Raw genomic sequence first — 57,671 nt, 5'->3', positions numbered from 1 at the left:
TCTGGTTTTCAGCAAAACGAAATGTAACATCATAATCCCCATCTGGATATACAATGTAATTGCCATCAGCATCTACTTCTGCATCTATATCAACATTAGTTAATAATTCATTAAGATTAGTAGTAGAAGCTCCCACTCCATCAGTATATACCGTTTGACCTGGTAGACTAAGTCCTATTACAGTTACTAACGATAAAAACAGTAAGGAGAGTATCTTCTTTACATCTTTAAGCATCTTTTTTCCTCCTCTTTAATTATAACGATTTCGAAATACTAATATTTAATTCCTTAAATCATAATTTCTAACTCAATCTTATCACACATACCAATGTTTAGCAACAGTTCTTGTATAAAACCTCTAAACTAATAATTAGTATTTAACAAGTAACCTGAACTAAAAATTTAAGATGAGATTGGTAATCTTTTTAACTCACTTAAATTTTTAATCTATTAAACAGGTTAATGGAGACAAATTAGAAAAATTATTCACTCTGTTAAATATTTATTTAATCTATTTTATTTACTTTTATCTAAAAAACTACCAAAAATATTTTTGGTAGTTTTTTTAATAATTAATTTTCAAAAATGTCACTATTAAACCATTTATTCCACAAAAAATCGTTAAATACTTCCCCAAACACTCTCAAGGATATTGGTTTGGTCACGATCAGGGCCAACAGAGAAGGTAGAAATACGAACACCTACTAACTCGCTAATGCGACGGATATAGTTTCTAGCATTTTCTGGTAAATCCTCTAAACGTCTAACACCTGTAATATCTTCTGACCAACCTGGTAGCTCTTCATAAATCGGTTGGCAACGTTTTAACTTATCAAGACTAGCTGGATAGTAGTCAATACGTTCTCCGTCTAAGTCATAAGCAACACAAATCTTAACAGTATCAAGGCCTGATAGGACATCAATCGAATTTAATGAAAGATTGGTAATCCCTGATACACGACGACTATGTCTCATAACCACTGAGTCGAACCAACCAACACGACGCGGACGACCCGTAGTTGTACCATATTCATGACCGATTTCGCGGATGCGATCTCCTGTGGCATCAAACAATTCTGTTGGAAACGGTCCATCACCAACACGGCTGGTGTAGGCCTTACAAACCCCTACAACCTTGTTGATTTTACTTGGACCAACACCAGAACCGATGGTAACACCTCCTGCAACTGGATTAGAAGAGGTTACAAACGGATAAGTTCCTTGGTCAATATCAAGCATGACACCTTGTGCCCCTTCAAATAAGACACGTTTTCCTTTATCAAGGGCATCATTTAAAATGACAGACGTATCGGTAACATATTGTTTAATTTGTTGCCCATATGCAAAATACTCTTCAAAAATGTCATCAAACGATGATAGCTCACACTCATACATTTTTTCAAAGAGGCGATTTTTTTCTTCAAGATTAACACGAAGACGCTCAGCAAAAATATCTTTATCAAGCAAGTCAGCAATACGAATACCCACGCGCGCGGCCTTATCCATATAAGCAGGGCCAATTCCTTTATTGGTTGTCCCAATCTTATTAGCACCTTTAGACGTTTCTTGTAGTTGGTCCAACTTGATATGATAAGGTAAAATCACATGTGCTCTGTCTGAAATCCGAAGATTATCTGTTGTCACCCCTTCTTCGTGAAGATATTTCAATTCTTTGACCAATGATTTGGGATTGACCACCATGCCATTACCAATCACAGAAATTTTTTCAGGGAAAAAAATGCCTGATGGAATCAGATGGAGTTTAAATTTCTTACCATCAATAACGATGGTATGACCAGCATTATCACCACCTTGATAACGCGCAATAACTTCTGCATCTGATGATAGGAAATCTGTAATTTTGCCCTTTCCTTCATCTCCCCACTGGGTACCTACTACTACTACTGATGTCATAATAATGAATCCTAGCACGAAATACTCGTGTGCTAAATCCTTTCTTGATAATCATGGTAGGAGTTTCACCTACAAGCGTATCACCTTACCTATTATATGAAATTATGATTTATTTTTCAACAAACAATAAAAGAATCTTCTTTTTTCATAATCTTTTATTTTCTAATAAAAAACATAAGTATTTTTCATGCTTTTCATTGTCATAACGGTAAGATTGCGTTACAATAATAGCAACTATTAAACGTTAGTAAAGGATAAATAATGAGACAGTCAAGTTTATTTGGAAAAATTATTTTTCTGATTATATTGGTTTATTTTATACAAATAGCCATACCTTTTGTTATCGCTGGAGCCATAGGTTTTGGTCTTTTTCAATGGTGGAAGAAAAGTCAAAAAACACCTATCCAGCATAAAAAAGTAGAACAAATTAGTGATAGTATTGACATTCAAGAATTAAAGGCTTATATCAAGTTAACTGATAAGAAACTTAAAAAACTAGAAAGCTATCGCGAAAAAGAAAAATGGGATGACTATATTGATTTGGTTAGACAAATCATGCCACAGTTAACCCACATCAATGATGAAGCAGAACGATTAAAAAAAGAAATTGAGCCACTCGTTCATAAAAGAATCATTAAAAAAGTGCATACCACTAGACTAGACATTCAAGAACAAATAGAAAAACTTGGGCTATCACCTGATATGCCGACATCAAATGATGGTAGACACATCCTCAAGCTTGCGCCTGAACTAAGTGAGGCCTATCACAATATTCAAAAAGATAACTTATCTATCTTGGAGAAGATTAAACAAGCAGATAATGAGGAGGAATTAATCGCCATCCACCAAAGCAATATGAAACGCTTTGAAGATATTTTATCTGGCTACCTCAAAATCAAGGCAAATCCCAAAGATTATTACAATGCAGAGGATCGTTTAGCACAGGCTAAAGAAGCCATTGAAAAATTTGATTTAGATTTAGACGAAACTCTTCGTAAACTCAATGAAAGTGAACTAAAAGATTTTGAGATTAGTTTACGAATGATGCAACATAACAAAACAAACTAAAGGAGACAGTAATGTCAGATACATTTAATTTTGATATTGATAAAATTGCAAATAATCAATTGGTAAAAACAGACAAAACAACTGATATTATTCTTGATGAAAAAGAAAAAACAGGGCAAATATCATTTTTAGAAAAATTAAGCACCAAACAACAAGAAGCGATCAAAGAAAGAACACCTCAATTGGTTGATGGTTTTATCTCTGATCAAAACGCTCTATTAGACTTTGGTCAATCAGCTGTTGAAGAGGTTAATGCTACTGTTAATCATATTTTATCTGAACAGAAGAAATTGGAAATTCCTCAGGTTGATGAACTTTTACAAAATACCAACCGTGAACTCAATGGCTTTATTGTTAAATATAAGGATGTGACACCTGCAGAGTTAGAGAAAAAACCAAACTTTATTCAAAAACTCTTCAAACAAAGCCGAAATACCCTCCAAGAATTTTACTTTGATGCTCAAAATGTTGAACAAAAAATGAACAGCATGGCCGCAACCATTGTTAAACAAGAAGAGGTGCTAGCAAGAAATATTGTTTCTGCAGAGATGCTCATTGAAGACAACACCAAATCCATTGAAAACCTTGTTGGTGTGATTGCTTTTATCGAGTCTAGTCAACAAGAAAGTGCCAATCGTGCTAAAACACTCCAAGAGGCTCTTGCTAAACTAGATAGTGCAACACCAGAATATCATCTTAAATCTGAAGAGTTGGCAAGAATGACCGAGGTTATTAACACCTTGGAACAACAACACACCGAATACATGAGTCGTCTCTATGTGGCATGGGCGACAACACCTCAAATGAGAAATCTTGTTAAAGTCTCTTCTGATATGCGCCAAAAACTGGGCATGCTTCGTCGCAATACCATCCCAACCATGAAATTATCCATCGCTCAGTTAGGTGTCTTACAACAATCTGTTAAATCAGGAGCAACGGCCGATGCGATCATCAATGCTAATAATGCTGCTCTTCAAATGCTTGCTGAAACTAGTAAAGAAGCCATTCCAGCACTTGAGCGAACAGCTCAAAGTCCAACACTTTCTATCACTTCTGTGACCAGTTTGGCAGAAAGTTTGGTGGCTCAAAACAATGGGATTATAGCTGCTATTGACAATGGTAGAAAACAACGTGCACAACTTGAAACAGCTATCATCAAATCAGCTGAAACCATTAATGACACATCAAAACTACGTGATGAAAAAATTGTTCAAGCCCTTTTAAATGAAGGAAAAGAAACGCAAGAACAAGTTGACAATCATCCTAAAAACGAAGAAAACCAATAACTATTAAAAAACAAGTCACAATAGTGGCTTGTTTTTTGTCACTTGAGCTAGTCAACGTCACTTCTACTTTTTCAAGAATCATAACCTGCTAAATCAAGAAATATTATGTTATAATATAGGTTATGGATAAATTAATTAAGACAATTTCAGCTTCTGGTTATTTTCGTGCCTATGTACTAGATAGTACCCAAACCGTTAAAGAAGCTCAAGAAAAGCATCAAACGCTAGCAAGTTCTACAGTAGCTTTAGGGCGAACTTTAATTGCCACTCAAATATTGGCTGCTAATCAAAAAGGAGACAGTAAAATTACTGTTAAAGTGATTGGTGATAGTTCTTTTGGCCATGTCATTTCTGTTGCTGATACTAAGGGTCATGTCAAAGGCTACATCCAAAACAAAGGGATTGACATCAAAAAAACCGCAACTGGTGAAGTCATTGTTGGCCCACTCATGGGAAATGGACACTTTGTCGTTATTACAGATTATGGCATTGGTAAACCTTATACGTCAACAACGCCTCTTATCACTGGAGAAATCGGTGAAGATTTTGCTTACTATCTCACAGAGAGTGAACAGACACCATCTGCTGTCGGCTTAAATGTTCTACTTGATGAGAATGATCAGGTAAAAGTAGCCGGTGGTTTCATGCTACAAGTCTTACCTGGAGCTCCAGAAGAAGCGATTGCGCGCTATGAAAAACGCATTCAAGAAATGCCAGCCATCTCTAGTCTCTTAGCGTCAAAAAATCATATTGAAGCCCTTTTAGAAGCTATTTATGGTGAGGAAGCATTTAAAAGACTCTCAGAAGACACCTTAGCTTTTCAGTGCGATTGTTCGAAAGAACGTTTTCAAAATGCCCTAGCAACACTTGATAAAAAAGAGTTGCAAGCAATGAAAGACGAAGACCATGGTGCTGAAATTATCTGCCAATTTTGTGGCACTGTCTATACCTTTAATGAAGAAGAATTGGAGACAATAATCAATGACAAATCTTAATAGCCCTTTTATGATTGGAGACATCCACGTCCCACATAGAACCGTTTTAGCACCAATGGCTGGGGTGACAAACTCCGCTTTTAGAACGATTGCTAAAGAATTTGGTTCTGGACTTGTTGTCATGGAGATGGTCTCAGATAAAGGGATTCAATATAACAATGAAAAAACACTACACATGCTTCATATTGATGGCGAAGAACATCCTGTTTCTATTCAGTTATTTGGTAGTGATGGTGATAGTTTAGCAAGAGCTGCTGAATTTATTCAAGAAAATACCAAAGCTGACCTTGTTGATATCAACATGGGCTGTCCGGTTAATAAAGTAGTCAAAAATGAAGCTGGTGCCAAGTGGTTAAAAGATCCTGAAAAAATTTACTCAGTGGTCAAAACCGTTAAATCTGTTCTTGATATTCCCTTAACGGTGAAGATGAGAACGGGCTGGGCTGATAGCTCACTAGCTGTTGAAAATGCCTTAGCAGCTGAATCAGCCGGTGTTTCTGCCTTAGCCATGCATGGTAGAACCAGAGAACAAATGTACACTGGTCATTGCGACCATGAGACCTTGAAAAGAGTCGCAAAAGCTGTCACAAAAGTCCCATTTATCGGTAATGGTGATATCAAAACGGTTGAAGATGCAGCTTATATGATTGATGAAATTGGAACAGATGCTGTTATGATTGGACGTGCAGCCATGAACAACCCTTATATCTTTACTCAAATTAATCATTACTTTGAAACAGGTGACATTTTACCTGATTTGCCATTTGAGAAAAAATTAGACATTGCTTTTGATCATTTGACACGCCTTGCCTCTCTTAAAGGAGAGCATATCGCTGTTCGTGAATTTAGAGGACTTGCTCCACACTACTTACGAGGAACAGCTGGTGCCGCTAAAATTCGTGGGGCTGTCTCAAGAGCAGAAACCATTGAAGAAATTGAAAACCTATTTGCTCAAGCTCGCATGAGTTTATAGGAAAATCGTTACCCTCTTGAAAAAATAAGCATTTTTTTATAAAATAAGAACGTCATATAAAGTTAGGAGAAGTATGTTGATTGTATTAGCAGGAACCATTGGAGCTGGGAAAAGCTCCCTCGCAGCAGCACTTGGTGAACATTTGGGAACAGAAGTCTTTTATGAGGCCGTTGATAATAATCCCGTTTTAGATCTCTATTATAAAGACCCAAAAAAATATGCCTTTTTATTACAAATCTTTTTCTTAAACAAACGTTTCAAATCCATCAAAGAAGCCTATAAGGAAGATAATAATATTTTGGATCGTTCGATTTTTGAAGATGAGTTGTTTCTAACGATTAATTATAAAAATGGTAATGTCACAGAGACTGAATTAAATATTTATAAAGAATTGTTAGAAAACATGCTAGAAGAATTAGAAGGCATGCCTAAAAAGAGACCAGATTTACTCATTTATATTGATGTCTCATTTGAAAAAATGCTAGAACGTATTAAAAAACGTGGTCGTGAGTTTGAACAGATTGCAGATAATCCTGAATTATACAATTATTACAAACAAGTTCACGGGGAATACCCTGAATGGTATGAAAATTATAATGCCTCACCAAAAATTAAAATCAGTGGGGATGAGTTTGATTTCATTGAAAATCCTGAAGATTTACAAACTATTTTTGATATGGTTGATAGCCAATTAAGAGAACTTGATTTGTTAGACTAAACTAAAAAAGCTTGAGAGCCTAATGCTCTCAAGCTTTTTTTAGTTATCTGGATGAACAATTGTAAAGTTCAACTGTTTTTTTCTTGTTCCAATTTTCAGAGTATCATGAGAAGCTAATTCTCCTGATAAAATTAATTCTGATAAATGGTCTTCAACTTTTTCTTGAAGAGTTCGACGTAGTGGTCTTGCTCCCATTTCACTATCATAACCTTCTTTAGCTAAATAATCTAAAGCAGATGGTTGGAATTTAAGAGTGATATCTTTTTCTGCCAGTGTTTTAATGAGAGGGGCTACCATAATCTTAACAATAGCACTCATGTGATCTGGTGTTAAACTATGGAAGACAATCTTTTCATCAATACGGTTGATAAATTCTGGTCGGTAAGCTCTTTTTAATTCTTCCATGATACGTTTTTGCATAGCTTCGTAATCATTAGAATAATCTTTCGCACCAAATCCAACTGTCTTATCATCACGAAGAGCTGTAGCACCCAGGTTACTTGTCATAATGATAATGGTGTTTGAAAAGTCAACCTTTCGGCCCCTACTATCAGTTAATACACCATCATCAAGAACTTGTAGTAAAACATTAAAGATATCTGGATGCGCTTTTTCTACCTCATCAAAAAGAAGAACTGAATAGGGTTTATTGCGAACTTTCTCGGTCAATTCTCCGCCCTCATCGTAGCCAACATAGCCTGGAGGCGCACCATTTAAACGACTGGCTGAGAATTTCTCCATGTACTCACTCATATCAAAACGAATAAGTGCTGATTCATCATCAAATAAAATTTCAGCAAGCGCTTTTGCCAATTCTGTCTTACCAACTCCAGTCGGCCCAAGAAACATGAAAGAACCAATCGGACGTTTGCCGGTTCTAATACCAGATTGATTACGTCTGATGGCACGACTAATGCTTGATACCGCTGCATCTTGACCGATGACACGTTTATGGAGTTCTTTTTCCAAGTTGAGATAACGCTGAGCATCTGTCTGAGTAAGTTTTGTGACCGGTATCCCTGAGAGCTGACTGAGGGTTTTCTTGATATGATCCTCATCAACAGGAACTGGAGCTAGATTTGTTTCGTCCTCTTCTTTAGCTAGCCATTTAGAAACTTGACTTAATTTCCCAGCCATTAAAGCCTTGTCAGCTTTCGTTAGGACTTCTGGGTCTGTCTTTTTCACTAAAGATTGGACTGTCGCACTTGCTTCATCTAGTAAATCAATAGCTGAATCAGGTAAATTTTTATTAGTGAGGTAGCGATGAGCTAATTGAACAGCTGTTTTAACAGCAAGATCACTAATAGTAACGTTATGATATAATTCATAACTTTTCTTTAGACCCAACAAAATCTGATAAGCATCCTCAACGCTTGGCTCTTCTATTAAAATTTTAGCAAAACGACGTGAAAGAGCGGCATCTTTTTCAATATGTTTTTGATATTCTTCTTGAGTGGTAGCACCAACTGCTCTCAGAGTTCCACGAGCAAGAGCCGGTTTTAAAATATTGGCAGCATCAAGTGTGCTATCAATCCCACTCCCTGAGCCCATAATGGTGTGAAGTTCATCAATGAAGAGAATAATGTGACCATCAGCTTCAATATCTTCAATAATTTGATTCATCCGTTCTTCAAAATCACCACGAAAACGGGTTCCTGCTACAACACTCATCATGTCAAGCTCTAACACTCTCATATCAGCAATTTCATACGGTACATCACTTGTTACAATACGCTGAGCAAGCCCATAAGCAAGAGCCGTTTTACCAACACCAGAATCACCAACCAAAACAGGATTATTTTTGGTTTTTCGACTTAAAATTTGAATCATTCGTGTGATTTCTTTATCACGTCCAATCACAGGATCAAGATCACCTAAACGTGCCATTTCTGTCAGGTCTCTTGTGAATTCAGATAATTCTCCAACTGATGATGGCGGCTTCATTAAATCAGAGAAATGACTATTTTTATTTTTTTGTGGTTTTAATAATTGTTGAATATTTTTTAAATCTTCTTTTGAAAAACCAGCATGTCGTTCAAGTGATTTGCGAAGATCAATAAGACGTAATTTGGCATCACTATCTTTCATCTTAAAACCAGCCAACTCTAAGATACGAGTTGACAGTAAATCAAGATGTAACAACATAGCAAATAAGACGTGTTCTGTCCCAACTTCTTCATCACCCGTCACTTGACTAATGGCCTCAGCAAACCTTAGTGTGTGGGCTAAAGCTTTTGATTGTTCAAAAAAAGTTAATCCTTTAACTCTTTCTTTTGGTGTTTTATTAACAGCTAATCTAGCAGCCTCTTCAAAGGCTCTTTCTGGAACAAGATTATCAAACTCTAAAAAAACGTGACCAGCAATCGAATCAGGGACATAAACCATGGCTAGTAAAACATGCCAACTTTCTAAATAAAGGCTATCGTATCTAGCCGCTTGATACTGTGCATGTTTAAAAACATCATGCATTTTAGGAGAATATTGAATCATAAATGAGGTCCTTTTCTATCTAATTGTTGTAAAATTTTTCGAAGCATACGAGCACGAATTTGAGGAGCAAAATTTCCCAGCACCTCATCCATCGAAGTGGCAAGTACCAGGTTACCTTCTCGCTCACTAATAATGCCCTCATCAAATAAGACTTGAATCAAATCTGTGAAGACTTGCTCACTAATGCGCTCACCAATTGTTTCTGATAACTCTCTTAGCATCTGATGATTATCAGAATAACGAACCTTGGCGATTCTGATATAACCACCTCCACCACGTTTACTTTCAACAATATAACCTTTACTTTCAGGGAAACGGGTTTTAATCACATAATTAATCTGACTAGGAACAACTTGAAAGGTATCAGCCAAGCTAGAACGTCTGATTTCAGCAATACCAGATTGTGCTAATATCTGTTTAATATACTCTTCTATAATATCAGATATATTTTTAGAACTCATTTCAAACTCCTCTCTATCATCTTTGACTATCTCTGACTATTATACCGAAAATACTGTCATTTGAAAACCAAAAAAGCTAAGCTAGCAAAGATACCATAGAAAATAAAAAAAGATGGGTTTGCCCATCTTTTTGTGCGATTACTTGTTAAGCGCAGCAGCCATTGTTGCTTGAACTTCACTTTCAAAGTCGTTAGCTGCTTTTTCAATACCTTCACCTACTTCAAAACGTGTAAACGCAATAACCTTTGCATTTTGTGTGTCAAGGAATTGTTCCACCGTTTTGCTGTCATCCATAATATAAACTTGAGCAAGTAAAGTGTATTGTTGGTCAACTTGAGTATTGTCAAGCATGAAGCGATCCATCTTACCTGGAATGATTTTATCCCAGATTTTTTCTGGTTTACCTTCTGCTTTAAGTTCTTCTTTGATAGCTGCTTCAGCTTCAGCAAGAACACTATCAGTTAATTGTGCTTTTGAACCATATTTAAGGAATGGTAGCGCTGGTTTATTAACCATAGCACGACTTTCGTTATCAAGTTCAATTTTGTGATTTAATTGTGCTAGTTCATCGTGAACAAACTCTTCACTAAGATCTTTATATGATAAAACAGTTGGTTTCATCGCAGCAACATGCATTGCTACTGATTTAGCAAGAGCGCCATCTTCACCTTCAAGAACCGTGATAACCCCAATACGGCCACCATTGTGTTGATAAGCACCAAAAACTTGACTATCTTCTTTTTCAACAAGTGCAAAACGACGGAATGAAATTTTTTCTCCGATAGTTGCTGTTGCTTTAATGTATGCTTCTTCTAACGTTTCACCAGAAGCAACGGTTAATTTAAGCGCTTCTTCATTGTTAGCTGGCTTATTGTCACCAATAATTTGAGCAGTTTCATTAACAAGTGAAACAAATTGCTCGTTTTTAGCAACAAAGTCTGTTTCAGAGTTTACTTCAACCAATGCTGCAACATTACCATTAACATAAACACCAGTTAAACCTTCAGCGGCAACACGGCTTGCTTTTTTAGCAGCTTTAGCCATCCCTTTTTCACGAAGAAACTCGATTGCTTTTTCCATGTCACCATCTGTTTCTACCAATGCTTTTTTAGCATCCATAACACCGGCACCAGTTTTTTCACGTAATTCTTTTACTTGAGCTGCAGTAATTGCCATTTTAAATTTCCTCCATGTTATATTAGTTTCTATTGAAAAACGAGACAGAGCGGTTTGCTATTTCTGCCCCGTTTATAGACGTCATCATCAAAGGTAATGATTATTCGTTTGTACCTTCAACAACTTCAACAAGTTTTTCGATTGATTCAGCTGATGCTTCTTCGTTTACTTCTTCAGTTGCCATTTCATCAGCAACAGCTTCCATTGAGTCTTCGCCTTGACGACCTTCAATAACAGCATCTGCTAATTTACCAGTGATTAGTTTAACAGCACGAATAGCGTCATCGTTTGCTGGAATGATGATATCGATATCATCTGGATCAGCATTTGTGTCAACCATAGCGACTACTGGAATACCTAATTTTTTAGCTTCTTTAACAGCGATTTGTTCTTTATGTGGGTCAACAACATAAATCACATCTGGAATGCGAGGCATGTCAGCGATACCACCCAAGAATTTTTCTAAGCGATCACGTTGTTTGTTAAGAAGTGATACTTCTTTTTTAGGAAGAACTTCAAATGTGCCATCTTCTTCCATTTTGTTAATTTCTTTAAGGCGTTTGATACGTTTTTGGATAGTTCCCCAGTTAGTCAATGTGCCACCTAACCAACGATGGTTAATGTAGTATTGACCTGCACGAAGTGCTTCTTCTTTAACAGCATCTGCTGCTTGTTTTTTAGTTCCTACAAACAAGATAACAGCGTCATTAGCTGCAGCATCACGAACGAATTCGTAAGCTTGGTCTGCCAATTTAACTGTTTGTTGAAGGTCAATAACGTGGATTCCGTTACGTTCAGTAAAGATGTATTTAGCCATCTTAGGGTTCCAGCGACGAGTTTGGTGACCAAAGTGAACACCAGCCTCAAGAAGTTGTTTCATTGAAATTACTGCCATGAGTATTTCTCCTTTTTTGTTTTTTTCCTCTCTTGGACTTCAACTTGCCATCTCACTCTATTGAGCAACAAGATCACAATTCATCCAAGATGAGTATTTGCCACAATAAATGACCCTACTATAATATCAAAAAAAAAACAAATAAACAAGCCTTTTGTCCTATCTTTTCATCAAATAAATCATCATTTTTCTTATCTCAAAGCTAATTATTTTTGATATCTCAGAAAAAGAGATGAGAAAAATATTCCTATATTTCTACTTGACGAAATCTTATTTTTGCGTTAGAATAATTACTTGTGGCGGTATAGCCAAGTGGTAAGGCACGGCTCTGCAAAAGCTTGATCGTCAGTTCGAATCTGATTACCGCCTTACAAAACATTTTCATTCATTTTCATAGACAATAAAAACCGCTCTATTGTGCGGTTTTTATTTTTTCTATTAATTCTCATTCATACTGATTTATGATTTTTCTAGGTCAAATTTAGGTCGATTTCAGGAAAATCTCGGTAAAAATTATTTATCTTTTTTATAATAGAAGGTTTGAAAATAACTCTTCTAAAAATTTTTCTGTTACTCAATTGTCAACTTAAAAGATATCAATAATTATTGACTTTATTAATAAAACTATATATAATAAATAATGGCGGTTTATGTTTAATAATCGTTAAATTTAAATAGGAGAATTTTTTTATGATGAAAAAATTAACTTTTTATTTTTTAGCATTAGTATTGTTGATTCCAATGTTACTTGGAATCAGTAGAGAAACTGTTAAAACTGATGAAGTCGGTGATGTTGTTACCAAAGTCTATGTCACAGATAATGAAGGTAATCCTCTCACTGGAAGTGTTAGACAGTGGCAACAATTTAGAATTAATGCTGATTTCACTTTACCAAACAATCAAGTAAAAGCTGGTGATACAACAGTTATTACTATTCCTGAAGAGCTAATGTTCTCACCAAGTTCACAGAATTTTAAAGTTATCACTAAAGATAATGAAATTGTTGCGAATGCTGAGATAAAAACTAATCGTCAAATAGTCTTAACTTATACTGACTATGTCGAAAAAAAATCAGACATCAGTGGTTCTCTCTTCATTTATGTCAGAGTTGACCACGATAAATTCAAGGAAAATAAAGATATTACCGCTTCTTTAGATGTCAATGGAAAATTAGTTCCTGGCGGTAAATTTAATTATGAGGGTGTCGGTAATCCTCATCCAAGAAAATTGAGTAAGTCTGGGTGGAGAAATGATAGTGACCCCCAAATCATTGAGTATCTTATTGCGGTCAATAGAGATAAACAGGCATTATCTGGTGTTCAAATTCTTGATCAACTAACAGAGTCATACCTATCATATATTCCAGACTCTCTAGTTATCTATACTGGGAATTGGGAGTATAACAATGAAAGAAGTGATTGGACGTTATCAAATATACAAGACGTTACTAGCCAGTACAACACTAGATTCACTGGTAATAGTTTCTCAATTGATTTCGGAGATATCCCAGCAGAGCAAGGATTTTTAATTCGCTACCAAGTTAAAATTGCTCATGCACCAATTGATGGCGAAAAATTCAATAATAAAGCTACTATTATTACTAATGATGGATTAAGCAAAGAAGAGTCTTTTCACTATATTTTCCAAACAGCTGGCGGTGAAGCTATCGGTTATACCTATGGAATATCAATAAAAAAAACAGACCAAGAAGGAACACCACTTAAAGATGTTACTTTTGACGTTATTAGAAAAAGAACAGGCTTATCTGTTGGACAGATAACAACTGATGATAATGGTATGGGTTCAATTGATAAATTACTAAAAGATACCTATATTCTTAAAGAAACTAATGTTCCTGACGGCTATCAACCCATTCGTGATATTATTATTAACGAATCTGATTTTGATGCCAACTCTAAATTAGCTAATAAAACAATTATCAATGAAAAAATAATGACGACTACAACTACAACGACTACGACTACAACGACGACAGAAGAACCAACTACTTCTACTACGACGACTACAACAGAAGAACCAACTACCTCTACTACGACGACTACAACAGAAGAACCAACTACCTCTACTACGACGACTACAACAGAAGAGCCAACTACTTCTACTACGACGACTACGACAGAAGAGCCAACTACTTCTACTACGACGACTACAACAGAAGAACCAACTACTTCTACTACGACGACTACAACAGAGGAGCCAACTACTTCTACTACGACGACTACAACAGAGGAACCTAAAACAACGACTACTGAAAAACCTAAACTTCCTAAAACAGGTGAAAATAATAATGGTCTGTTGATTGTCTTTGGAATTGCAATCGTTGGACTTGCTGGTTTTTATATTTATAAACGCCATCAAAATAAATAACAATGTACTTAACTATTAAAATGATTCAATATAAGAAGTGATATAATACAAAAAAACATCTCTTGATTCGGGACAATCCAAATCAAGAGATGTTTTTTTGTTTTTAAAAATGATAACTCTAGTAATTATTTAATCTAGTATAGATAATTTTCTAACTAAGTGGTGAAAAATTAAGGTATGATTCTACTAACTCAATTTTATAAATAGTGATAGTAGTAACAAGATAACTTATTAAAAATTTCTAGACGTTGTATTTTAGTATACCTAGTCAATTATAGAACTTGTTGTAATTTTTATGGTCTGTAAACTTTTAGGTGTGATGGTAAAACTTTGATAGCTACCGGTAGAGCATCGCCTTCATCACCATCGACATTAACGGTTAACTCCTCATTTGTTTCTTCTAATTTAATCACCAATTCTTTTGGTTTTTCATAACCAATACGTTGATTAGAATTATCAACACCAAATAAAAGACTTGGGACAGATTGTAGTGTTTCTAATAAATTAGAGTCTTTCAAATAAACAAAGTGCAACAAACCATCATTAACTTCAGCTTCAGGTAAGAGGTGCTCAAAACCACCAATGGAATTGGTTAATCCAATTAATAGGGTGCTACTTTTAATCTCTTTTTCACTACCATCTACTGTCACTTTAAAGTCATAAGATTGATGATCTAGTAAACTTTTGAATCCTGAAACAAAGTAAGCCATTTTACCTAGTTTGGTTTTATCTTCTGATTCCACATCATTGATAGCTTCAGGAATAGTCCCAATAGCAACAACGTTCATAAAATAGGAATCATTGATTTTACCAATATCTAATGGATGTAAATTGTCAAAGTCAATGGAATCGATAGCTTCTTTTGGATCAAGTGGAATATTAAGGGCGCGAGCCAAGTCATTAACGGTTCCTAATGGGAAGAAGCCAAAATAAGGACGGTGGTCTTCTTCTGCTAAACCACTAATACCTTCATTAACGGTTCCATCCCCACCCATAACAAAAACACTATGGAAATAATCTTTAGTAGCTTCTTTAGCAAAATCTCTAGCGTCACCACCTTTTTTGGTGTGTTTGACCACAACATCATCAAAATAGGTAGCTAACTTGTCTTTAGCCATATCTTCAAATTCTTTAGCTTTTTCGCCTCCTGAACTTGGATTGACCACTAATAATACACGTTTCATTTTTCTCTCCTTTATTACCAGATAATGAGACGATCTTCTTTTTTGCGCCACATTTTATCTGTTTCTTTCACATCAAAAGTTGTAAAGAAATCATCAAAATTAGCCACTTGAATATTGGTTCTAAGATGACCTGGGGCATGAACATCAATAGCTACTATCATTTGCATGTATTCTTCACGGGCTTTCATGCGCCAAATTTTAGCAAAATTGATAAAGTAGTCTTCGGCAGAAAAGTCTGCTTCTTTTTTCGCAGCTTCTAAAGCACAAGCTAGACCACCTAAGTCGGCCACGTTTTCAGAAACGGTTAATTTACCATTAACCTTGGCACCATGAGACTCTTGACCATCAAATTGGGCCACTACTTTGTCTGTTTTTTCTTTAAAGGCGTCGTAGTCTTCTTTTGTCCACCAATCTTTTAAGCTACCATTTTCATCAAAGGAAGCACCGTTGGTATCAAAGGCATGCGAGATTTCATGAGCAATTACTGCACCAATACCACCATAGTTAGCTGAAGAACTTTGTTCTAATGAATAAAATGGTGCTTGAAGAATGGCTGCTGGAAAGACAATTTGATTTTGTTGAGGGTCATAATAAGCGTTAACCATATGAGCTGGCATGTGCCATTCTTTACGATTCACCGGTTGATTCCACTTACTCCAAGAATAAGCAATCGAAATTTCAGCTAATTTTTGCGCATTTTCAATCAAACTAAGTTTGTCATCAATAATCTTTTTAACATAAGTTTCTGGCAATTCTTCTGGGTAGCCAATATGAGGTGTAATCACATTAAGTTTAGTGATGGCTTTTTGACGTGTTTCTTCTTGTAACCAGTCATTTTTTTCTAAACGATCCTTATAAACTTGAATCATGGTCGCCACTTTTTTCTCGACATCAGCCTTAGCTTCTGGTGAAAACTTCTCACCTGCATACCATAAACCAAGCGCTTGATTGTACGGGCCTTGTGCCAGATAAAAGGCTGCTTTTTTCTTATCCATGGCTTGAGGTGTCCCAGAAATGGCACGTTGGTATTCGCCAGATAAGACACGAATTTCATCTGTCAAATAAGAGGTCCAATTGAGTGCTGCTGCAGAAAGTAAGACAGCCTTTAAAGCAGGCCAATTTTTTTCTGAATAAAATTCTTTGGCGAATTCTGTCCAAAAACGCTCTTCAGGCACAATTACTTTATCTGGAAGCTGTCCTAAGATTTCTTTAAAGAAGTCATCAAGTGGCAACTCTGGCACTAATTTTGTAAATTCTGACCATTCATAAGGATGGTATAGCTTAGCGTATTCTGAAGATTCTTCACTTGATAAAACGTATTTTGCCAGTTTGGCATCAAGCGCAATCATCTTATCTAGTATATCTTTCACTTCTTCTTCAGAAAAACCAAATAGAGGAAGCATTTTTTCCTTGTTAGCACGCCAAATCGCTAGTAATTCTTTACCTCTTTCATTATCATCATCATAGAAAGTCGTATCTGGTAAAATAGTACCTGGTGCATAGGCCCAAAGAACATTCGTTCTTGCATCCATAAAATCTGGTGAGGCACCAAATGGCATTAAGTTGGGTTTACCTTGCATCTCAAGACTTGCTAGCTTTTGGGTGAAGTCTTTAAAGCTTTCCATTTCCTGATATTCTTTGATTAAAGGCATAGCAGGAGTAACCCCTAATTTTTCTCTTGTGTCAAAATCAGAGACGAGATGATGGAATTTGACGAAGTTTTGTAAAATAGCATCATTAGGCACATCTTTACCTTCTAGCCAACCATCTGTTGTCTTAAGCATAAGTTTTTCAATCTCATCGGCTAAATCATAAAACCCGCCAGTACTTGGCTTATCATCAGGAATAACGGCTGACGCAATCCAGTCACCATTAACTCCATTGTAAAAATCATCTTGTAATCGAACCATATATCGACCTCAATTTCTATTAATATTACTTTACATTTTAACAAAAAAAGGAATAAAACGCATATTAAACACCTTATTGATTTCAATAAAGTATACACTATGATATACTGATGAAAACAAGAGGAGAACTCCTTTGGCTAAAAACATTGAAATTAAAGCACGCATTAAAAATTATCAAAAAACAAAACAGCTATTTCATCAATTAACTCAGGTAGAACCTGTCACTTTAAAGCAACGAGATACTTTTTATCATTTTTGGTTTGGCCGACTAAAACTCCGTCAGATTAATGAAAAAGATAGTCAATTGATTTTTTATCAAAGACCTAATCTCTCCAAATCAAAACTTTCCAACTACAAGATATGGACGATTAACAAGCCTCAACGTTTGGATAGGATTTTAGGAATAGTTTTGGGGCGCGTTGGCGTTGTTGAAAAGACACGTCTGCTCTTTTTAAAATATAATGTACGTTTTCACTTAGATAGGGTCACAAACTTAGGTGATTTTATCGAATTAGAATACATGGTCGTAGATAATGAACCACTTAAACAAGCTCAAGAAAAGGTAGATGCTATTCTTGAAAAACTTAATGTTTCGGATACTGATTATATATCAGTGGCTTATATAGACTTATTAAAAAAGGAGGACTCTTATGACAGTCGACATTAAACCAGAAATTACCTTGGATGACCTTAAAAAAATCGATATTCGTTGTGGCACCATCTTAAGGGTTGAAGATATTGAAGCATCAAAAACTCTCGTTAAATTAACCGTTGATTTGGGAGAAACAGAACCAAGAACAATCCTTTGTGGTCTTAAAGAAGAGCGACAAAATCCTTATGAAATTGAAGGAAAACAAGCATTATTTGTTGTTAATTTAAAACCTCGAAAACTATTTGGTCACATCTCTCATGGCATGCTATTTGATATTGGCTATGAAGATGGCATCACACCAGTACTTGCTATACCGGAAAAACAAATTCCAAACGGGTCTAGAGCTGGTTAAAAAAAGCATCATTACTTGCAGAGACTGGGTTAAAAGACCCTGTCTCTTTTTTATCATGTCATCTGTATTGACTGTCTGGTAAAAGAGTGTTTTTCTTTATTATTTTTTGATAAAAATAAGCTGTCTGAGTGTTAATTCCATCACGTTTTGAAAGCGCTTTTAATGTTAAAATACAAGTGAATTCAGCTTAAATTTAACTTAACTTAAAGGAGGATAATTCATGGTGAAAAAACGACGTTTACCTAAAAGTATTGTAGGCCTATCGGCATCATTTTTATTAGCCTTAATGGCAGAAGGAATCATTACCCCGGTTCATGCCAATGATGAACAACTTTCTACCGTTACAACTACTCAGGTAGAAAATCAATCTGAACCAACTGAGAATCAAAATAATGTTGAACAAGCTGCTGAATTCAACACTCAAACAGAAATCACTCCTCAAGAAGTGATATTACCAACAGTTACTGAAGATAGTCATTTACCAAAAAAAACCGCTGTTGAGACAGATACTACAGCAAATGAAGCTGCTATTGCAGAAACACCAATAGCAACACAACAAGCAGTGGCACCAATCACGTTAGAAAAACAAACGGTTTACCTTTCAGAAACAAATGAAGTTGCTATCTCTGTTGAAACTCCTGAGACTGACATTAATTGGCAAGTCAATGGTTTACCAGATAAAACTTATATCATTGAAGATGGCACCTTTACAGGTGAACAACTCATTGCTATTTCTAATGTGCAAAATACTAATGGACAATACCAAGCGACTCTTACGATAAAACCTCTTCTAGGAGAAGACTTAGGTCTTCGCTGGCCAAACAATATTAGAAGAAGTTTTCGCGATTATATGGGTACCTACGTTTTAGAAGGACGTAATGGTGCTGGAGAACTCATTGTTCAAAAACCATTAACCTTTAGACCATATGAGAGCTATCAAACCTATGAAGAAATGGTGGCTTTTGTTGATGACACCATGACTAATCATGCTAACGACCGTTATGTCGGTTTAGAAATTATTGGTAAGAGTGCTCAAGGACGCGACTTGAGAATGGGGATTGTTGCTGATAAAGAATCAGATATCTCAGATTACCTTGATCATTTTACACCTCAAATGTTACAAGACCCAGCCAATCTTATCAAACAAATTGCTGATGGAAAACTTGATTATAAGGTTCCTATCATTATCAACAACACGCATGCTGATGAGCAACCAGGTATTGATATTATCGCCTTTCTCTTTAATGATTTTGCCACTAAAGACACCGTTAGTTACCAAACACTAGATGCTAATCAAAATCAAGTGAGTGTCCTACTAAACGTTAAAGATTTGCTGAAACATGCTATTTTAATCTTTAACTTTACTGAAAATCCTGATGGTGATTTGTTAAACACTCGCTCCTTAGCTAATGGCATTGACCCTAATAGAGATGCTGGTTACCAAGCCAATCCAGAAACTCGTGCCATTGCAGCTCAAATTTCTAAATGGAATCCTGCATCACTCTATGATGTTCATGGCTTTGTTAAAGAATTTTTAATTGAGCCTGCAACACCGCCACATGACCTTAACTTCGAGTATGACTTATTAGAAAAAACCATGCTTGAACAAGCAAAAGCCATGGGAACTGCGGGAATTACTAGCTCTAAATACACTAGCTTTATTATCCCAAGACTTGATTATGGTGCTGGTTGGGACGATGCCTTTTCAGGCTATACTGCGGTTTACTCAATGCATCATGGTGTGTTGGGTCATACCGTTGAAATTCCTGAAATGAACCAACAATCTTTCTATGCAGGTTATGCTGCTGTTTTAGCTGGTATCAACTATAATATCCAAAATAAAGACGAGATTACAATCAATCGTCTCAACTATTACTTCAGAGGCCTTAATAAGATTGAAGATAAAAAGGCTGAAGATCAATTTATCGACCCTAATGGTAACGTTGTTGGTCGACCTAAAGGCGACAATCCTAAGTTCTTCCCAGATTATTATGTGATCCCAATGGGACTGTCTACTGAAAGTGATAGTCAACAAGCATTTGAGATGATTGCTTACCTCAAACGTAACGGTGTTGTTGTCAATGAATTAACCAAAGATGTCGGCAACTATAAAAAAGGTGACCTCGTCATTGACATGGCACAAGCAAAACGTGGTTATGCCAACCATGTTCTCTATAAAGGAAATGATGAGTCTGCTTGGCCAGAAATGTATGCCGAAGTAGTGATGAATTTCCCAGCAATGAGGGGCTTTAAAGCAGAAGCTATCTTTAATGAAAATCTCTTTAAAGATGCATTAGGACAACCAACTCATCAAATGGCACCTAGAACTGTTGTTGATGAAAAAGCAAGCTACTATATGATACATAACAATTCTCTTAGTAGCATCCAAGCCGTTAATGCTCTCTTAAAACAAGGAGGAAAAGTCTACCTAACAACTGATGGCTATGTGGTGAAAACACCTGATTTCAGTCATCTCTTAATGGATTTTGCTTTATTAGGAACACCACTCTACAATAAAGAACCGATTGGTATACCACTAAAACCAATGAAAGTCTATGCTCCTGGTAATCCAAATAGAAATCTCGGCTATCCTTCTGTTTCTGAGGCTACCTTGTCTCTTACTCAAATGGGATTTGAAATTGTAAACAGTCTTGATGAGGCAGATGTGCTTGTTTTAGACAGCAATCAATTTGATGCAGATCTTCTTGGTAAAAAACCAACTCTTATCATTGGTGGCTCTGCTATGAGAAAACTAGAAAGACTTGGTGTCTTAGATGGCTTTGATGCTGAAACACTAGATGACGGCAACTCTTATGAGGGTCTCCTAAGAGCTCTCGTTAATAAAACTAATCCACTCTCTAGTGGTTATCGAGCTAATGACCTCGTTTATTCCAACTCAGGTAGCTGGATTAAATCATTACCATCAACGTTCAAACAATTACTATCAGTTTCTCCAGATAATGATTTTTACATTTCCGGTTGGTGGCCAGGTCATGATGCCGTTAAAGGTCAAATAATGGCTATTGATGGTACTTATATGGATCACCCACTATTTATCTATGCTGGTAATCCAATGAATAAGCTCCACACCCTATACTTCTATCGCTGGGTAAGTAATGCCGTTTTACGTGGTGAACTGACTGACTTTAAAGTATTATCAGAAACTCCTGATAAAGATGTTATTGTTATCGATCACAATCACACCCAAATGGCAATCACAACTCAACCGATGGCAAGTCAACCAACAGCGACTACTTTACCAAATACTGGTGATGAAACAACTGTTGTTTGGGTATTAATTGGTATGGCAGCAACAGCTAGCTCTGGACTGTTAGCTTTCAAGTGGAATAAAGAATAATCAACTGACTCTACTAAAAAGACCCCTGTTTTTAACAGGGGTTTTTAAATGATAAATTAAATAAACTTAATAAGATTAAGCACGTTCTGTATTTAAGTCAATAATCAGATGGTCACACGTCTCACAAGCAAAAGTAACCGTTTTAGGTCTTCCGAGTAATTTTGCATTGGTTTTTAATTTTATACCATCTGTTACCCAAATACCACCCAAAGCTTTTTTATCAGCTGGACTCCATTTTAAGGCATAACGATCACCATAAATGAAACCTTGAGTCATTTCTTTGTGACATTTTGGACATTCCATATATAACTCCTCCTTTTTATATTTTAAGAATATCATAAAAAGACAGCGCTAACAATTTTTTTGTTTTGCCATTTAAAGTACTTTATTACTTTTATCCGTTTAATTTTTTTGTAATAAAAAACTTCTTCTCATCCTCTTAAATGAAAAGGCTAAAATAGTTGATAAATCTACAGATGTAGTCTATAATTAATGAACAGAATGTCATAGCTACAAATACCACAACCCTATTGAAGGAGGAGAGTAATGACTAAACATGACGATCACCACCACAAAAATCACGATGATATACCGATGATACATCATAAATATGAGCAAATGAAACATGAGCATATGGAGCACGGACATATGGAACATAAGCATATGGGGCATGAACATATGGAACATGAGCACACGAAACATGGGTATATGGAACATGGGCATATGGGGCACAATCACTCTCACCACATCTTACAGTTTAAACAAAAATTTTGGGTGACTCTGGTGTTAGCCATTCCCGTTATCTTCTTATCCCCTTTTATGGGATACCAGTTGCCTTTTCAGTTTCAATTTGTAGGCTCTGACTGGATCGTCGCACTACTTTCTACCATTATCTATTTTTATGGTGGAGAGCCTTTTTTAACAGGTGGTAGAGATGAAATAAAAGCAAAGACACCAGGAATGATGCTACTTATTGCTATGGGGATTAGTGTTGCCTATCTTTATTCTATCTATGCTTTTTTCATGAACACTTTTGGTCAACAAGGGCATATCATGGACTTCTTCTGGGAATTGGCCAGTCTTGTTGTCATCATGCTTTTGGGGCATTGGATTGAAATGTCTGCCATCTCAAATGCCAGCTCATCACTCCAAAAACTTGCCGCCTTACTGCCTGATGATGTGATTCGACTTACCAATGGCCAAGAAGAAACCATTGCCATAACGGATATTCAACTTGATGATGTACTTATTGTTAAAGCCGGTGCTAAAATACCTGCCGATGGTATTGTTATCGCTGGAGAAAGTCTCATTGAAGAATCGGCTATCACCGGTGAATCAAAAGGAGTTGTTAAAAAAGAAAATGATCCGGTCATTGGTGGAGCAATAAATGGTGATCGTGTTCTCACCATTAGAGTTACCGCTGCTGGAGATGACAGTTTCTTAGCACAAGTCATGACCCTTGTTCGTCAAGCACAAAATGATAAATCACGCTTAGAAATCCTTTCTGACCGTGTGGCGAAATGGCTCTTTTATATTGCAACAAGTGTTGGCTTAATCACCTTTCTCATCTGGTCTCTTCTAACTGACCTACCAACTGCACTGCAATACACAGTGACTGTTTTGATTATTGCCTGTCCACACGCGCTTGGTCTTGCCATTCCCTTAGTCGTTTCTCGATCAACAACACTTGCCGCTCAAAACGGTCTTTTACTCAAAAAAAGAATGGCTTTAGAAACAGCTAGCCATTTAGATGCTATCTTCCTTGATAAAACAGGGACTCTAACCAAAGGTGCCTTTGAAGTTGTTGCAATTGAAGCACTTGAAGAAATGAGTGTGACAGACATTCTCGCTTATACTGGTGCCCTAGAAAAAAATTCAAACCATCCGATTGCCAAAAGTATTATGGCCTACCTCAAGGAACAAAATATCACTAGCTTTTCTACAGATCACACCGATAATTTGTCTGGCAAAGGTATTTCTGGCACAGTTGAAGGAAAATCCGTTAAAATTGTTAACCAAAAAGAACTGGAAAACTTGCAATATCTAGTTCCAAATGATAGCTTAAACACTTATCAAGAACAGGGTTATACCCTTAGTTTTGTGATTATTGATGACAAATTGGTTGGTCTCATTGCCCTTGGAGATACCATCAAACCCGAAGCTCTACCTTTCATTCAATCCTTAAAACAAAGACAAATAACACCAATCATGCTAACAGGAGATAACCAAGAATCTGCCGCTAAAGTCGCTCAGTATCTTGGTATTACCAACTACTTTTCAGAATTACTACCAACAGACAAGGAAAAACAGATTGCAACCTATGTCGCTAAAGGCAAAAAAGCTGCCATGGTTGGCGATGGGATTAACGACGCACCAAGCTTAGCAAGAGCAAGTGTTGGCATCGCTATTGGAGCAGGAACTGATATTGCCATAGATTCTGCAGATGTTGTTTTAACCAACAGCAACCCCGAAGATATCCTTCATTTTGTTGATTTAGCCAAACAAACACACCGCAAAATGATTCAAAATCTATGGTGGGGAGCTGGATACAATCTAATTACCATACCATTAGCAGCTGGCATTTTAGCCCCAATTGGCTTTACCTTAAATCCTGCTATTGGCGCCATTTTAATGTCCTTTTCAACAGTTATTGTGGCCATCAATGCTATGACACTAAAAATCAAAGAGAATTAAAGAAAAGCAGACGTTTAGAAAAAACGTCAGCTTTTTTTATTTTTTAAAGTAAGCCTTGTAATCTGAGACAATGATGGGTGATAATAATAAAATAGCAATCAAGTTTGGCATTGCCATTAAGGCATTCGCAATGTCTGCGATAATCCAGATGATTTCCAGTTCCAAAAAGCCACCAAGTAAAATCATTGCAACAAAAATAATGCGATATGGGAAGATAAATTTAGCACCAAACAAGAAATTGATACAACGTTCACCATAATAACTCCAACCAAGAATGGTGGTAAAGGCAAATAATATCAAACAAATGGTTAATATTGTTGTTCCAATGGGACCAAAATTATCAGAAAAAATCGATTGCGTTAACACAGCGCCATTCAAATCACCCTGCCAAGAACTCGTTACAAGAATAGCAAACCCAGTCAGATGACAAATAATCAAGGTATCAATAAAGGTTCCTGTCATTGAAATAAGCCCCTGCTCAACAGGCTGATTGGATTTAGCGGCCGCAGCAGCAATTGGTGCTGACCCCAAACCCGATTCATTTGAAAAAATCCCTCGAGCAATACCAGACTGCATGGCGATGACCATACTAGCACCCAAAAAACCACCTGTTGCTGCATGTCCTGTGAAAGCAGACTGCCAAATCAACTGAATAGTTGGCAAAATGCGATCAGCATGCATTGCTATAATAATGATGGTTGTCAAGATATAAAAACCTGCCATCAAAGGGACAACTTTTGAAGAAACACTTGAAATAGACCTAATCCCTCCAAAAATGATGAGTCCCGTTAAAATGGCTAATAAGAAAGACGTCCAATAAGAAGGTAATTCAAAGTTATTTTGAACAGCTTCTGTAATCGCATTAACCTGAGTAAAGCTACCAATCCCAAAAAGAGCTGCCAAGACACCACTAAAAGCAAAAAATTGTGCCAGTGGTTTCCACTTGGGACCAATCCCCTTAACAATATAATACATGGGACCACCAGAATAGTCGCCATTACTTTCTTTTTGACGGTATTTGATGGCAAGAAATCCTTCTGCATACTTGGTTGCCATTCCTAAAAACCCTGCCAGTAACATCCAAAATAAAGCACCTGGTCCACCCATTTTAATAGCTGTTGCGACACCCACGATATTGCCCGTTCCAACTGTTGCTGCTAAGGCTGTGCTTAAAGCCGCAAAACTAGAGATTTCTCCACTAGCATCATCATCTTGCGGTTTACCTATGAGGGCTAAAGCCGTTTTTAAGCGAAACAATTGTAGCCATCTTAAACGATAACTAAGGTAGATACCTGTTCCTAACAATAATAGCAACAGAGGTGGTCCCCAAATCAAACTATCTAGGTGTTTCAAAAATGCTAACATCTTTTCTCCTTTTAAATTAAAAGTAATAAACAACACAAAAAGGCAACTAACCAATAGATGCCTTGTTCTTTTTTTCTGAAGTGACTAACGAAAGATACTGCAAAAACATCAGAAAAACCCTGTTTTTCTCCTGATATTCCTTAGTTATACTTAGGTTTTTTCTGTCCTTTTGCCTGAGAGATTGAGCGTTAGCCTTGCCCCTTCGGCGCCTGTTCTAAGATGACAATCATCTCAACAAGTCTCTCCAGAAGTCCATCAGTTTTCAGTCCCACTTACTATAAGCACCTGAGAGTTTAGCTCCTTCGGCGAAAATCATGAATGATTCTCTTCTCCTGAACAACGTCTATTGGATATAATTTTTTTAATCATAACGAAAAAAACAACAAATGTCAAGGGATGCTAAAATGAAACCTGTTACTCGATTGATTATCTTTACTGCCAGAACAAGCAAATGGGCCAAGCTACAAAACTCTCGTCATTTCTTGTCTTACCAACAAAACTATACTATAATAACCCTAAGACTTCCAAGGAGAGTATTTATGATTAAAACCATTGAAATTATCAGTTTATCTAGTGGCATGTTGGGAGAAAACTTTGTTAAGCACGAGCTTGATTTGGGTGTTAAACGCTTGAAACAACTAGGCCTTACCGTTACTTTTTCTAAACACGCTTTAAAAGGGATTGACTTCTTGGACAAGCATCCTGAAAAAAGAGCAGAGGACCTTTTGGCTGCCTTTAAAAATGAAACGGTTGATATGATCTTGTGTGCTATTGGTGGTGACGATACCTATCGTTTGCTACCTCATCTCTTTGAAAAGGATGAATTAAAACAAGTCATTAAGCAGAAACCTTTTCTTGGCTTTTCTGATACCACCATTAACCACTTGATGCTACATCAACTTGGTATCAAAACCTTTTATGGTCAGGCTTTCCTACCGGATGTGGCTGAACTCGACAAGGAAATGCTGCCCTATTCGCAAAAATACTTTAAAGAATTACTTGAAACAAAGACTATTTCTGAGATTAAACCAAGTGAGGTTTGGTACGAAGAGCGCACAGATTTTAGCCCTAAAGCCTTGGGTACTATGCGTCAAAGTCATCCAAATCAAGGCTGGGAGTTACTGCAAGGTGAGAGTGTTTTCTCAGGGAAAATCCTTGGCGGTTGCCTAGAATCCCTCTATGGTTTATTTGATGGGACACGACACAACGATTCACCAATCTTGGCTAAAAAGTATCAGCTCTTCCCAAATCTCTCTGATTGGCAAGAGAGAATTCTCCTGCTTGAAACCAGCGAAGAAAAACCAAGTCCAAAACTCTTTCAAAAAATGCTTGAAACTCTCAAAGAAATAGGCATCTTTTCTGTTGTAAATGGCATTCTAGTTGGTAAACCAATGGATGAAACTTACTATGAAGAGTATAAACAAATATTAGTTGACGTGATTGACAATCCTTCTCTGCCAATTCTTTATAACCTTAATGTTGGGCATGCCACACCACGTGCCATTGTTCCTTTTGGAATAGTTGCAAATGTCGATGCTAAAGAGCAGGTGATTCGATTTAAAAACGAAAATCAATAACTAAACCCTATTTTTAAAATAACACTAGGACAATATGTTGATAATACAAACACAAATATATGGAGGCGTCAAAAATGACAGACAATATCAAAAACTACTGGAAAACATTCTGTACAGAAAAAAATATTCCGATAGACACTCCCTATGAGGCATGGGCTTTTGGCAACACGAAAGAAATGGCTGATGACTTGGCTAATTTAGTGGATAAAAAAATAAAAACAGCGACAACCTCTGCCTATGAACTCTATGAAAACGATGATCCTCTGCCAAAGGCGGGAGAGTATAATATCATTTTAAACGGCTCAAACGAGCCAGTCTGTGTCACTCAAACAAAACTGGTTTATGTTATGCCTTATTATTTAATATCTCCAGAACATGCATGGCATGAAGGAGAAGGTGACAGAAGCTATGACTATTGGCGAAAAGTTCATGACCGCTTTTTTGAAAAAGAATATCAAAGATTGGGGAAAACCTTTTATGAACAAGCACCAATGCTCTGTGAAGTCTTTGAAAAAGTGTCTTAGAAACTCAGTTAATCAAACAATCACACAGATTATAAAATAAAAATGAATCCATTATTTGAAAACAGCAATTTTAAAAATTGTTGTTTTTATTATTTTCACCACTTTTCAGAAAATACTTGAAGCCATGGAAGATAGTAAAAATATAAGATGATGTAACTTAAATCCGTTATTTATATTTTTATATATATTCTTTATTTTAGTATATATAATAAATTAATAGGGTTATATGCTATATTTTTGACTATTTATTATTATTTTGATAAACTAATCTTACCATTAAGAAAGGAAGGAAACTAAATGAAGAAAAAACTGATTTATGGTTTAACGACAGGTGCAGTCTTAGTAGCAGCCTTGGCATTCCTCGGTTTAAATTATGCGACTAATGCTGATGATAGTGTCACAAATGACACTACTGAAGTTGCAGTAACTACAACCAATGATAATGTTGAGACATCTGTATTTGTTACAGATGGTAAAGTTGGAACAACAGCAGCCAAAAATGAATTTTCTGGAAACCTAGGATCATTTGAAGCTGAGATCACTGGAAGCAAAGAAAGACAATTTACTATCAGAAGTATTATTGAAGATTATATCCGTTTTCCTGAATTCAATGATGTAGATAGCTTAGATGACAGCTATTTAACAACTGAAGATGAATTAATACAAGCTTTACCACCTTTTGAAATAGACGACGGTGAAGAATTTAATTATCACGGCGGATATTCTATTTATCCACCAGAAAATCAAGCCATTAACCCCTCACCAGAATTTCCTGAAGATGCTTTAACAATTAAAGAAGCCAAACAACTTTTAAATGATTACAAAGCATCAATTGGTGTTGAATAATTGAATAACCGATCAATCCCAACTCAATTGCGTTGGGATTTTTATTGTTTTAAAAAATCGTGAGCAATCACTATGTCATCTCAAAAAAATTTTTCAACTAGGAAAATCTCTTAAAAGACCGTCAAATCTGGGTTTTCCTCTATTAATAGACATTGTTTTTTTAATAAAATAACGAAAAATAATATTTTTTTATCAAAAAACGATAAAAAAGTGTTGCATTTCAAAAAAATTGTGCTATACTATATTTATCGAAAAACAATAAATATATTTCGATAAAGAGATAAGAAGAGCTCACCTTATGTCTAATTTAAAAAAATTATTGAAATAGAGGAATAAAAAATGAAAACTACTAAACTCACTGCCCTTGTTAAAGGATTCATCACATTAGCTGCTACTATTGCCATCGTCATTCTCAGCATTATCAGTATTGCCTCCCTTGTCCTACTGTTTGGACAAGTTGATCTCACACAACTGTTACCTGCAGGCGTTGAAACCACTTTCTCAGCTCAAAATGCTTGGGGTGGTCCTAATGCTTATGTTCTTACCCTTGTGGCTGGTAATACTCTCATGACTTATGGACTTATCAAACTCAAACAATTCATCACTTCTTTCAACCCAAGTGAGTTAATCTCAGAAAAAACAGCATTATTCTTGCAAAAAGGCGCTCTTTTGATGGCTGTTGTTGGCCTTATTCAAGGCATTACTGAATTTACTGCTAATCCTAATCACATCATCGTCAATCTTGGTATTGCTGTTTGGTTATTGATAGCTAGCAAAGTGATTACTTACATCAAAAACCATACCAAACAACAAGCCTAATTTATACCACAAAACACTAGAAAAGAGGACACCATAGTGACTAAAGAAAACACCTACTTAAGATATATCCTTGGTTTTATCAATATCTTACTCATCATACTAGCCATCTCACTTGTTTTTGCCACAATCTTTTTTGCCCTTGGCATTACAAATATTGATCTTTTTAACAATGCTGATATGAGTTTTACGATGTCTTTAAAAGACGCTAGTCCTTTAGCCACTCTCTTAAATCTAGCCAATAGCTATATTATTCTCTTTGTCCTTTATTGTGTTCGACAATTTTTCAAAAATATTATAGCCGATGAGATTTTTGTTAAACAAAATGTTCTCTTGTCAAAACGTGTTGCACTCCTTTTAGCTATCGCATCGTTCTTTGGAAATGGTATTTTCCAATTCCAAGATTACTCCTTTTTCAATCCTACTTATATTATCACCGCTCTTGTTGTTTGGACACTTTCAAAAATATTAGAAAAAGCCAATGACATCGCAGCCGAAAATGAATTTACTATCTAGAAAGGAGTAAACGATGATTGTTGTTAATCTAGACGTTGAACTTGCCAAAAAGAAAATGCGCTCAGGAGATCTGGCAGAACGCATTGGTATTACTCCTGCCAACCTGTCCATTTTAAAAACGGGTAAGGCAAAAGCCATCCGTTTTTCAACCTTAGAAGCCATCTGTAAGGAATTAGACTGCCAACCTGGTGATATTCTTGAATACGTGCCAGACGAATGATAAGAACCAATCGCTAAAATACTGGAACAACAACGCTACATTTTGATGGTTATTATGAACGTCTAACCCAGAGATTAAGTAAACTATGATAGGCTGATTCATCAGCCTTTTTGTAGCTCTGCTTTTTTGTATAGACACTGAAATCATAATATCGTGTCTCTATATCATGTCCATTTTTTGTCCCAAACCTTTTTTGCTAGACCGTATCAATTGTAATAACTGTCTATTCACGTTATAATGGATTTATCAAAGAAAGTGGAGGGCCCTTATGTTAAAACAACTATTAAAAGCCACACAAGTTACTAAAAGCTCTGGATTATTTTTAGGCGGTGTTCTTTTTGGAACAGTCGGTTTAAAATTATTATCTAGTAAAAACGCGAAATCTAAGTATGCTAAAGTGATTGCGAAATCATACCAAGTTAAAGACGAACTAGATTCAAGTCTTTCAGTGGTCAAACAACACACAGATGATGTTTTAGCCGATGCTAGAGAAATCTATGAATCTGAAAAACAAAAAGAATTGGCATTGAGTGCCAAAGAATTAGAACTCGACCAACCAAGCGCGACAGAAAACTGATAGTAGCAAATGACATTTAAAATATTGCATCAAAACAATAGTCGAATAAGGGTGAAATGCCCTTTTCTTTGTAGTTATGCTGTTAGAGACTATCTCAAAGAATTGGCTCATCAAAATGAAGCCATTAAGATGGTTCATTTTTATCAAGACGAAAAAACCATAGCCATCACTGTGAACGAAGGCTATGCTCTTTCGTCTGCTCTTTTTTATCTAAAAAGCATTGATCAAAAACAGCTCAAAATAGCTTTAGAAAAACCCTATCAAAAAGAAGAGACACCTTATCAAATCGTCTCAAAAGAACTTCTGCAATTTGCAGCAAGACGCTTATTTTTACCAATGCCGCTTCAATATGGTTATACGATTTACCAAGCCACTCGCTACATTAAAGAAGCCTTAAATCATTTAACCAAAAAAGAATTGACGATGGAAGTGCTTGATGGTGCTGCTATTTCGACCTCTATTCTCATGGGGCAATTTAAAACAGCCGGATCTATCATGTTTATCATGGGCTTGGGTGATCAATTAAATGATTGGTCCAATAAAAAGTCCATTGAAGATTTAGAAAATAGTTTAAATAATCGTGAACAGATGGTCTGGGTTTTAGAGGACAACCAACAAAAAGTCGAAAAACACAGCAAAGACATCAAGGAAAATGACATTGTCATTATTTCTGCTGGTAACGAATTATTGTTTGATGGTATCGTCACAGCTGGAAGTGGTATGGTCAATGAGAGTTCTCTCAATGGCGAATTTTTCCCCGTTTTTAAAACAAATGAAGATACTGTTTATTCAAACACTATTTTGGAATCTGGTGAACTTTATATCAAAGTCACTAATGCCACACTCAATTATCGTCTGCATGAACTAATGCGACTGATGAGGCAATCAGAAACAAAAAAAGGGAGTGAACAGCGAAAATTTATCAAATTGGCTGACCGTCTGGTCAAATACAATTTTTTAGGCGTCTTTCTCACCTATTTCTTGACAGGTTCCTTCCAAAAAGCCTTGTCTTTCCTACTGGTTGACTTCTCCTGTGCGTTAAAACTGTCAATTCCTGTTTCTTACCTGTCAGCCATTAAAGAGGCTGTTGATCATGACATTATCATTAAAAGTATGGACGTGGTGGAAAACTATAATGACATTGATTTGTTTGTTTTTGATAAAACAGGCACATTGACCGTCTCTGACCCTAAGGTCTTTAAAGTCATTCCTTTCCATCATTATTCTACCGAAAATGTTATCAGAATTGGCGCGTGTTTAGAAGAGCATATTCACCATCCACTTGCTACTGCCGTAGTCCAAAAAGCTGAAGAGCAGCATATTATCCATGAAGAAATGCACGGACAACTAAAACACATTGCTTCACGCGGTATCTTATCAACCATTGACGACAAGCAAGTAGCAATTGGTAGTTATCAACTAATGACTGAACAAGCGATCAAAATCACATCAGAACAAGAAGAGTTGATTGCTTCCTACCAAAAACAATACAACCTTCTCTATCTTGGATATGATGGGCAGTTAATTGGTATTTTCTTAATTGACACCCCATTAAGAGAGGGTGCAAAAGAGGTGATTGCTTACCTGCAACGTCAAGGCAAGGAAGTAGCACTCCTTACAGGAGATACTGTAGAGAGAACCCAAAATCTTATCGGGGATATCACTTTCCAATACATTAAAACCAATGTTACTCCCGAAGATAAATACGATTTTGTCAAAAAACAAATGACGATGGGTAAAAAAGTGATGATGATTGGCGATGGGTTAAATGACTCTGCTGCCATCTCACTAGCAACCATTGGTGCTGTCATGCATGATGCAGCTGATATTAGCAAACAAACCAGTGATTTAGTCCTAGCAAGCAATAAATTAGACAGCCTCTTAGACCTTGAAAATATTACTAGAGAGCTTGAAATAAGAGTTTCAAAAAATGTTAAAGAAACCATCACCATTAACAGTAGCTTAATTTTGCTAGGTGTCTTTAACCTTATCTCACCAAGTCTTCTATCCATTCTTCACAATTTAACCACTACAACGATTATCCTAAAAAGTATGAGTGGTTTCAAAAATAATGGCTAAAAACTAGCTTGTCTCTGAAAAATCTTTACAGATCTGTAAAGGTTTTATTTGTTGTCAAAAGTAAGACTCTTGACACGATTGATTATTTTTCACTAGAGTGTTATAGTATAGATGATTATTAGACGACGATTAAGAGAGCAAAAACTTTTAATGACTCTCATTTAACAAAGGGGGAAAGATTATTGTCAAGTAAAGAAGTTGGACATCAATTTTTAGCACGTTTGGGGAAAAAACGATTGCGTCCTGGAGGGATTACAGCAACCAACTGGTTAATTGAAAAAGGTCACTTTTCAAGTAAAAGTAAGGTTCTTGAAGTGGCTTGCAATCGAGGAACAACAGCCATCGACTTGGCACAACAATTTCATTGCCACATCACTGGTGTTGACATGGATAAAAAAGCTTTAAAAGAAGCAAAAGAAAATGTTCAAAAAGCACAGTTAGAAGATTATATTACACTCATGCAAGCTAATGCGATGAAATTGCCTTTTGAAGATAATAGTTTTGACGTTGTGATCAATGAAGCCATGTTAACCATGTTAAACAATCAGGCTAAAAGTAAGGCACTTAAAGAATACCATCGTGTCTTAAAACCAGGTGGTGTCTTACTAACTCATGATGTTTCCTATGAAGACCCTAAAACTCAAGCTATCCTCAATCAACTCAGTCAAACCATCAACGTCCACGTCACACCATTGCAATTAGATGACTGGCGACGCCTTATTCTAGATGCAGGTTTCTCAAAATCTGACTATACTCACGGGAAAATGACTCTCATGTCACCGTTTGGAATGATTAAAGACGAAGGACTTGTGGATAGTGTTAAAATTGTCTCTCGTGGTTTGAAAAAAGAAAACAGAGAGCAATTTCTCAACATGAGACGATTTTTCAGTAAAACCGGGAAAAACCTCTGCTATATTGCTGTTGCAAGTATCAAGTAACAAAGGAGAATAACATGTCATACATTGAAAAAATTGAAATGAGTAAAGTGCTAGACTTAAAAAATGAAGTCCCTATCGAAGAAGAGCAAATGCTCAGCAAAACCCTCGTCCAGCGAAAAGATTTAGGAATGACTCTTTTTTCTCTTGACAAGGGACAAGAAATTGGTCGCCACAGCTCTCCTGGAGATGCTATGGTCAATATACTAACTGGTGAAGCACTTATTACCATTGGTGAAGAAAACTTTAGCGTGTCTGCTGGTGAAACCATTATCATGCCAGCCAATATACCACACAGTTTATTTGCCAAAGAAGCCTTTCAAATGTTGCTGATTGTTGTCAAACCGGAGGCTTAAAATGATTCCAAATCTTTTAGAAGCCATTAACTATCATGACCATCAAATTGCTAGTCGTCTTCTCAGTCAAAAACTAGACATCAAAGAAAAGCTTGTTTTGTATGCAATGGCAAAAGGAGAAACCATTAGTAGTGAATCAAGTCCCAAGACCAAACTCATCATCGTTCTTGAAGGAAAATTAGTGTTAACCAATAAAAAAGAAAGTCAAACACTAGAAGCAAATGGTCTTGTTTCTATCCCTACTAACCAAAACCACCACTTTAAAGCAGATGAAAATACTAAATTTTTACAATTAGAATTAGCAAGTGACAACTAACACTAACAAAAAAGCATCTTTCTTAAGAAAGATGCTTTTTATTTTATGTTAAGCTCTTGTGTAAGCTCTATTTTTTTTCTTAATCGCACTAATCAGTAAGACCATCAAAATAATTCCTAAGAGGGAAGTAATGATACCACCTTCAAAACCAAAGCTTCCTCCTGAGATGAAATCCATCCCTTTAACTGGTGTAGCCGTGAAAATACTTTCTTTAATCGGATTTCCTGACACTAGTGAGCCATAGATGATGCCTTGTGAAAAATTCCAAACAGCATGTGCTGCTCCTACCAACCAAAAACTTTCTGTCAAGTAGTAGATTAATGAAAAAACAAGACTAGCTAGGAAAAGATTGACGATAGGCATAAAACCAATACCAGGATTTAGAGCATGAATGAGAGTAAAGAAGACAGAACTTAGTAAAATTCCTTTGACCATCCCTAACTGTTTGCCAAAATGAGGCATCAAGTAAGATCTATAAACCAATTCTTCTAATGGCCCTTGAAAACCAAACATTACTATCGCAAGAATAATGGTTGGAATAGACCCAAAGCGAAAATTAAAGCTCATATTAACAGCACCTAGTACAACAAGAACTAAGGCAACCACTGAAATGGCTCCAAAGCCATATAACAAACCTTTTGAGATATCTTTTGAAGCATTTTTAGTAAAACCTAAATCCTTCGTTTTTATTTTAGCTACTGCTAATAGGACAAATAGTGTTGCAAAAAATGTTAGTGCCATTTGAACAACTGATGCCAATGTAATCAACTGACCTTCTTGTGAAGACAATACTAGCCCTACAATCATTTGAATCACACCTGGTATAGCAACAGAGACCACTAATACCATTAAAATGGGTATCCAAATTAGTTTTTTTGCACCATCAGCCTTAATCGCATTTATTTTACTGTGAAACATATGTTTCCTCCTTTTTATCATTATGTCATTTAATAAAATGACAAGCATTAGTTGCAAATCTTAAATATCTTTTTTTCTAATTCTATATAAAATAACCGCAATCCAAATAGAGATGAGAGATGGTAGGACCATAATCATCATTTGAGTCGGATTCGTCACATCAATTTTAGCCACTTGATCAGCTGCCTCCCCTTTAAATAAAGAATCAAAGGTGATTTGATAAACAGTAATATAAATCAATGCCCACTGAATAATATATTCTGATAGAACGATAACACTCATCGGTATTTTCAATTTAGGAATTAACCAAACACCAATCCAATATAAAATAATGCCCGAGATAATCGCGATACTTAAAATCAAAATGAATAAGGAAGCCACATCACTCAAAACAACACTTAACAAGGGCGTTAAAGATGCCAATAAATGGAGTACTACAAAATTAATTATCCCGATGGTTAGTGCCACAACAATGAGAAGAAAGGCTTTTGGGATATCCATTCGTCTTTCTTTGGGTAGTCTCGTTAAAAATCCAATGCCTACAATTAGTGCTAAAAATATGACATATATAATCATTTCATCACCCTTTCTTTGCTATTAGTTTAATAAGCCAAGTTCATGAAGAATGATTTCGACATCGCTTCTTTTACTTCTGTCTTTAAGGGCTTGTTTAACAGGTTTGACATGGTCAGTAATAATCCCATCAACGTCTGAATTGACAAACTCATCAATCGACTCTGGTGTGTTAACCGTCCAGACAATGACTTTTTTACCATTTTCTTTTATGGCAGCCACATGGTCATCAGTGGCTTCTCTTTCTTCCATAATCAGATAGTCTCCTTTTAAATCTTTCAGGTTTCCGATATTAAAGAAGTAGAGATAACCCGTTTCAATTTCTGGGTACTTGCTTTCAGTGTATTCGATAATGTCATAATCAAGAGATAAGATAACCGCCTTATCACCAAGATTGTTTTCTTTGATTTGTTTCACCACATCATCAACCATTTGATGATCGGCACTAGCTCCTTTTAATTCAATAAATAATCCAATATTATCTTTTGAAGCAGCAATCAATTCTTCCAATGTTGGCACCTTGGCAGTTGGAGCATTTTCTTCAAATTCATTGGTTAAATCTAGCGATTTAATCTCAGCTAGCGTCATTTCCATCGGTGTTTTATCAACACCTGCAATACGAGCATAATTTTTATCATGATTAAGGACATAGTAACCATCTTTGGTTCTTTGAACATCGATTTCAGTCCATTCTGTCCCTTCAGCAATCGCACTTTCTATTCCCTCAATCGAATTTTCAACGCCCAAGTCACCACCACCTCTATGAGCAATGACATCAATATGAGGATTGATTTTAAAAATCTCGTTGAAAAATAAGGTAAACATAACAGAAGCTAGTAAGATAACAAGGGCTGTTCCTGACATAAAGACTTTAAAGGCATAACGTTGTAAGAAACCTAGTTTGACAGGTTTACCTGAGGTTTCTAGTAACTTAGCCATCATCGGCGTCAAGATTACTTTATGACCATCTTCTTCGTTAAATTGATAGAACAAATCTGTCAACGTATGAATGAAAAATGGGAGAACAACAGCAGTCACCATAAAGACGATAAAGGCTACTGATAAAAGGAGTAACCAGTTAAAGAAACGATAGAGTTCTGTGCTAACATTTTGTAACGCTAAGAGAACTAATAATCCTGCTCCGACAATCAAAGCGCCAATGAGTGAAATGGCTAAGAGAAAGCCAAAAAACTTTACCATTCTCTTAAGAAATGCTTTCCAGTGGCCTAAGAATAACTGTCTAGCTTTTTTTAAGGCACCAAAAATATTATCTCCTGTGAGAGTAATATAATGAAAGGCGAAGATATGTAAAATCGTAATGAGTGTAATAACGATAACAACAGCAGTATAAAGAGCGAGATAAAGCGGTTTGCTGTAAATCACTGAAGTGACAAAATTAGGAATTTTAATATTCCCGATAGAAGAAACTCCCATTCCTGCGCCTGCTATAGGAACTAAAATCGTCAAGTAGAAAGCCACAAATAATCCGGCAGGATTCAGTAAATTTCTTATCGATTGTAAGCCAATCTTTAGTAGTTGAGTGCTCTTGATGTAGCCTTCTTTTTCTCTTTGTATAGTACTGAGAGCAATAAATGAGCTGACGTCAATCCCTATAATACTCACAAAGAGAATTAAACTAAGAATTAACATCCCTACACCTTGTAGACTAAAGACAAAACTCAAATAATCCCCACTTGAGAGATTATCTCTACCGCTAGATGCGATTAAAAGATTGAGTAAAAAAGTGTAAAGTGGCAGAATAATAACAGATAAAGCGAGCTTCGTCACAATCTGATACTTGAGATAAACCCAAAAATTGTCGCGATTTTTTGTCATGAATGATATCATAGTATTTTCCTTCTCTTTTTAATTAAGTTTTGTAAGATTAGTTATCGTAGGACTTCTATTACAATGCTGGCTGGTTCACAACCGATTAACATCGCCTCCTTGTGATTAAAGATAGTTCAACTGCTATATTAAAAGGGTGTGTTCGTTGAACACACCCTTTGTTACTACTTAAAAATCTTTAAATAAAACGCCAAATGTCATTCAACAATGAACTTTAAAGTTCTCACTTTTCCTTTAATTTTAAATGACATATCATCTAGCAAAATGAAAGATTACAATATTCAAATGATTAAACATTCGTTATTAATAACAATGGTTAACCCTTTAAAACTAAAATTATATTAACTCTTTCATTCATTGTAATGTAAAATGGTAATAATTGCAAATCATATCAATTCATTTTTGAATAATTAAAAATCTATCGCTCAATATAATGAAAAAGGAATCACACTCATGATAACTGAGAAAGGAGATTGATACTTCCATTCTCATAGCAGGTCTTATCTTTTACGTTTTACCAAGCGTAATTGGGTTCTTCACAGACCACCATTGCTGATAATAATTCCTCTGGCGTAATGATTTTAAGCCCACCATAATAACTATCTTGAGAAACAGGGGAAGGATCAATATAATATAACAAGGCAATATCCTTGCCGTCTGGTGTCTCCAGATAACCCGTTCCAATCACATTATGCTCTCCTTTTTTCCCAGGATATACTTTGGATAATTCAATAGTATAGTACATCGGGTAGCCATCTGCGATGTTTTGGATGAGACGTTCTTTAAATAGCTTCATATCTTGTGAGTTTAGTGATGATTGCGTAACGGTTGCTAAACGATAGCCTGCTTGATTGCCTGAAGGAAATTCATAACCAAACAGATGTTTGTTTAGGATGCGAATGGCATCTCGATTATGAGTGCCAAAAGGCTCATAAGTGCCCATTTCTTTTGCTAGCTGGAATTGATCTACTGCTACCCCTTTAGAAGACAGCATCATACTAACAGTCGTTGGCGCGCAATAATTCCAGACTTGCTGCACTTGACCCTCAACAGATAATTGATGCTTTGCACCAACAGGGATGCCTGCAATCACTTGTGGGTTTTGTGTTACCTCTTTTTGAGAATTCTCTGGTTTATTATTCTCTGAGGATTTCTTCTGACTTTCTTCAATGGTGACAGAGTCTGACTGACTAGGATTTTCAGTCGTCTCTTTTGTCTTCTCAAGTGTAGTTTCAACAGTAGTAGACTTTACTGACTGACTTTTTTGATTGTTATCTTTACGACAGCCAAATAGACCCATCAAAGAAAAAACAGTCACTATGAGAACTAAGATCTTATGTCTTTTTTTCATGCTAAACTCCCTCTTTTTTAAAGCAATCATCCTATCCTTCTTACTATCATTTTATCATGAAAAGACTAAATAGCGCTAATCTAATGGTAAAATACCGTTGCTGAAAATAGGTTTTGAAATGATAACTATATAACAAGCTAGTAGCATGACAATTTCATTTCTCTTATCATTTATGATATAATGAAGCAACATCAAAATCATAGTTGAAGCTTTAAAACATATGATTAGATAATCATTCTAACAAGAAATAGTGGAAAAAAAGAGGGAACATGACTAAAATACCCGATATCTTAGCTTATGAACGGCGTCATTTAACGAATGACAAGAGAAAAGACCAGACTTATCTCGATGTCCTTCATCCTGACTACAAAGAATTTGGTGCCTCAGGCAGAATTTTCTATAAGAATGATTTTGAAAAAATAGACCTGCTAGAAAGTGATTACCAAATCATCGACTACAATGTTTTAGCCTTGTCTGAAACGTCATGTCTTGCTACTTACCAGTTGATTGATAACATGACCGGACAAAAAACCAATCGCAGTTCCATCTGGGTTATTTATCAGAATGATTGGAAATTGTTGTTCCATCAAGGAACCGTAGTGAACGAAGGCTAAACAAAAACTAGAAAAGAGTATCCTATGGCACCACTAGAATACAATGATTTGATACCAGAATTAATCGTTAGCGATATTGACAAATCGAAAGATTTTTATGTGCGTTTACTCGGGTTCAGCGTTACCTATGAAAGACCCGAAGATAACTTTATTTTTTTATCCTTGGGCAAGATTCAACTCATGCTAGAAGAAGGGGAGAAAGAGGACTTAGAGTTGCTCCATTATCCTTTTGGCAGAGGAGTCAATTTTACCTTTGGTGTTGATAATATCACTGACATTTATCAACGCTTGATTGAAAACAACTACCCGATAAAAAAAGAGTTGACAACACTCCAGTTTAGAGTTGATGATAAAATGGTGACACCTAGAGAATTTTCCGTTTTAGACCCAGATGGTTACTTCATTAGAATTAGCGACTAGAGAGAATCAAGAAAATCTATCAATCAGTTGAAAAATATAAAACAAACTATATGATTTAGTATGTAACTTTTTTAAAAAAGATATAATAATGATAATATTAGAAAAAATTTTAACGTAAAAATTTGTTATTGCAAAAGTTATGGTGATATTCAAGTTAAGTAAAGAGTGACAACAATAATTCTGTTTTTCACTTCCAAATTTGGCTAATTATGCTATAATAAATGCGCAAAATGGTCGTATTTTATTAATCCAAAATATTTTTATACGGGCGGTACTAAAATGATTAATCAAAAAAAAGAAAACTGGTGTAAAAAAATAAGAGAAAAAAAGTGGTTTATTATAGGTGCGTTTACTTTTCCTATTTTTTTGGGAATCTGTGAAATTTTTAAATGGTTATTCTAAAATTTAACTAATAAGCAGTAATTTTTTATCTTTAACTACTAAAACCAATTTTATTTTAAACAACATTGTTACCTAATATCATCAAGTTTCATGGGACAAATCTCTTTCAACTAAACAAAAAAGCCTAGACATCAAGGCTTTTTCTTGTGTGGTAGATGTCCTGTATAGCCTTTTTGTTTAATTTTCGCGAATAAAATCATTAGTAACTCCAAATTTAAAGATTTTTGATTTTTCTAATTCTTAATAATTTGGTACTAGAAAATAATGTTAATCAAAAAGGCAACAAATCAAATAATATTATTATAACTTTTTTAAAAAAGAGATATAATAAGAAGTGAGAATATAAATTCTTTTTAACTTAAAAAACATCATTTCTTAAATAATCAGAGGAAAACAAATGAAAAAATCTTTATTAATACTTACAATATCAGCTTTTTCTTTAATGCTCTCTTCTCCAATTTTGGCCGATGAATCTACCAACAACCAACCAGAAACGTCAACAGAAAAAATTATTGACAATTCAAATGCTGTTACCACATTCACTGGCTTTGAATATGAAGGTCTACCAAATGAACTTATTGTTGGTCAAACAGGACAAATGAAACGACCAAGTAATCATTATTTAGCTAATACGAATTATTCATTTACTATAGAAAGTTCCGATACTAGTGTATTAAATTTCAGTGATAAGGGTGAATGGCAAGCACTAAAACCAGGGACTGTGACAGTCAAATTTCATTTAACTGACCCACAAACTAATCCAAAATTTAAAGAAGAATTAGAAGTTCTTAGTTTAAGTACCAATTGGCTTATTAATGAAATTGCAATGGAACCTTTAACAATCACTGTTCATGCTAATACTAATGCAATGAATCGTCTTTATAACCCAAATTCTGGAGAACATTTCTACACTGCTTCCACTGGTGAAAAAAATTATCTTGTGACTCTTGGATGGCGATTTGAAGGAATTGGCTGGAGTGCTCCTATTTCTGGAAATCCTGTTTACCGTCTTTACAATCCAAACAATGGAGACCACCACTACACAACATCAAAAGGTGAAAATGATTACCTTGTGAAGGTTGGTTGGCGTTCAGAAAATATTGGCTGGCAATCTGGTGGAGACATTCCCGTTTATCGACTCTATAATCCCAATGCAAAAGGCGCTGGTAGCCACCACTACACAACATCAAAAGGCGAAGCTAATTTTCTAGAACGTATTGGCTGGAACTATGAAGGAATTGGTTGGTATGCAGAAAGTTAGCTAGTAAATAATCACAATAACCTTTTCTAGTTTCATAAGACAAATCCTCTTTAGACAAACAAAAAAGCCTTGAAATCAAGGCTTTTTCTTGTGTGGTAGATGCCCCCTACAGGGATCGAACCTGTGACCCACGGATTAAGAGTCCGCTGCTCTGCCAGCTGAGCTAAGAAGGCAAAAAAAGCTGTATTGGTACCGTTTATTCACGGCTTGTATTGAACCCGCACGCTATACGCAGGTGGGCAACGTGTTCCCAACTTAGTTGTTTCCGCGTGAAACGGCCTACATACTGTCGGGAGATCTTTGTTTCCCTATAATACAAAAAATTAGTCGGTCAACACAGTAATGTGAATTCGTATACCACAGCATTTCTTTATCCTTATCATATCATATTTTTGGAAATTTTCAAGTTTTAAAGGTGCTACAGACTACTCAAAACTAGTGATATCACTATGAATAGCCTTGTTTGAGACACTAATTTCCGAACAAAATCAAAAGAGTCATTTCTTTTTAATCTACAAATTAAAAACAAAGAAAAGCTATTTGGAATTTTCTCATTTTAAAAAACGATTATTGTGAAGAAGATTGTTTTTTTAATTCTTCAATGATTTCTTGGCGACCTTTTAAAGCTCTTTCATACTTTCCAGTCTCATTACCTTCAAAATAGCTAGCTTGTTTAAGCTTATTAGGTAAATATTGCTGATTCACCCATTTTTCTGGATAGTGGTGAGGGTACTTGTAATTTTGCGCATTACCCAACTCTTTACTACCACTATAATGCCCATCACGTAAATGCCTTGGGATAGGAAGATTCCCGTTTGAACGTAAGTCAGCTAGAGCTACATCAATTGCTAGGTAAGCTGAATTGGACTTAGGTGACAGTGCCAAATCAATGACAACATTAGCAATCAAAATCCTAGCTTCTGGAAAACCAATTTTTTGAGCCGCAGAAAGAGCGGTGACAGTATGCACTTGAGCGTCTGGATTGGCCAAACCAATATCCTCATAAGCAATCACTATCAAACGACGTGAAAGACTTTGAAGATCACCACTTTCAATCAATCTTGCCGCATAATGAAGACTAGCATTGACATCACTCCCACGAATCGATTTTTGAAGAGCTGATAAGACATCATAGTGCCCATCCCCATTTTTATCCATGGTAATATAACTTCTTTGCAGACTATTTTCAATGATGTCAAGCGTAATGTGACGACTCCCGTCTTCATTTGGAGAGGTTGACATCACCGCTAAATCCAGCGAATTGTAGGCAGACCGCAAGTCCCCATTAGTAGCAGTTGCGATAAAGTCAAGAGCATCTTCATCTAACTTAACATCAAACTCAAAACCTCTTTCCTTGTCAGCGAGTGCGCGTTTAATGGCTTCTTTAATATCATCATTTGACAACGATTCTAGTTCAAAAATTTGAACACGACTTCTAATAGCCGGAGTGACTGAAAAGAAAGGATTTTCTGTCGTGGCACCAATCATGATAATTTTACCATTTTCAAGGAGTGGCAAAAGAAAATCCTGTTTGGTCTTATCAAGACGGTGAATTTCATCTAGTAGTAAGACAAGCCCACCAGAAAACTTAGCTTCTTCTGCTAATTCTTGCAGACGTTTTTTAGTGTCCACCGTCGCATTAAATGTACGAAAAGCATATTTTGTTGTACCAGCAATGGCACTAGCAATGGATGTCTTTCCGATACCTGGTGGCCCATATAAAATCATGGAAGAAAGCATATTAGCTGCAACCATCCGTTGAATAATTTTTCCTTCTCCCACCAAATGCTTTTGACCAATCACTTCTGAAATATCTCTTGGTCTCATCCGCAAAGCTAAATTGTTTGGCATAATTTTTTCCTTTCTCTTGCTATCACTTCTTTATACTGATTATACCACAAGACTGAAAATAGCTATTGACCTAGACACAGGTTAAAACCATCATTTCTAATCAACTATGCTATAATGGACTCTACTAAACCATTAGTAAGTGATTAAATGATTTTTGCCACAAATAGCCTTAATCATTTCTAAAACAATAAAATAAATCAACCATCAAAATAGAATTGGATAAACAAAGGAGTCTGATTAATGTCGTCTATTTTTCTTGCATTGTTATTAATAATCATTGGCGTTTCAGTGAGCTTAATATTTCTTTTTGTTGCCCTTATTACTGGAAATGAAAAAATGCGGTTTAACTCTCTTATCTTTTTATCACTACCCTCTTTATTTATTATTTTTAATATTCGTGAAAGATTATCTTATATATTTGAAAGCAAAGCACTCTATCCCAGTACAATCACTGAGATCTTTTTAATTTCAAGTGTTATTATTGGACTAATTCTTCTCTTTTTATCTATTAAAAATAAAAATGAACGTCAAATGTATTATGCATTAACTGTTTTGTCCATTCCTTCAATTATTTTTTTACTCGTCTTCCTCTATCCTCTTATGTGGTACTAGTAATATTAGAAATTCACGAAGAAACTAGCCATTTTACTACTATAGCAAACACTTAAAATAATACCTTTAATTAACTAAACGAATGATTTGTCAGACAACGATATGTTACACTCTTTAGTCATGCTCACTAAAACTGATAAATGTTTACTATTATCTTTGTCAAAAGAAGCTTTCAAGCAGCCTCACAAACTACATAGAAGACTATTTTCTATGATATAATAATGATAAGAAATGATAAATTGTAACTATTATAAAGGAGATTTCAAATGACAAGTTCACGATTAGAAGCCTTTAGTGATGGCATTTTGGCAATTGTGATTACTGTTATGGTTCTTGGATTAAAGGCACCTGATACAGAATCACTAAACTCCTTATTAGAAACCGTTCCTGGTTTACTCGCTTATGTGTTAAGTTTCATTTATGTTGCTATTTATTGGAATAACCATCATAATTTAATGATTAGTATTACAAGGGTTAACGGTATCATCTTATGGATTAATAATCTCTGGCTTTTTTGTGTATCATTAATCCCTTGGTCAACCGATTGGGTTAGTCGTTTTTATGATAAGACACTTCCCGTTATGGTTTATGGAGTTGTTCTCTTTGTAACAGCTATTTCTTACTTCATGCTTCAAAATCAAATCATCAAATACAGTGATCACTCTAAGATTATCAAAAAAATTATTGGCAAAGACCTGAAAGGAAAAGTGTCAACAGCTATTTACATCTTCTCCATTCTCATTGCACCGTTTTCCGTCTTTCTCGCAGAGCTAGGCTATATTACAGTTGCCGCCATCTGGTTTATCCCAGACAATCGCTTTGAAAAAGCCTTAGGAGACAAGTAAGTTGATTAAAATACAAAAAACACCTAAAAAGGTGTTTTTTTAGTGTTTTTAATACATTATTTCAAAATAAATGGTATAATATCAGTTAATAGGACTTAATATATTAAATTTATCAGAAAAGGGAAGTTATTAAGGATTCTCATCGTAACAACTAACCTTAACTGAGGAAGTTGTTATTAGGAAATTTTTTTATTTAAGGAGAATCAAATGATTTTGAAAAAGAAACTTTTTAAAAAATTAATTTTTAGTGCTGTTATTTTATTAACGTCATATAGTTCCATAGCACTACCCGTAAATAATCAACATTACGTCTTAGACAGTAACATTGTTAAAGCTGACCAGTATCACGAAACCGTTAAAGGAACTCTTGAATTCAAAAAGGAATTCCAACTTTCTTTAGGAAAGTTAGATGATAAAGGTCGTGCGACATCGGCACATATTCAGTTAAGAGATCAAGACGAACCAACTAAAAAACGCAAAAAGAAATTAGAGTATAATCCTGCCGGCTGGCATAACTATAAATTTTATTTTGGCAATGGTGAAAAGAAAGCTTGGTTGATGAACCGTGGCCATTTAATTGGTTATCAATTTAGTGGTTTAAATGATGAAGCTAAAAACTTAGTCCCGATGACTGCTTGGGTTAATTCAGGCAACTACAAAGGTACCGATAAAAATAATCAAGATAGTATGCTTTTCTATGAAAAACGATTGGATTCATGGTTAGCAACACATCCTAATTATTGGCTCGACTATAAGGTAACCCCTATCTATCAAGGAGATGAGTTAATACCTAGACAAATTGAATTACAGTATGTTGGTATTGATAAAGATGGTAAGCTTTTAGAGATTAATATTGGTGGCAAATCAACTAAAGACAACTATGGCATCAGTAAAGTGGTTCTTGAAAATACTTCTCCAAACGCAACGATAGACTATGTTACTGGCACCGCTCAAAATACTGTTCTTTCAGCAAAAGAGCAAAAAGTAGCAGCACAAAAAGCGGAAGAAGAAAGACGACTCGCTGAGGAAGCTCAAAGACTTGAGCAAGAAAGAATCGCTGCCGAAGAGGCGCAAAGACTTGAACAAGAAAGAATTGCTGCCGAACAAGCACAAAGAGCTGAACAAGAAAGAATCGCTGCTGAAGAAGCTCAAAGAGCTGAACAAGAAAGAATTGCTGCCGAAGAGGCACAAAGAGCAGCTCAAAGTGGCTATCATAAAGATGACAGAGGAAGATGGCACAGACCTAACGGGCAATACGCTTCAAAAGCTGAAATTGCCGCTGCTGGACTTCCTTGGTAAATAACCAAACTTCTTAATCACACTTCAAATCTAATATATGTCTCCAAAAAGCACCTCTAGGGTGCTTTTTTTGGAAACATAACAAATTATTGATAACAACTCACTTAAAATAATGTTAATAAGCTACTCATTAAAATAGGTTTAAAAAACAAATATTAATTCTAAATAGCTTATAAGTCATTGACAAATTATCGATGATATGATAAACATTATGTACATAAAATTTAATAGTTCTTCTTAAAATAGTATTCAGTACTTGACTACTACTTTTGAACTAAGAGGAGAAGAAAAATGCGAAAAAAAATTATTGTTTTTTGTGCTATGATTGTTATCCCAATAGTGATGATGGCAATTAACATCATTCCAGTTCAAGCAACAACAGCAAACATTCCTGATGAGACTTTTAAAGCTTATCTCAATCAAAAACTCAATCAAAGTGACGATGCTGATATTACTATAGAACAGTTAGCAACTATAAAACAAATAGAACTCCCAGCTGGAGTCTCCGATCTTGAAGGGATACAATATTGTACTAATCTCACCTTTTTTAGAGATAATGGCAAAGGACTTCCTTTAAATTATCAAAAAATTGGAGAGTGTACATCACTGACATTTTTAGCCTTCATGAATTGTGGGATTGAGGATATCAGTTTTATAGCTAATTTAACTAATTTAACTTATTTGAATCTTTGGAACAACGATATTTCAGATATTAGTCCCCTTAAAAATCTCACATCGTTAACAACATTAGATCTTAGTCACAATCATATCATGGACATGTCTCCTATTGCTGATTATGTTGACAACATGACAAGCTACAGCCACCTACATAGCCAAAGTATCAACTTAACAGTAACCTGTGATAAAGAGGAAGACGGTTTTTGTATCATAGAAAATCCAATTATTGGAATACATGGAGAACCTTTAGCACCTAATGGGATTGAAAAAAATACTGCTACTTACGATGCTCAAACAAACACTTTTAAAATTGCCAAAGATAAACTGAAATTCCTTTATCGTTTTAGTCAAAACACCAAAGATGAAAATCCTTTAAAAGATTTTGAAAACCGATATCATGGCATTGTGTCTGTTACTATCAATCACCCGCTTCCAAATATCTACGAGAATGTCACATTGTCTACAACAGATGCCGTTTATACCTATGATGGAATGGAACATTCTGCTATGAAAGCAATTTCTGTCGATAGCAATGGACACGATGTCAAAATTGACTACAGCCTTGATGGGATTAATTGGACCAGTGACATTAATGATATAACAGCAAAAAATATTTCTGATAGTAAAACAATCACTGTAAGAGCTCAAGTAGAGGGTGTCTACGAGGGTAGCATCATTCAAACACAAAAATTAGACATTGTAAAAAGAAAAATTATTTTAACATCAGAGAGCGACCAAAAAAACGATGATGGCAAACCTCTTACCAATCCAAAAATAACTATTACGGGAGAAGGATTTGCTGAAAACGAAGGGGCTAAATTTACTGTAACTGGAAGCCAAAGTGGTGTTGGTATTTCTGATAATGAATTTACATATACTCTAAACGACAACACTCTAGCAGAAAATTATGATATTCAAGTCATTTATGGAACACTTGAGGTGAAACCTGCTATTCATACGGTGACTTTCATCAATGAAGATAACACCTATGCAACGGTTGAAGTCCAAGATGGAAAAACGATTGCTAGTGATGATTTAACAGAACAAAAGATGCCAAATCAACCAACTAAAAATGGCTATATCTTCAAAGAATGGAATACTAGCGCAGATGGGAAAAAGATGAGTTTTACTGAAACAACCGTGGTTAACCAAGACTTAAGCGTTTATGCTATTTATAGTTTAAAAGCATCTCCTATCGCTGAAGCACCTGTATTAGAAGTAAAAGATGCAAGTATTAAACAAGGAGAACAGCTAGACTTAATGACCCTTATAGTATCCGCTGAAGATAAAATAGATGGCGATTTGACAAAATCTGTAGTCTTAGTTGATGACGGTGACTTTAAAGCTGATAAAATAGGACAGTACAAAATAACCTTTAAAGTCACTAATCGTTTAGGAGCAAGTACCACCAAGACTGCAACAGTAACAGTTATTAAAGCTGACCGTTCTTCATCAGAAGAGCCAACTACGACTACTTCTACAATATCAGAGGAACCGACTACGACTACTTCTACAACGTCAGAAGAGCCAACTACGACTACTTCTACAATATCAGAGGAACCAACTACGACTATCGAAAAGTCTAAACTTCCAAAAACAGGTGACAATAGTGGCCTATCGTCATTGTTATCAATCTCTGGATTAACAATATTAACTTTACATATTATAAGAAACAGAAAGTTAATAAAATAGTGATTAAACTTAATAAATTATCACTATACAGAAGAAATTAAACTATCGCTTAGATATATTGCAAGCTTATCTTTTTAAGACTTATAACAAAATAAAAAGCACCGTTACGGTGCTTTTTATTTTTGGGATTTAGATTCCTATAAATTGAAGTATATGAGTAAAATAGTTACCACCAATAAGGAAGCATATGGTGGAGGAGTTTATCATTATAGGAATCTAGAGAAATTTTACTCCTTTTAATTTTATTTGTCAAATGATTTTATCTCATCAATAACCGTCAAAATATCATCTCATATTAGCGATAGACATGGCAAGCATTTTTAAAAAGCTTCCTTTTCCTCTTATTTTTGTCAATTCTTTTTGACCTAGCAACATAAAGTCTACGACACTCTGAGGTGCCTTGTATTTATTAGTCATTAAATGGAGCGATACCTCATGAGCAATCCTAGCAATGATGGCATCATCTTGATTTTTTTGATACTCAGTAAAAGCTTTTAAAAAAATGGTATAAAGAGGCTTATCTTTTTTAACGTCAACATCATTTAAGACAGCCGTAAAATATTTTTCATACGTCATGCTATTGTTAAACTCCTATTATTTCGAATAAAATTGATCACCATTATTATACCACTAAAATTTTTTGACCCATAGTATGATATAATATTAGCAGTTAAGTCAACCTAACTGATTCAAACTATTCAATATAAGTTCTAACTTATCCGTGTACTAAAAAATAACAACCCATTTCAAAGGCTCAATAAAGCCTATTAAATCAACCATTACAAGACAAAGGAGACACATTATGGCAAAATACGGCTTTCTTTCCGTTTTAGAAGAAGAGCTTGACAAAGCCTTTCACTATGACTATGCTATCAACTGGGATAAGAAAAATCACGCTGTTGAGGTGAGTTTTATTCTTGAGGCACAAAATAGTTCTGGGGTTGAAACGATTGATGATGATGGTCAAGTCGTTAGTGAGGATATCACTTTGGAAGATTTTGTCTTATTTTACCAGCCTGATAAATCCCGTTTTGAAGAGACTGATTATCTTGTTACCATCCCTTATCATCCTAAAAAAGGGTTTTCTCGTGAATTTCTTGCCGTTTTTGCTAATCATCTCAATGAGGTAGCAACTGATGGTTTAAGTGATTTAATGGATTTTCTATCTGATGACAGTCAGGAAGAATTTGTGATGAACTGGAAAAAAGAGCGTTTTGAGAAAGAACTTGCTCAAATCACTGAAACCACTTTTTTCCCCTATCCTAGATATTAAGAGGTAATTATGGACAAGTGGCAAGAATTAAAAGTCATTAGCAATCGTGACGCTCAAGAGATTATTTCTAATCTCCTCATTGAAGCCGGTAGTCAAGGGGTTGCTATTGAAGATAGTGCCGACTATTTAGGTCAGGTGGGGCGCTATGGTGAAATTTTTCCGGATATTAGTCAATCTGATGAAGTGAGCATTACTGCCTACTACCCGGAAAATATAGCTATTGCTGAAGTGAAAAACGAGCTAAAAAATCGTTTGGAAACTCTAAAAAAAGAGACCATTATCACTGGTGACTTCCGATTTGAAACAAAAGAATTAGCAGAAGAAGACTGGGCAGATCAGTGGAAAAAATATTATGAACCGACAAGAATTACCCACGATTTAACCATCGTTCCTAGTTGGACAGATTATCAAGCAAGTGCCGGTGAAAAAATCATCAGGCTTGATCCTGGCATGGCTTTTGGAACAGGTACCCATCCGACAACCAAGATGAGCTTGTTCGCTTTGAGCCAAGTCATTCGTGGTGGAGAAACAGTCATTGATGTCGGAACAGGCTCTGGTGTTCTTTCAATTGCCAGTTCCCTACTAGGTGCAAAGGATATCCACGCCTACGACCTAGATGATGTTGCTGTCCGAGTGGCAAAAGAAAACATCGCCCTCAATGCTAATACTGCCAACATTACCGTTACTACTGGTGATCTCCTAAAAGGGGTTGAGATTAAAGCCGATGTCATTGTCGCCAACATCCTTGCCGATATTCTAATCCATCTCACCGATGATGCCTATCAACTCGTTAAAGAAAATGGCTACCTCATCATGTCTGGCATCATTTCAGACAAATGGGAGATGGTTAGAACAGCTGCTGAAAAAGCCGGTTTCTTTTTAGAAACCCACATGATACAAGGAGAATGGCATGCTTGTGTCTTTAAAAAGACCAAAGATAAAACAGGTGTGATTGGAGGCTAAATGCAACAGTATTTTATTAAGGGACTTCCTTTAACCACGCGCCTAGTCATTCAAGACAAAGAAACGATTAAACACATGTTTTCAGTGATGAGACTGGCAAATGATGAACAGGTCGTTCTGGTATTTGATGATGGTGTTAAACGTTTGGCTCAAGTCACCAATCGTGAGACTTACGAGCTTGAAATTCTCGAAGAATTAGCAGAAAATGTTGAATTACCGGTTGACGTGACCATTGCTTCTGGCTTTCCTAAAGGGGACAAGCTAGAGTGGATTGCTCAAAAAACCACCGAATTAGGAGCAAGTAGCATCTGGGGCTTTCCAGCTGATTGGTCTGTCGTCAAATGGGATACCAAAAAACTGGCTAAGAAAAAAGAAAAATTAGAAAAAATTGTTATCGGAGCTAGCGAGCAAAGTAAACGCAATCGACTGCCCCAAGTGCAATTATTTGCTAGTAAATCTGACTTTTTAGCGCAATTCTCCCAATTTGACAAGATTTTAATTGCTTACGAGGAATCAGCCAAGGCTGGAGAAAAATCTCAACTGGCTAAAACCCTCTCTACTCTTAAAAAAGGTGAGAAAATCCTCTTTATCTTTGGTCCAGAAGGGGGTCTGTCACCAGAAGAAATCAAAACCTTTCAACAATATGGTACCATTACTCTTGGACTAGGACCAAGAATCTTACGAACAGAAACAGCACCACTTTATGCTTTGAGCGCTATCAGTTATGCGTTAGAACTTGATGATAAGTGAGGCAATGATTAATAACAAAAAACAAGAGGCCAGAACATAAGTTCCTAGCCTCTTTCTTATTTATTCTTGTTAATTAGTTTGAAATAAAGTGTCTAAGAGATTACTCACCAATCATTTTGCTTTTGACGTAAGCATCTACCAAACGCTCCGTTGCTTCAACAGAGTCAATATGACTACGCTCATAAGAATGACTGGATTCTACCCCTGCACCGATAAGAGCGTGTCTTACTTCTGCTCCTGCTCGCATCGCTGCTGAAGCATCACTACCATAAAAAGGATAGATATCTAGCTTGTAAGGAATTTTCTTATCTTCAGCCAGTGCCACCATTTGCTGACGTAAGCCATAATGGTATGGCCCTGAAGCATCTTTGACACAGATAGAGACAGTATATTCATCCGTTTGCTGATCATCACCCATTGCTCCCATATCAACCGCTAAATACTCCACTGTCTTTTCAGGAATACTTGAGTTGGCACCATGTCCTAATTCTTCAAAAGAACTAAAGTAAAAATGCGTGGTGTAAGGCAAAGTCACTTGCTCTTTTTGATAAGTTTTTAAGAGATTCAATAAAATAGCTGCTGAAATTTTATCATCTAAATGACGTGATTTGATAAAACCAGATTCAGTGACAATCGTTCTTGGATCAAAGGAGATAAAATCCCCAACTTCAATCCCTAAAGCACGTGTTTCTGCTTCATTGGTCACTTTTTCATCAAGACGAACTTCCATATTGGCTTGGTTACGTTCAGCACTGCCTGCATCTTTATAAACATGAACACTGGTTTGATGCATTAAAATGGTACCAGAAATGTCTTTACCATTTTTACTCACATGGATGGTACAATTTTCACCTTCAATCGCATTGTAAACAAAACCACCAATCAAATCCATCTTCAAACGCCCATCAGGTTTAATCGCACGAACCATTGCCCCCAATGTATCAAGATGAGCCGTCAACAAGCGATGTTTCTCATCATTTTCACCTGTTATGGTCACCATCAAGCCATCTTTTGGTGTTCTTTTGGCGGTATACCCCATTTTTTCCACTTCGGCTTGGACATAATCCATAATCTCGGTTGTATAGCCTGTTGGTGATGGAATGGCGGTTAATCTCTTAATATAGTCAACGGTTGGTGTCATTTTTTCTCCTTAAACTGTTTTGCCCTTATAGGTAAAGACCACATTTGGAAATTCATTTTCGGTATCTTTATCTGCCATAAAGGCACTAGCATCTTTTTTAATCTGAACAAGATCAATTCCCTGAGCCTTAGCGCCATAGACACAACCACAGTAGCACTGACGGTAGATATCATATTCAACGCACATCTCAACAGAACGTCTGTAGCCATTGTTTTTCTTTAAATCACTTGGTAAATACTGGGTTGTGTACAATTTTTGCACATCGATTCCCACCGCATTAATCACTTGTGAATTTTTGTGAGGACTGATAGTTAGGGCACTGCCAAAATAATCAAAACCAAGCTCAACAGCCTTTTGAGCAGTTGTATCTAGCCGATAATCAAAACAAACCTTACATCTATCGCCACCTTCTGGCTCATTTTCTAAACCGCGAACAACTTGTTTAAACTCATTGGGTTGATAAGGCGCTGATAAAAATTGAACCGATTCACCTGTTTTTGCATTAAAATCATGGACAAATTTTTTAGTCACATAAGCTCTTCTTTCATATTCAACCTTGGGATGAATATTAGAATTGGCAAAATAAATAGTCACATCACAATACTGCGTCAGATATTCCAGCGTATATGTCCCACATGGTGCACAACAAACATGCATTAAAACATTAGGTCGTTGGCCTTTTTTTTGCCAATCTGCCACCATTTTTTGCATGACGTGATCATAATTAATTTTTTGATTTGGATTAAGATTATCCAAAATTTCTTGTAAATCAATCATAAGCTATCCTTTAATGTACTATTTTTTTGAATGACTAGCTTTATCTATTATATCATATTGACATCACTTCGCCTATAGGCAATAATAGGTCAAAACAGTGTGGTATCAGTCTTTTTTAAAAATTTTATTTCTCAAAACTTTTTATTTTTGGCTTAAAAATGATAAAATAGTACAATATAGAAAATATGTGAACATTATTGTTCAATTAGTAAGGAAAATCATATGCCTAAAGAAAGAAATTATTCCGGTCAAGATGTGGTCATCTTGGCTGCGACATATATTAATCAAAAAGATGTCGCTCTTGTGCAAAAAGCGCTTGATTTTGCCACACAGGCACATGAAGGACAATTCCGAAAATCAGGTGAGCCTTATATCATTCATCCCATCCAAGTTGCGGCTATCTTAGCGCAACTCCATTTAGATGCCACAACCGTAGCCTGTGGGTTTTTACATGATGTGGTAGAAGATACTGACTACACACTCGATGATTTAGAAGAAGCTTTTGGTAAAGATATCCGTATTATTGTTGATGGCGTGACCAAACTAGGTAAGGTCAAATACCGTTCACATGAGGAACAATTGGCTGAAAATCACCAAAAAATGCTAATGGCTATGTCACAAGATATTCGTGTCATTCTTGTCAAGCTAGCTGACCGTTTACATAATATGCGAACACTAAAACACCTTAGAAAAGATAAACAAGAACGCATTTCGCATGAAACCATGGAAATCTACGCACCGCTTGCTCATCGTTTGGGGATTAGTCGAATCAAATGGGAACTAGAAGACCTCGCATTTCGTTATATCAATGAACAAGAATTCTACAAAATCTCTCGCATGATGAGAGAAAAACGTAGAGAACGTGAAGCCCTTGTTGAAGATATCGTCAATAAAATCAACAAATACACCAAAGAACAAGGACTTGTAGGAGATGTTTACGGAAGACCAAAACACATTTATTCCATTTACCGAAAAATGCGTGATAAGAAAAAACGCTTTGATCAAATTTTTGATTTAATCGCCATTCGTTGTATTATGGAAACACCAAGTGATGTTTATGCTATGGTCGGCTATATCCACGAACTCTGGCGTCCAATGCCTGGTCGTTTCAAAGATTATATAGCGGCTCCTAAAGCCAACGGCTACCAATCCATTCACACAACCGTTTATGGACCAAAAGGACCGATTGAAATTCAGATTCGTACCAAAGAAATGCACCAAGTCGCTGAATACGGTATTGCTGCTCACTGGGCCTACAAAAAAGGAGTGAAAGAAAAAGTCAACTCTAAAGAAGCGACTTTTGGTATGCGACTCATTCAAGAAATCGTAGAACTACAAGATGATGCTGCAAATGCCAAAGACTTTGTCACTTCCGTCAAAGAAGATATTCTGGCAGAACGCATCTATGTCTTTACTCCAAATGGTGCTGTTAAAGAATTACCAAAAGACTCTGGTCCGATTGATTTTGCCTATGCCATCCACACACAAGTTGGTGAAAAAGCAACAGGTGCTAAGGTTAATGGTCGTATGATTCCACTGACTGCCAAATTAAAAACAGGTGACGTTGTTGAAATTGTGACAAACAGTAACTCCTTTGGCCCTAGTCGTGATTGGATTAAGATTGTCAAAACCAACAAAGCCAGAAATAAAATTAGACAATTCTTTAAAAATCAAGATAAAGAATTGTCTATCAATAAAGGACGTGAACTTCTTATTGAATGTTTCCAAGAACATGGTTATGTGGCCAATAAATTTCTTGATAAGAAACATATTGAAAAAATTCTACCCAAAGTTAGCTATAGTAGTGAAGAAGCACTCTATGCTGGGGTTGGATTTGGAGAAGTTAGTGCCTTAAGCATCTTCAATAAACTAACTGAAAAAGAACGTCGTGAAGAGGAAAAAGCCAAAGCTGCTGCTGAAGCTAATGAACTTCTTAAAGGCGGTGAGATTAAGCATGAACAAAAACCATCACAAGCCCTTAAGGTAAAAAGTGAAGATGGGGTAATTGTTCAAGGAGAATCTGGTTTGTTGATGAGAATCGCAAAATGTTGTAATCCAATTCCTGGAGATGATATTGCAGGTTACATCACTAAAGGCAGAGGAATTGCCATTCACCGTTCAGACTGCCAAAATCTCAAGAGCCAAGAAAATTATGAACAACGTCTCATCGAAGTCGAGTGGGATATGGCAAATGCCAATAAAGAATATCTTGCTGAAATTGATATCTATGGTCTAAATCGTGGTGGTGTCTTAAACGATATCTTACAAACACTGTCAAATAATACCAAAAATATTACCTCAGTGAATGCCCAGCCAACCAAAGATATGAAATTTGCTAATATTCATATTGCTTTTGCTGTCAGCAATCTTACGGCACTAACTACAGTTGTTGACAAGGTTAAAAGTATACCAGATGTCTACTCTGTCAAACGAACTAATGGGTAAAAAAGATGAAAATTATTATTCAACGTGTTAAACAAGCATCCGTTTCTGTCAAAGAAGAAACCATCGCCCAAATCAATACAGGTCTTCTGCTATTAGTTGGTGTTGGACCAGAAGATTCCCAAGAAGATATTGATTACGCTGTTCGCAAAATCATCAATATGCGTATCTTCTCTGATGAGAATGATAAAATGAATTTAGCCATTCAAGACATTAAAGGAAGTATTTTGTCTATTTCACAATTTACCTTGTTTGCTAATACTAAAAAGGGTAACCGTCCATCCTTTACAGAGGCAGCAAAACCCGAACTGGCTAAACAACTCTATCAAGAATTTAATCAGAAACTATCAGCATTTGTTAGCGTTAAAGAAGGTCTTTTCGGCGAAGATATGCAAATATCACTCATCAATGACGGACCAGTAACTATTATTTTAGACACTAAAAATAAATAAATTTGTTAAAAACTAAAAATCAGTTTTGCTTCTACAAAGCTGATTTTTGATATGATAAAACCCTCTGCCATATTTGACAGAGGGTTTTTCTAGTTAATCACTAGGAAAATGATTAGTTGTTAGCATAGCGTTTGTAAGCAAAGATACCTGCTAAGCCTGTTACCAATAAGCCTACTAAACTAAAGAGTAGTGTTGATGACTCCCCAGTTTTTGGTAATGGTTGTTTTGGATGATGAACATTAGTAATGTCATAACCCTTAATCTCTGTCGTATAGCCTTTAACAGCATCTTCTGATAGGCTATACTCGATTTTCTTACCATTCTCATATTCTGGAAGATTCTCAAAGCCATATGACCATTTGTCTTTTGCTGTCACTACAACGTGTTGCACTTCTTTACCATTGGCATAAAGGCGTACGGTAATCGACTCTGGTCTTAACTTGTCTTTATTATCAGCATCATCCCATGTCTTCTTACCAACAACCTTAGTAGTGCTTGGTTTGTGAGTGTTAGTCACATCATAACCATCAATAGTGGTTGTATAACCATCAACAGCATCTTCTGTCACACTATAAACAATCTCTTTACCACCTTTGTATTTTGGTAAGTTCTTAAATTCATATGACCAATCACTTGCTTTAGAAACAGTAGCTGTTTGGCCTGTCGCAACACCATCTGCTAAGAGGTTAATCACAACTTCATCTGGACGAATGCCATCTTGGTTCTTAGCATCTTTCCATGTCTTACTTCCCTTAATACTGATTTCTGCTGGTGTATGAGTGTTAGTAATGGTAACGTTACCTTGGTCTAAGTCACCGATAGCAACTTTATAACCATCGACTTTTCCTACTTCTTTAACAGTGTAGAC

The 57,671-nt window shown here is 35.9% G+C and carries 51 protein-coding genes, 2 tRNA genes, 1 other RNA gene and 1 riboswitch (1 of these 55 running past the window's edge); of the genes, 33 read left to right on the top strand and 21 right to left on the bottom strand.

Going from position 1 to position 57,671, the window contains the following annotated elements:
• Positions 1–235: part of a Cna B-type domain-containing protein coding region (locus JHK64_RS06745; RefSeq protein WP_199568231.1), annotated on the bottom strand (this coding region is incomplete at its 3' end). 3,627 nt of the annotated region lie to the left of the window's left edge; the window shows 235 of its 3,862 annotated nt.
• Positions 236–621: 386 nt separating this feature from the next.
• The gene (locus JHK64_RS06740) at positions 622–1,914 is read right to left on the bottom strand and encodes an adenylosuccinate synthase (protein ID WP_199568230.1); all 1,293 of its coding nucleotides are present in this window, start codon (positions 1,912–1,914) and stop codon (positions 622–624) included.
• Between the two features lie 261 nt (positions 1,915–2,175).
• Here JHK64_RS06740 and JHK64_RS06735 point away from each other — a divergent pair, with 261 nt between their 5' ends.
• From JHK64_RS06735 to JHK64_RS06715, 5 genes are all read left to right on the top strand, one after another.
• On the top strand, positions 2,176–2,982 hold the full coding sequence (locus JHK64_RS06735) for a hypothetical protein (protein ID WP_199568229.1): 807 nt from the start codon (positions 2,176–2,178) through the stop codon (positions 2,980–2,982).
• Positions 2,983–2,993: 11 nt separating this feature from the next.
• Positions 2,994–4,268 (top strand): toxic anion resistance protein, encoded by a 1,275-nt coding sequence (locus tag JHK64_RS06730; protein WP_199568228.1) that lies wholly within the window; start codon positions 2,994–2,996, stop codon positions 4,266–4,268.
• Between the two features lie 122 nt (positions 4,269–4,390).
• On the top strand, positions 4,391–5,263 hold the full coding sequence (gene hslO, locus JHK64_RS06725) for an Hsp33 family molecular chaperone HslO (protein ID WP_199568227.1): 873 nt from the start codon (positions 4,391–4,393) through the stop codon (positions 5,261–5,263).
• Complete coding sequence (dusB, locus tag JHK64_RS06720) at positions 5,250–6,236, top strand: tRNA dihydrouridine synthase DusB (RefSeq protein ID WP_199568226.1); 987 nt, start codon at positions 5,250–5,252, stop codon at positions 6,234–6,236. Before hslO ends, dusB begins: the two co-directional genes overlap by 14 nt.
• A gap of 73 nt (positions 6,237–6,309) precedes the next feature.
• The gene (locus JHK64_RS06715; protein WP_199568225.1) at positions 6,310–6,954 is read left to right on the top strand and encodes a deoxynucleoside kinase; all 645 of its coding nucleotides are present in this window, start codon (positions 6,310–6,312) and stop codon (positions 6,952–6,954) included.
• Positions 6,955–6,993: 39 nt separating this feature from the next.
• Here JHK64_RS06715 and JHK64_RS06710 read toward each other — a convergent pair whose 3' ends face one another.
• The 4 genes from JHK64_RS06710 to rpsB all read right to left on the bottom strand — a co-directional run bounded on the left by JHK64_RS06710 (position 6,994) and on the right by rpsB (position 11,976).
• On the bottom strand, positions 6,994–9,444 hold the full coding sequence (locus JHK64_RS06710; protein ID WP_199568224.1) for an ATP-dependent Clp protease ATP-binding subunit: 2,451 nt from the start codon (positions 9,442–9,444) through the stop codon (positions 6,994–6,996).
• Positions 9,441–9,905: a CtsR family transcriptional regulator gene (locus JHK64_RS06705; protein WP_199568223.1), complete on the bottom strand. Its 465-nt coding sequence runs from the start codon at positions 9,903–9,905 to the stop codon at positions 9,441–9,443. The genes JHK64_RS06710 and JHK64_RS06705 overlap by 4 nt, the downstream gene beginning before the upstream one ends.
• A gap of 138 nt (positions 9,906–10,043) precedes the next feature.
• Positions 10,044–11,081, bottom strand: coding sequence for a translation elongation factor Ts (gene tsf, locus JHK64_RS06700; protein WP_199568222.1), 1,038 nt, complete (start codon positions 11,079–11,081; stop codon positions 10,044–10,046).
• A gap of 100 nt (positions 11,082–11,181) precedes the next feature.
• A complete protein-coding gene (gene rpsB / locus JHK64_RS06695) occupies positions 11,182–11,976 on the bottom strand; it encodes a 30S ribosomal protein S2 (protein ID WP_199568221.1) in 795 nt (264 codons plus the stop codon).
• Between the two features lie 298 nt (positions 11,977–12,274).
• Here rpsB and JHK64_RS06690 point away from each other — a divergent pair.
• Both JHK64_RS06690 and JHK64_RS06685 read left to right on the top strand, forming a co-directional pair.
• Positions 12,275–12,345 (top strand) — tRNA-Cys (locus tag JHK64_RS06690).
• A gap of 321 nt (positions 12,346–12,666) precedes the next feature.
• A complete protein-coding gene (locus JHK64_RS06685) occupies positions 12,667–14,364 on the top strand; it encodes an Ig-like domain-containing protein (protein ID WP_199568220.1) in 1,698 nt (565 codons plus the stop codon).
• Positions 14,365–14,657: 293 nt separating this feature from the next.
• Here JHK64_RS06685 and JHK64_RS06680 read toward each other — a convergent pair whose 3' ends face one another.
• Entirely contained in the window at positions 14,658–15,548 is an 891-nt protein-coding gene (locus JHK64_RS06680) for a diacylglycerol/lipid kinase family protein (protein ID WP_199568219.1), read from the bottom strand.
• A gap of 14 nt (positions 15,549–15,562) precedes the next feature.
• Positions 15,563–17,458 (bottom strand): M13 family metallopeptidase, encoded by a 1,896-nt coding sequence (locus tag JHK64_RS06675; protein ID WP_199568218.1) that lies wholly within the window; start codon positions 17,456–17,458, stop codon positions 15,563–15,565.
• Between the two features lie 133 nt (positions 17,459–17,591).
• On the opposite strand from JHK64_RS06675, the gene JHK64_RS06670 reads away from it, so the two are divergent.
• From JHK64_RS06670 to JHK64_RS06660, 3 genes are all read left to right on the top strand, one after another.
• On the top strand, positions 17,592–18,125 hold the full coding sequence (locus JHK64_RS06670) for a class IV adenylate cyclase (RefSeq protein ID WP_199568217.1): 534 nt from the start codon (positions 17,592–17,594) through the stop codon (positions 18,123–18,125).
• A complete protein-coding gene (locus JHK64_RS06665; RefSeq protein WP_199568216.1) occupies positions 18,109–18,462 on the top strand; it encodes a tRNA-binding protein in 354 nt (117 codons plus the stop codon). The genes JHK64_RS06670 and JHK64_RS06665 overlap by 17 nt, the downstream gene beginning before the upstream one ends.
• A gap of 220 nt (positions 18,463–18,682) precedes the next feature.
• Positions 18,683–21,820 (top strand): LPXTG cell wall anchor domain-containing protein, encoded by a 3,138-nt coding sequence (locus JHK64_RS06660; RefSeq protein WP_199568215.1) that lies wholly within the window; start codon positions 18,683–18,685, stop codon positions 21,818–21,820.
• Between the two features lie 75 nt (positions 21,821–21,895).
• Here the strand turns inward: JHK64_RS06660 and JHK64_RS06655 are convergent, their stop codons facing one another.
• Complete coding sequence (locus JHK64_RS06655; protein ID WP_199568214.1) at positions 21,896–22,123, bottom strand: PF20097 family protein; 228 nt, start codon at positions 22,121–22,123, stop codon at positions 21,896–21,898.
• A 243-nt stretch (positions 22,124–22,366) separates the two neighbouring features.
• Here JHK64_RS06655 and JHK64_RS06650 point away from each other — a divergent pair, with 243 nt between their 5' ends.
• On the top strand, positions 22,367–24,514 hold the full coding sequence (locus JHK64_RS06650) for a heavy metal translocating P-type ATPase (protein WP_425507308.1): 2,148 nt from the start codon (positions 22,367–22,369) through the stop codon (positions 24,512–24,514).
• 36 nt (positions 24,515–24,550) lie between these two features.
• Here JHK64_RS06650 and JHK64_RS06645 read toward each other — a convergent pair whose 3' ends face one another.
• Complete coding sequence (locus JHK64_RS06645; protein WP_199568213.1) at positions 24,551–25,879, bottom strand: alanine/glycine:cation symporter family protein; 1,329 nt, start codon at positions 25,877–25,879, stop codon at positions 24,551–24,553.
• Positions 25,880–26,030: 151 nt separating this feature from the next.
• Positions 26,031–26,137, bottom strand: a riboswitch (glycine riboswitch).
• Positions 26,138–26,418: 281 nt separating this feature from the next.
• On the opposite strand from JHK64_RS06645, the gene JHK64_RS06640 reads away from it, so the two are divergent.
• From JHK64_RS06640 to JHK64_RS06590, 11 genes are all read left to right on the top strand, one after another.
• Entirely contained in the window at positions 26,419–27,456 is a 1,038-nt protein-coding gene (locus JHK64_RS06640) for a S66 family peptidase (protein ID WP_199568234.1), read from the top strand.
• Positions 27,457–27,530: 74 nt separating this feature from the next.
• Positions 27,531–27,980: an ASCH domain-containing protein gene (locus JHK64_RS06635; protein ID WP_199568212.1), complete on the top strand. Its 450-nt coding sequence runs from the start codon at positions 27,531–27,533 to the stop codon at positions 27,978–27,980.
• Between the two features lie 297 nt (positions 27,981–28,277).
• On the top strand, positions 28,278–28,826 hold the full coding sequence (locus JHK64_RS06630; protein ID WP_199568211.1) for a hypothetical protein: 549 nt from the start codon (positions 28,278–28,280) through the stop codon (positions 28,824–28,826).
• Between the two features lie 339 nt (positions 28,827–29,165).
• The gene (locus JHK64_RS06625) at positions 29,166–29,645 is read left to right on the top strand and encodes a hypothetical protein (RefSeq protein ID WP_199568210.1); all 480 of its coding nucleotides are present in this window, start codon (positions 29,166–29,168) and stop codon (positions 29,643–29,645) included.
• A 36-nt stretch (positions 29,646–29,681) separates the two neighbouring features.
• Entirely contained in the window at positions 29,682–30,158 is a 477-nt protein-coding gene (locus JHK64_RS06620; protein ID WP_199568209.1) for a DUF2975 domain-containing protein, read from the top strand.
• A 13-nt stretch (positions 30,159–30,171) separates the two neighbouring features.
• Positions 30,172–30,378, top strand: coding sequence for a helix-turn-helix domain-containing protein (locus JHK64_RS06615; protein WP_018370397.1), 207 nt, complete (start codon positions 30,172–30,174; stop codon positions 30,376–30,378).
• Between the two features lie 268 nt (positions 30,379–30,646).
• A complete protein-coding gene (locus JHK64_RS06610) occupies positions 30,647–30,955 on the top strand; it encodes a DUF6110 family protein (RefSeq protein WP_199568208.1) in 309 nt (102 codons plus the stop codon).
• 9 nt (positions 30,956–30,964) lie between these two features.
• A complete protein-coding gene (locus JHK64_RS06605; RefSeq protein ID WP_213086841.1) occupies positions 30,965–33,034 on the top strand; it encodes a heavy metal translocating P-type ATPase in 2,070 nt (689 codons plus the stop codon).
• Between the two features lie 182 nt (positions 33,035–33,216).
• Positions 33,217–33,972: a class I SAM-dependent methyltransferase gene (locus JHK64_RS06600; RefSeq protein ID WP_199568207.1), complete on the top strand. Its 756-nt coding sequence runs from the start codon at positions 33,217–33,219 to the stop codon at positions 33,970–33,972.
• 14 nt (positions 33,973–33,986) lie between these two features.
• Positions 33,987–34,325 carry a cupin domain-containing protein gene (locus tag JHK64_RS06595; protein WP_199568206.1) on the top strand — a complete coding sequence of 113 codons (339 nt, stop codon included), beginning with the start codon at positions 33,987–33,989 and terminating at the stop codon, positions 34,323–34,325.
• 1 nt (position 34,326) lies between these two features.
• Positions 34,327–34,641: a cupin domain-containing protein gene (locus JHK64_RS06590; protein ID WP_199568205.1), complete on the top strand. Its 315-nt coding sequence runs from the start codon at positions 34,327–34,329 to the stop codon at positions 34,639–34,641.
• Positions 34,642–34,689: 48 nt separating this feature from the next.
• On the opposite strand, the gene JHK64_RS06585 is transcribed toward JHK64_RS06590, so the two are convergent.
• From JHK64_RS06585 to JHK64_RS06570, 4 genes are all read right to left on the bottom strand, one after another.
• Positions 34,690–35,559: a CPBP family intramembrane glutamic endopeptidase gene (locus tag JHK64_RS06585; RefSeq protein WP_199568204.1), complete on the bottom strand. Its 870-nt coding sequence runs from the start codon at positions 35,557–35,559 to the stop codon at positions 34,690–34,692.
• Positions 35,560–35,619: 60 nt separating this feature from the next.
• Complete coding sequence (locus tag JHK64_RS06580; protein WP_199568203.1) at positions 35,620–36,135, bottom strand: SA1002 family membrane protein; 516 nt, start codon at positions 36,133–36,135, stop codon at positions 35,620–35,622.
• 21 nt (positions 36,136–36,156) lie between these two features.
• Entirely contained in the window at positions 36,157–37,980 is a 1,824-nt protein-coding gene (locus JHK64_RS06575; RefSeq protein WP_199568202.1) for a glycerophosphodiester phosphodiesterase family protein, read from the bottom strand.
• A gap of 514 nt (positions 37,981–38,494) precedes the next feature.
• Positions 38,495–39,331: a C39 family peptidase gene (locus JHK64_RS06570; RefSeq protein ID WP_199568201.1), complete on the bottom strand. Its 837-nt coding sequence runs from the start codon at positions 39,329–39,331 to the stop codon at positions 38,495–38,497.
• A gap of 269 nt (positions 39,332–39,600) precedes the next feature.
• Here JHK64_RS06570 and JHK64_RS06565 point away from each other — a divergent pair, with 269 nt between their 5' ends.
• The 3 genes from JHK64_RS06565 to JHK64_RS06555 all read left to right on the top strand — a co-directional run bounded on the left by JHK64_RS06565 (position 39,601) and on the right by JHK64_RS06555 (position 42,028).
• Complete coding sequence (locus JHK64_RS06565; protein ID WP_199568200.1) at positions 39,601–39,945, top strand: nuclear transport factor 2 family protein; 345 nt, start codon at positions 39,601–39,603, stop codon at positions 39,943–39,945.
• Between the two features lie 24 nt (positions 39,946–39,969).
• Positions 39,970–40,365, top strand: coding sequence for a bleomycin resistance protein (locus JHK64_RS06560; RefSeq protein WP_199568199.1), 396 nt, complete (start codon positions 39,970–39,972; stop codon positions 40,363–40,365).
• A 799-nt stretch (positions 40,366–41,164) separates the two neighbouring features.
• On the top strand, positions 41,165–42,028 hold the full coding sequence (locus JHK64_RS06555) for a hypothetical protein (protein ID WP_199568198.1): 864 nt from the start codon (positions 41,165–41,167) through the stop codon (positions 42,026–42,028).
• A 100-nt stretch (positions 42,029–42,128) separates the two neighbouring features.
• Here JHK64_RS06555 and JHK64_RS06550 read toward each other — a convergent pair.
• The 3 genes from JHK64_RS06550 to JHK64_RS06540 form a co-directional block, all read right to left on the bottom strand.
• A tRNA-Lys gene (locus tag JHK64_RS06550) sits at positions 42,129–42,201 on the bottom strand.
• Between the two features lies 1 nt (position 42,202).
• A non-coding RNA gene (gene ssrS / locus JHK64_RS06545) (6S RNA) lies at positions 42,203–42,397 on the bottom strand.
• Positions 42,398–42,595: 198 nt separating this feature from the next.
• Positions 42,596–43,879: a replication-associated recombination protein A gene (locus JHK64_RS06540; RefSeq protein ID WP_199568197.1), complete on the bottom strand. Its 1,284-nt coding sequence runs from the start codon at positions 43,877–43,879 to the stop codon at positions 42,596–42,598.
• 878 nt (positions 43,880–44,757) lie between these two features.
• Between JHK64_RS06540 and JHK64_RS06535 the strand changes: the two genes are divergently transcribed.
• The 3 genes from JHK64_RS06535 (at position 44,758) to JHK64_RS06525 (ending at position 49,005) form a co-directional block, all read left to right on the top strand.
• A complete protein-coding gene (locus JHK64_RS06535; protein WP_199568196.1) occupies positions 44,758–45,336 on the top strand; it encodes a TMEM175 family protein in 579 nt (192 codons plus the stop codon).
• Between the two features lie 213 nt (positions 45,337–45,549).
• Positions 45,550–46,635, top strand: a complete 1,086-nt coding sequence (locus JHK64_RS06530; protein ID WP_199568232.1) for a DNA/RNA non-specific endonuclease — start codon at positions 45,550–45,552, stop codon at positions 46,633–46,635.
• A 291-nt stretch (positions 46,636–46,926) separates the two neighbouring features.
• On the top strand, positions 46,927–49,005 hold the full coding sequence (locus JHK64_RS06525) for a leucine-rich repeat domain-containing protein (RefSeq protein WP_199568195.1): 2,079 nt from the start codon (positions 46,927–46,929) through the stop codon (positions 49,003–49,005).
• A gap of 285 nt (positions 49,006–49,290) precedes the next feature.
• Here the strand turns inward: JHK64_RS06525 and JHK64_RS06520 are convergent, their stop codons facing one another.
• On the bottom strand, positions 49,291–49,581 hold the full coding sequence (locus JHK64_RS06520; RefSeq protein ID WP_199568194.1) for a bacteriocin immunity protein: 291 nt from the start codon (positions 49,579–49,581) through the stop codon (positions 49,291–49,293).
• A 226-nt stretch (positions 49,582–49,807) separates the two neighbouring features.
• Here JHK64_RS06520 and JHK64_RS06515 point away from each other — a divergent pair, with 226 nt between their 5' ends.
• Genes JHK64_RS06515 through JHK64_RS06505 form a run of 3 tightly spaced genes read left to right on the top strand, consistent with a single transcriptional unit; the run spans position 49,808 to position 51,991 of the window.
• Positions 49,808–50,278 (top strand): DUF3013 family protein, encoded by a 471-nt coding sequence (locus JHK64_RS06515; protein ID WP_199568193.1) that lies wholly within the window; start codon positions 49,808–49,810, stop codon positions 50,276–50,278.
• Positions 50,279–50,287: 9 nt separating this feature from the next.
• Positions 50,288–51,241, top strand: coding sequence for a 50S ribosomal protein L11 methyltransferase (prmA, locus tag JHK64_RS06510; protein WP_199568192.1), 954 nt, complete (start codon positions 50,288–50,290; stop codon positions 51,239–51,241).
• Positions 51,242–51,991 (top strand): 16S rRNA (uracil(1498)-N(3))-methyltransferase, encoded by a 750-nt coding sequence (locus JHK64_RS06505; RefSeq protein ID WP_199568191.1) that lies wholly within the window; start codon positions 51,242–51,244, stop codon positions 51,989–51,991.
• Positions 51,992–52,091: 100 nt separating this feature from the next.
• On the opposite strand, the gene JHK64_RS06500 is transcribed toward JHK64_RS06505, so the two are convergent.
• The gene (locus tag JHK64_RS06500; protein WP_199568190.1) at positions 52,092–53,132 is read right to left on the bottom strand and encodes a M42 family metallopeptidase; all 1,041 of its coding nucleotides are present in this window, start codon (positions 53,130–53,132) and stop codon (positions 52,092–52,094) included.
• Positions 53,133–53,141: 9 nt separating this feature from the next.
• Positions 53,142–53,909 (bottom strand): epoxyqueuosine reductase QueH, encoded by a 768-nt coding sequence (locus JHK64_RS06495; protein ID WP_199568189.1) that lies wholly within the window; start codon positions 53,907–53,909, stop codon positions 53,142–53,144.
• Between the two features lie 222 nt (positions 53,910–54,131).
• On the opposite strand from JHK64_RS06495, the gene JHK64_RS06490 reads away from it, so the two are divergent.
• Entirely contained in the window at positions 54,132–56,354 is a 2,223-nt protein-coding gene (locus JHK64_RS06490; protein WP_199568188.1) for a RelA/SpoT family protein, read from the top strand.
• 5 nt (positions 56,355–56,359) lie between these two features.
• Positions 56,360–56,803, top strand: a complete 444-nt coding sequence (gene dtd / locus JHK64_RS06485; protein WP_199568187.1) for a D-aminoacyl-tRNA deacylase — start codon at positions 56,360–56,362, stop codon at positions 56,801–56,803.
• Between the two features lie 112 nt (positions 56,804–56,915).
• On the opposite strand, the gene JHK64_RS06480 is transcribed toward dtd, so the two are convergent.
• On the bottom strand, positions 56,916–57,671 hold a 756-nt coding region (locus JHK64_RS06480), incomplete at its 5' end, for a Cna B-type domain-containing protein (RefSeq protein ID WP_199568186.1).

Source organism: Streptococcus zalophi, assembly GCF_016481285.1.
Classification (GTDB): Bacteria; Bacillota; Bacilli; order Lactobacillales; family Streptococcaceae; genus Streptococcus; species Streptococcus zalophi.
The sequence above is the reverse complement of the archived record's forward strand: the minus strand, read 5'-3'. Positions and strand labels throughout refer to the sequence as shown.

What these genes read in the sequence shown, in the direction of transcription:
- JHK64_RS06740 (WP_199568230.1), bottom strand. Translation starts at nt 1,914, where the DNA reads ATGACATCAGTAGTAGTAGTAGGTACCCAGTGGGGAGATGAAGGAAAG.
- JHK64_RS06735 (WP_199568229.1), top strand. Translation starts at nt 2,176, where the DNA reads ATGAGACAGTCAAGTTTATTTGGAAAAATTATTTTTCTGATTATATTG.
- JHK64_RS06730 (WP_199568228.1), top strand. Translation starts at nt 2,994, where the DNA reads ATGTCAGATACATTTAATTTTGATATTGATAAAATTGCAAATAATCAA.
- hslO (WP_199568227.1), top strand. Translation starts at nt 4,391, where the DNA reads ATGGATAAATTAATTAAGACAATTTCAGCTTCTGGTTATTTTCGTGCC.
- dusB (WP_199568226.1), top strand. Translation starts at nt 5,250, where the DNA reads ATGACAAATCTTAATAGCCCTTTTATGATTGGAGACATCCACGTCCCA.
- JHK64_RS06715 (WP_199568225.1), top strand. Translation starts at nt 6,310, where the DNA reads ATGTTGATTGTATTAGCAGGAACCATTGGAGCTGGGAAAAGCTCCCTC.
- JHK64_RS06710 (WP_199568224.1), bottom strand. Translation starts at nt 9,444, where the DNA reads ATGATTCAATATTCTCCTAAAATGCATGATGTTTTTAAACATGCACAG.
- JHK64_RS06705 (WP_199568223.1), bottom strand. Translation starts at nt 9,905, where the DNA reads ATGAGTTCTAAAAATATATCTGATATTATAGAAGAGTATATTAAACAG.
- tsf (WP_199568222.1), bottom strand. Translation starts at nt 11,081, where the DNA reads ATGGCAATTACTGCAGCTCAAGTAAAAGAATTACGTGAAAAAACTGGT.
- rpsB (WP_199568221.1), bottom strand. Translation starts at nt 11,976, where the DNA reads ATGGCAGTAATTTCAATGAAACAACTTCTTGAGGCTGGTGTTCACTTT.
- JHK64_RS06685 (WP_199568220.1), top strand. Translation starts at nt 12,667, where the DNA reads ATGATGAAAAAATTAACTTTTTATTTTTTAGCATTAGTATTGTTGATT.
- JHK64_RS06680 (WP_199568219.1), bottom strand. Translation starts at nt 15,548, where the DNA reads ATGAAACGTGTATTATTAGTGGTCAATCCAAGTTCAGGAGGCGAAAAA.
- JHK64_RS06675 (WP_199568218.1), bottom strand. Translation starts at nt 17,458, where the DNA reads ATGGTTCGATTACAAGATGATTTTTACAATGGAGTTAATGGTGACTGG.
- JHK64_RS06665 (WP_199568216.1), top strand. Translation starts at nt 18,109, where the DNA reads ATGACAGTCGACATTAAACCAGAAATTACCTTGGATGACCTTAAAAAA.
- JHK64_RS06660 (WP_199568215.1), top strand. Translation starts at nt 18,683, where the DNA reads ATGGTGAAAAAACGACGTTTACCTAAAAGTATTGTAGGCCTATCGGCA.
- JHK64_RS06655 (WP_199568214.1), bottom strand. Translation starts at nt 22,123, where the DNA reads ATGGAATGTCCAAAATGTCACAAAGAAATGACTCAAGGTTTCATTTAT.
- JHK64_RS06650 (WP_425507308.1), top strand. Translation starts at nt 22,367, where the DNA reads ATGACTAAACATGACGATCACCACCACAAAAATCACGATGATATACCG.
- JHK64_RS06645 (WP_199568213.1), bottom strand. Translation starts at nt 25,879, where the DNA reads ATGTTAGCATTTTTGAAACACCTAGATAGTTTGATTTGGGGACCACCT.
- JHK64_RS06640 (WP_199568234.1), top strand. Translation starts at nt 26,419, where the DNA reads ATGATTAAAACCATTGAAATTATCAGTTTATCTAGTGGCATGTTGGGA.
- JHK64_RS06635 (WP_199568212.1), top strand. Translation starts at nt 27,531, where the DNA reads ATGACAGACAATATCAAAAACTACTGGAAAACATTCTGTACAGAAAAA.
- JHK64_RS06630 (WP_199568211.1), top strand. Translation starts at nt 28,278, where the DNA reads ATGAAGAAAAAACTGATTTATGGTTTAACGACAGGTGCAGTCTTAGTA.
- JHK64_RS06625 (WP_199568210.1), top strand. Translation starts at nt 29,166, where the DNA reads ATGAAAACTACTAAACTCACTGCCCTTGTTAAAGGATTCATCACATTA.
- JHK64_RS06615 (WP_018370397.1), top strand. Translation starts at nt 30,172, where the DNA reads ATGATTGTTGTTAATCTAGACGTTGAACTTGCCAAAAAGAAAATGCGC.
- JHK64_RS06610 (WP_199568208.1), top strand. Translation starts at nt 30,647, where the DNA reads ATGTTAAAACAACTATTAAAAGCCACACAAGTTACTAAAAGCTCTGGA.
- JHK64_RS06605 (WP_213086841.1), top strand. Translation starts at nt 30,965, where the DNA reads ATGACATTTAAAATATTGCATCAAAACAATAGTCGAATAAGGGTGAAA.
- JHK64_RS06595 (WP_199568206.1), top strand. Translation starts at nt 33,987, where the DNA reads ATGTCATACATTGAAAAAATTGAAATGAGTAAAGTGCTAGACTTAAAA.
- JHK64_RS06590 (WP_199568205.1), top strand. Translation starts at nt 34,327, where the DNA reads ATGATTCCAAATCTTTTAGAAGCCATTAACTATCATGACCATCAAATT.
- JHK64_RS06585 (WP_199568204.1), bottom strand. Translation starts at nt 35,559, where the DNA reads ATGTTTCACAGTAAAATAAATGCGATTAAGGCTGATGGTGCAAAAAAA.
- JHK64_RS06580 (WP_199568203.1), bottom strand. Translation starts at nt 36,135, where the DNA reads ATGATTATATATGTCATATTTTTAGCACTAATTGTAGGCATTGGATTT.
- JHK64_RS06575 (WP_199568202.1), bottom strand. Translation starts at nt 37,980, where the DNA reads ATGATATCATTCATGACAAAAAATCGCGACAATTTTTGGGTTTATCTC.
- JHK64_RS06570 (WP_199568201.1), bottom strand. Translation starts at nt 39,331, where the DNA reads ATGAAAAAAAGACATAAGATCTTAGTTCTCATAGTGACTGTTTTTTCT.
- JHK64_RS06565 (WP_199568200.1), top strand. Translation starts at nt 39,601, where the DNA reads ATGACTAAAATACCCGATATCTTAGCTTATGAACGGCGTCATTTAACG.
- JHK64_RS06560 (WP_199568199.1), top strand. Translation starts at nt 39,970, where the DNA reads ATGGCACCACTAGAATACAATGATTTGATACCAGAATTAATCGTTAGC.
- JHK64_RS06555 (WP_199568198.1), top strand. Translation starts at nt 41,165, where the DNA reads ATGAAAAAATCTTTATTAATACTTACAATATCAGCTTTTTCTTTAATG.
- JHK64_RS06540 (WP_199568197.1), bottom strand. Translation starts at nt 43,879, where the DNA reads ATGCCAAACAATTTAGCTTTGCGGATGAGACCAAGAGATATTTCAGAA.
- JHK64_RS06535 (WP_199568196.1), top strand. Translation starts at nt 44,758, where the DNA reads ATGACAAGTTCACGATTAGAAGCCTTTAGTGATGGCATTTTGGCAATT.
- JHK64_RS06525 (WP_199568195.1), top strand. Translation starts at nt 46,927, where the DNA reads ATGCGAAAAAAAATTATTGTTTTTTGTGCTATGATTGTTATCCCAATA.
- JHK64_RS06520 (WP_199568194.1), bottom strand. Translation starts at nt 49,581, where the DNA reads ATGACGTATGAAAAATATTTTACGGCTGTCTTAAATGATGTTGACGTT.
- JHK64_RS06515 (WP_199568193.1), top strand. Translation starts at nt 49,808, where the DNA reads ATGGCAAAATACGGCTTTCTTTCCGTTTTAGAAGAAGAGCTTGACAAA.
- prmA (WP_199568192.1), top strand. Translation starts at nt 50,288, where the DNA reads ATGGACAAGTGGCAAGAATTAAAAGTCATTAGCAATCGTGACGCTCAA.
- JHK64_RS06505 (WP_199568191.1), top strand. Translation starts at nt 51,242, where the DNA reads ATGCAACAGTATTTTATTAAGGGACTTCCTTTAACCACGCGCCTAGTC.
- JHK64_RS06500 (WP_199568190.1), bottom strand. Translation starts at nt 53,132, where the DNA reads ATGACACCAACCGTTGACTATATTAAGAGATTAACCGCCATTCCATCA.
- JHK64_RS06495 (WP_199568189.1), bottom strand. Translation starts at nt 53,909, where the DNA reads ATGATTGATTTACAAGAAATTTTGGATAATCTTAATCCAAATCAAAAA.
- JHK64_RS06490 (WP_199568188.1), top strand. Translation starts at nt 54,132, where the DNA reads ATGCCTAAAGAAAGAAATTATTCCGGTCAAGATGTGGTCATCTTGGCT.
- dtd (WP_199568187.1), top strand. Translation starts at nt 56,360, where the DNA reads ATGAAAATTATTATTCAACGTGTTAAACAAGCATCCGTTTCTGTCAAA.